Genomic DNA, 56960 nt, shown 5'->3' with positions numbered 1-56960 from the left:
CGACCGCGGCAGCGGCGACCAGTCCTTCTCCTCGGTCTCGGTCAACGACGTCGAAGGCGGGCGCATTGCTGCCCAGCACCTGATTGATGCCTCACGGCGACGCATCGGGTTTGTCGGCGGCCCGATGGAAATCGAACAGGTGCGCCACCGCCTGGAGGGCGCCCAATCGGTGGTTGCAGCGGTGCCGGGTGCCAGCCTTGAAATCTTCGGCACGAAAGCGCTGAGCGTGTTCGAGGGCCGCGCCGCCGGGGAACGGATCGCTGCGCTGCCCGCCGCCCGCCGGCCCGAGGCCATCTTCGCCGCCAACGACCTCCTGGCCATGGGCGTGCTACAGGCACTGGTCATGAGCGGAAAGGTCAGGGTCCCGGAGGACATCGCGCTGGTCGGCTACGACGATATCGCCTTCGCGGAATCGGCGGTGGTGCCCATTACCTCGGTGCGCCAGCCGGCCGTCGAAATCGGGCGGACCGCTGTTGACGTCCTGCTGCGCGAGGCCGAAGCCGGGCCCGACGCGGTGCGCGAGCAGTTCGTGTTCACCCCCAAATTGGTGCAGCGCGCATCAACCGGCGCGGGCCTGCCGGCCCGCCCCTAGCCACGCGCCGCGGTTCCGCAGGCGCCGGGTTTGTTCCTGCGGCTTCCTAGCCGCGGGAGACCAGCCATGCCAGCACGTCGCCATCCAGCTCACGGTCCGCAAGGATGAGCCGGGAAACCGACCCGTCACCGACTGCTGCAGCGGTCTTCGGCGACGGAGGTCCTTCCCAACGGAGTTGGAGCCCGGCCTTCTGCGCCACCTTGACCGATGCGGGGTTGGTGGAAAGCACCCGGGCGATCACCGGCACCGATTCCCTGGCGGCGTGGGCGCGTTCCACCGCGTACCGGGCAAGTTCGGTGGCGAATCCGTGTCCCCAGCAGGCAGGGTCCAGCCGGTAGCCAAGGTTCCAGACGTGTTTGCCGGCGACCGCCGCAAACAGGTGCACTCCCCCGGTGCCCAGTACCCGGCCGGGCTCCAGGGGCGGGTACGCGCCGGCCTCCCCCAGCCGCACGACCCAGTGCGAGAGGCCGTGCTCCCGCCAGCCGGCGCCAAACGTTTCCAGCGAGGCCTCGGTCTGCCGCGGATCCGTGACCCGTTCCCCGGGGATGTGCGCCCAGGTCCGCGGATCGCCGGAGATCGCGTAGACCTCCTCCAGGTCCCCGGGCACCGGTGGATCGAGCCGTAGTCGTTGCGTCATCTGCCGGTCCGGGATCATCCCACCAAACTACCGCCCGGGCGGCAAAAAGCCGGGAATGGCGACTCCGGGCCCCGGCGGGTCCGGCACCGCGCCACGCGCCTGCATATGAGTCAATACCGGTTCGATATGTATTGGATTCCGGGCCCATCCCCGGCCCGCACATTGGTAGGGTGTCTGCATGATCAACACTGCCCGCCTGCACTCGGACCTTTCCCGACTCGGCCGCGAAACCAACATGATGCTGGCCACGATCGACACCCTGTCCGCCGACGAAATGTCCGCGCCGTCCCTGTGCGAGGGGTGGAGCCGGGCCGATGTCATCGCCCACCTGGCCTCCAACGGCCGCTCGCTGGTCAAGCTCATCGACTGGGCCGCCACCGGGGAAGAGCAGCAGCTCTATGCCTCGCCCGAGGCCCGCAACGAGGAGATCGCCGCGCTGGCGGCCCTGCCGCGCGAGGAACTGGTCGGGAAATTCCGCAGCGCCGCGGAGTACTTCGCCGAGCAGGCCGAGCGCCTGGCCGGGGAGCTCGCGGTCCAGGAAGTGGACCTGCACGGCAAGGTCATCCCCGCCACCTCCATCGTGGCCCTGCGCATCGCCGAGGTCGTCGTGCACCACCACGACCTGGACACCGCCTGGACCATCGAGGAGGCCGACCCGGACTCGCAGCTCAACGCCGTGGAGGCGGCGGTGCGCACCATGCGGGCCAAGGACGCCCCGGGCATGACCCTGGTGACCGAGGAAGGCGACGAGTGGGTCATCGGCGACGGCGCCCTGCAGGTCAAGTCGGACCGCGAGGGCCTGATCGAGTGGCTCGCGCGCGGCCAGGCACGCTACATTGAAGCCAGCGGACCCCTGCCGGTGCTCCCGGCCTGGTAGGAAACGCATCTCTCCGGCACCACCCCTTTCCCAACGGGCGCCGGCCGAGACGGGGGCAGGGTTTCCCCCTCCCCCAAACACCGTCGGGCCCCTCGAACGCATCGCGTTCGAGGGGCCCGACGGGGTTAAGCGGAGTGCCGCGTTACAAGGCGATCTGGCGGTTCTGGTCCTTGTAGAGCAGGTAGCGGAAGTTCGACGGTCCGCCGGCGTAACAAGCCTGCGGGCAGAAGGCGCGCAGCGACATGTAGTCCCCCGCCTCGACCTCGACCCAGTCGGCGTTCAACCGGTAGACGGCCTTGCCCTCCAGCACGTACAGTCCGTGCTCCATCACGTGGGTCTCGGCGAACGGGATCGAGGCGCCGGGCTCGAAGGTCACGATGTTCACGCCGAAGTCGAACGCCACGTCCTGCGGGTCAAGCATGCGCGTGGTGCGCCACTTGCCCTCGGTCTCGGGCATCGCTCCGGGCTCGATGTCGCGCTCGTTGCCGACGACCGGACCCGGGGCGGCGACGCCCGCCAGGACCTCGTAGCGCTTGCGGATCCAATGGAAGGTTGCCACCTCGACGCCGTTGTTGTGGGCCTGCCACTGTGTGCCGGCCGGGACGTAGGCAAAGCCGCCCTCCTCCAGGGTGTGCGCGGCGCCGTCGATGGTCACGGTCAGCCGGCCGGAGACCACGAAGACGAAGGACTGGACCTCGGCCTGCGGCTCCGGGTGATCCGAGCCGCCGCCCGGGGAGACCTCCACGATGGACTGGGCGAAGGTGGTCGAGCCGCCGGCGACCGGGCGGTTCAGCACCCAGGCGCGGGTGCCGGTCCACTCCGGGAAGACCGAGGTGACGATGTCGCGCAGCACCCCGCGCGGGATGACCGTGTACGCCTCGGTGACGATGGCGCGGTCGGTCAACAGGTCGGTCTGCGGCGGGTGCCCGCCGTAGTTCGTGTAGTAGCTTGCATCCGCACGAGTCTGGATCTTAGACATTCGAGTCCTCCGTCTGTGTTGCTCGCGCCAGGGCGATTGATTCAAGGGTGGATAGGGAAATCTCGGCCTCCGCGGCGATCTCCTCGGCCGTCAGTGCGCCGCAGACCAGGCCGCGGCGGATGAAGTTGGCCAGCGCCTTGGCGGTTGCCGGTTCGTCCATGATGGCCGACTCGATGCGGTGCACGTAGTTGCGCAGGCGTGCCGCCGCGGCGGCAAAGCCCTCGCGGTAGAACGCGTAGGTCGCCAGGTAGCGGGTGGGCAGCTGGTTTTCGTGCAGGTCCCAGCCCTGGTAGATCCCGCGCTCCAGGTGGCGGCGCACCAGACGGGCATGCAGCGCCCAGGCGGCCTGGACCTGTTCCGGGTCGCCCAGGGGCAGGATGTTGGTCGAGCCGTCGGACATGTGCACGCCGGTGCCGGCGATGGCCACCTGCATGACGTTCTTGGCGTAGTCGGCGGCCGGATGCTCCATGGACTGGTAGGCAGCCGCGATGCCCAGCGAGGCCGAGTAGTCGTAGGTGCCGTAGTGCAGCGAGGAAATCCGCCCCTTGCCCGCGTGCAGCAGCGTAGCCGACGGGACGGTGCCCTCGTGCGAGAGGATCAGCTGCGGGGTTTCCATCTGGACCTCGAAGCGCAGGCGCCCGGCGGGCAGCGAGTGCGCCGCCTCCAGCTGCTCGCAGACGAAGACCATGGCCCGGACCTGGGCGACGGTGGTGACCTTCGGCAGGGTCAGCACCAGCCCTTCGGGCAATTCGCCGGCGCTGGCCAGCGTGGAGACGAACAAATCCAGCGTGCGCAGCCCGCGGGCCCGGGTGGGTGCCTCGAGGCACTTGAAGCGGATGCCGATGAACGGCGGGGCGAGACCTGCGGCCACGGCCTTGGCTACCTGTTCGGCCGCCGCCACGGCCGCGGCGTCCTCGGCCTCGTCGCCGCGGTTGCCGTATCCGTCCTCGAAGTCCAGGCGCAGGTCCTCGATGGGCTCGCGGCCCAGCTTCGCTGCGACCAGCGCGGCAAGTTCCTCCGGCTGCGCCAGTCCCAGCTTTTCGGCCAAGGCGGCCAGGCCCGCCACGCCGCCGGCGGCCTCAAGGGCAGCGGCGCCCCAGGCCGCGGGCAGCCCGGGGGTGAAGCGGTCGGCCGGGACATAGGCGGTGTGGATCGGCTGGCGCCGTCCGTCGTCGCCCGGGTAGTTCTGCTCCAGCAACTCGTCGGTGGCGGCCAGATCGCTTTCGATGCGTGCCAGTGCGGCCGCGCCCAGCGCGCCTAGCCGACTCATTTTGCCACCAGCTCGGTGCTTAGCAGGCGGTAGGCAGGCAGCGTGAGGAAGTCCTCGAAGTCCTCGTCGCGCCCGGAGACCAGGCGGCCGATGAGGTCTGCCGCGGGGGCGTAGTACGCGGCGAAGGCTTCCTCGTCGTTGACCTCGCCGCGCAGCTTCTCGACCTGGACCTCGAGTGCCTTGGCGACGAGCTCGGCGGTGATGGTGTTGCCGGTGTCGGCGGCGACGACCTTATTGCGGATCTGCTGCCAGATCTGCGACCGGGAGATCTCGGCGGTTGCCGCGTCCTCCATGAGGTTGTGGATGGCCACGGCCCCGTTGCCCGAGAGCCAGACCGCGGTGTAGGCGACGGCCACGTAAAGGTTGGTGTTGACCCCGGCCTCGGTGACCGAGCCCGGTGCCGAGGCGACGTCGAGCAGTGCCTCGGCGGTGACGGCGACCTCGGGGCGCTGGCGGTCGATCTGGTTGGGCTTCGCGCCGAGCACGGAGTCGAAGACCTCCACGCAGATCGGGACCAGGTCCGGGTGCGCCACCCAGGAGCCGTCGAAGCCGTCGTTGGCCTCGCGGGTCTTGTCGGCCCGGACCTTCTCGAACGCGGCTGCGGTGACCTCCGGTTCGCGGCGGTTCGGGATGACGGCGGCCATGCCGCCCATCGCAAAGGCGCCGCGCTTGTGGCAGGTCTGCACCAGCAGTTCGGTGTAGGCGCGCATCATCGGCGCCGTCATGGCCACGTCGGCGCGGTCGGGCATGACGAACTTTTCGCCGGCCTCGCGGAAGTACTTGATGATGGAGAAGAGGTAGTCCCAGCGACCGGCATTCAGGCCCGAGGCGTAGTCGCGCAGCTCGTAGAGCATCTCGTCCATCTGGAACGCGGCCGGGATGGTTTCGATGAGCATGGTGGCGCGGATGGTGCCGTGTTCGATGCCCAGTTCCGCCTCGGCGAAGGCGAACACCTCGTTCCACAGTCGGGACTCGAGGTAGGACTCCATCTTGGGCAGGTAGTAGAACGGGCCCTGGCCCGACTCTGCCAACACCTTGGCGTTGTGGAAGAAATGCAGGCCGAAGTCGACCAGCGCTCCGATTGCCGGTGCGCCGTTGATGAGCACGTTGGCCTCCGGCAGGTGCCAGCCGCGCGGGCGGACCACGACGGTGGCCAGCGGTGCGTCGGTGCGCAGCGCGTAGGACTTGCCGTTGCCCGCGTCCTCGAAGGACAGCGTGCCGGCGGCCGCCTCGGTGAGGTTCACCAGCGCGTCGATGACGTTGTGCCAGGTCGGGGTCGAGGCATCCTCGAGGTCCGCAAGCCAGACCTTGGCACCGGAGTTCAGCGCGTTGATGGCCATCTTGGCCGGGGAAGCCGGGCCGGTGATTTCCACGCGTCGGTCCTGCAGGGCGGCCGGCGCCGGGGCGACCTTCCAGTCGCCGGCGCGGACCTGCGCGGTGGCCGGGTCGAAGTCCATGGTGCCGGTCTTGGCGACCTCGGCACGGGCCCTGGTGCGTGCCTCAAGCAGCTCCTCGCGGGTTCCGGTGAACTTCTCGTGCAACTTCAAGACGAAGGCCAGCGCCTCGGCGGAGAGGATCTCATCGGCCTTGGCAACGGACGGGGTGTGGGTCAGTGTGATGCTCATCGTGGTGGACCAGACTTTCTTGCTACTTGTTCTTCGCTGCCGCGGAGGAGACGGCCTCGGCAACGTCTGCGGCCACGTGCGGGTCGAAGACGGAGGGAATGATGAAACCTGGGTTGAGTTCATCTTGGCTTACCCGGGCGGAAATGGCATCGGCTGCAGCCAACAACATTTCGTCGGTGATGTCTGAAACGCGTGCGTCGAGCAGTCCGCGAAAGAAGCCCGGGAAGGCCAACACGTTGTTGATCTGGTTCGGGAAGTCGGAACGGCCCGTGGCGACCACGGCGGCGTGGCGGCCGGCGGCGGCCGGGTCGACCTCCGGGTCGGGGTTGGCCATGGCGAAGACGATGGCGTTCTCGTTCATGGCCTCGATGTCCGCCTCGTCCAGGACGTTGGGGGCGGAGACGCCGATGAAGACGTCGGCGCCAACCATGGCTTCCTTGAGCGTTCCGGTGAACTGCTCCGGGTTGGTGTTGTCGGCCAGCCACTGGCGGTGCGGGTCGGCGGAGACATCGGTGCGGCTGATGGCGCCGTTGCGGCCGGCGGCGATGATGTTCTTGGCGCCGCGGGCGGCCAGGAGCTGGATGATGGCGTTGCCCGCTGCGCCGACGCCGGAGACGACGATGCGGACCTTGTCGATCTGCTTGCCGACCACCAACAGCGCGTTGGTCAACGCGGCGAGGGTGACGATGGCGGTGCCGTGCTGGTCGTCGTGGAAGACCGGGATGTCGAGTTCCTCGCGCAGGCGGGCCTCGATCTCGAAGCAGCGCGGTGCGGCGATGTCCTCGAGGTTCACGCCGCCGTAGACCGGGGCGAGCGCCTTGACGATCATGATGATCTCCTCGGTGTCCTGGGTGTCCAGGCAGACCGGCCAGGCATCGACGTTGGCGAACTGCTTGAACAGCGCGGCCTTGCCTTCCATGACCGGAAGCGCGGCGGCCGGGCCGATGTTGCCCAGGCCCAGGACGGCGGAGCCGTCGGTGACCACGGCAATGGTGTTGCGCTTGATGGTGAGGTTGCGGGCGTCCTCGGGGTTCTCGGCAATGGCCATGCACACGCGGGCCACCCCGGGGGTGTAGGCGCGGGAGAGGTCGTCGCGGTTGCGCAGGGCCACCTTCGGGACGACCTCGAGCTTGCCGCCCAGGTGCATGAGGAAGGTGCGATCCGAGACGTTGCGGACGTTCACGCCGTCCAGCGCATCGAGGGCGTCGCGGACGGACTGGCCGTGTGCGGCGTCGGTGGTGTTGCAGCTGACGTCGACGACCATGTGGTCATGGCCGGATTCGGCCACGTCAAGTGCCGTGATCGACCCTCCGGCGCGGCCCACGGCCGCGGCCAGTTCGCTGGTTGCAGTGATCGAGACGGGCGTTTGGACACGCAGCGTCAGTGAATATCCCGGGCTAGGTACAGCCATATCGTCCTCCTGAAAAAAGTTTCCGTATAGTGGATACTATTATCTGCGGAGTGAAATTACAAGCACTTATGTGGAGTGGGTCACGGGAATTTTGCACCAAAGTTTCGGATCGTGGAAGAACAGGCCAGGGTTCCGGTAGTGTTGCATCACAAGACTTGACCGTTTGCGGGACCTTTTGACGGTCCCGCCCGCGCACCAGCAGACCCAGGAGCATCGCCGTGGCTGAAGTAAAGACGACATCGGGCGTCCAATCCGTCGAGCGCGCCTTCGAGCTCCTTGAACTCATTGGCCGGGCCGGCGGGGAGGCGGCCCTGAGTGAACTTGCCATGGACACCCCGCTTCCGCTTCCCACCATCCACAGGCTGCTGCGCACCCTGGTCGGCATTGGATACGTCCGCCAGCTGAACAACCGCCGCTACGCGCTGGGACCGCGGCTGATCCGCCTGGGCGAGGTCGCCAACCGCCAGCTGGGGGCCCTGTCCACGCCCATCCTGCAGAACCTGGTGAACGAGCTGGGCGAATCCGCCAGCATCGCGGTGCTCGACGGCGACATGGTCACCTACATTTCCCAGGCCCAGTCGCCGCACGCGATGCGCATGATCACCGAGGTCGGACGTCGCTCCTCGCTGCACGGCACGAGCGTGGGCAAGGCCATTTTGGCGGTGCTGGATAACGACCGGGTCCAGCGGCTGGTCAACCAGGCCGGCATGCCCGCCCACACGCCCAAGACCATCACAACCATGCACCAGCTCTTCGACGAACTCGAACTGGTGCGCTCCCGCGGTTATGCCATCGACGAGGAAGAGCAGGAACTGGGAGTGCGTTGCCTGGGCATGTCGGTCCCGGGCGCGCCGACGCCGATGGCCATCTCCGTCTCCGGGCCCGTCACCCGCGTGACTGACGAGTTCACCTCCCGGGCGATTCCGCACCTTCGTGCAGCCACGGCCCAGCTTTCCGCGGCACTGGCCGTCACGACGGGCTAGGTGTATTGACCACGGTCGTTGGGGACTTGCGGCGTGGCTGAATGACAAAAAGAAGACCTCCAAGTGAAGTGGTGTTTGCGACAACGTTCACGACATCCCGGAGGTCTTCTTCATGTCCCATGATAATGCCATCCTCGCGCCCAAGGGCCGCCTGCTGCCGGCCCGGTGCATCGTGGAGGACCGCTGGCCGCTGCGCCGGGCGGCCGAGCGGTTCCAGGTCTCCGTCACCACCGCCGCCCGCTGGGCCTCCCGCTACCGCGAGCACGGCGAGGACGGGATGCAGGACCGCTCCAGCCGACCCGCCCGGTCCCCGCGGCGCACCCGCGTGCGCACCGAACGGCGGATCATCGGGCTGCGGGTGAACCGGCGCTGGGGCCCCGCCAGGATCGGCTACCTGCTGGGCCTGCACCCCTCCACCGTCCACAAGGTCCTCTCCCGGTACGGGATGCCCCGGCTCGCCTGGCAGGACTGGGTCACCGGGCCGACCAGCTCGTGGGCTTCCCTAAGCCTGGTAACCGGAGCCCACCAGCTGGGGCTACCACCTGCAAATGGGGACGCCGCGTGGAACCGAAACACTCCCCGTGGAGGACTGCCAGAGGGCAGCTTCTATGTAGCCCACTCCTGCCAGTGACGTCTGGCTAGTCATGATGGAGTGTTCTTTGGCATCACCCGCCAAGGCCTCCGGAGCCAAGATCGTCGTTTTGCTGCCGACCGCGGGGCTCCACGAAACAGTGCATTGCATAGCTCACAACGGTGGGGAGTCCGTTCCCGTGGACCAAGTCATCCAAGTTCCCGCCGGGGAGGTCGGCCCCTTGGGCCCCAAGGAACGTCGAGAAGGCAGCGACGATCGCTGTCGGGCCGGGATCCATGGGCGGATCCTCCGGGGAAAGTGGGGCGCTGGAAGTCCGCGATCGGTGGAATGGTCCTTGCGGCCACGCCAGTTCCGACCCGGAAAGTGGGCCCAGCAACTGATGATCCCTTTGGTTTCATCCCTTGAACCTGCCCCCGGCATCGAGCCGCAGGCGGCCGGTTGTCGCCCGCGCTACCGCACCGGGGCACCGGGACCGAGCGGAATGCCCAGCGCCCACCAGGCGAGGAACAAACCGAGCCACACCACGAACATGATCAACGCACACGGCAACGTGAAGGAGATCAGCGTGCCTATGCCCGCCTTCTTGTTCAGCGTTTGGAGGTAGCCCACACAGAGAACGAAGCTGGTGCTCATCGGGGTGATGGAATTGGTGCACGAATCGGCGATGCGGTAGAGCGCCATAGTGGTGGCAGGATTCGTCCCGAGCAGCATCATCATCGGGACGATGACCGGTGCAACGAGCGCCCACAGGGCCTGACCGGAAGTGATCATCAGGTTAAGGACCGCGATGCAGACCACAACAATCAAGAAGAGGCCAACGCTGTTGATCCCCAGGCCTTGAATGGCATCGGAACCGACCACGGCCACTACGGTGCTGATTTTCGTGAACTTGAACAACGCCAAAAACTGGGAGACGGCAAAGAACAGGACGATCAGCGGCGCAATCGAACGAACGCCGTCGGCCATAAAGCGAGGGATGTCTGAGGCGGAGTCCAGTTGCCGGGAACCAGAGGCGAAAGCCGTGCCCAGAACCAGAAAGAACATCGACAGGAAGAATGCTATGCCGTCCAGAAACGGCGATTCCAGGAACTCCCCGCCCGCTCCACGCAGCGGTGATCCCGCAGGAATGATGGCCGCGGCCAGCAGCGCGAGGAAGGCCACCGCGGAGAGTCCCGTGACGCGCAGTCCACGGCGTTCCTGCTCGTCGGAGAGCAGGGCGCTGGGGGCCATGGCGGACATTGCCGCCGTGTCGGCCTGCTCGGTGTCGACCACCAGGGTGTGCTCACGCTTCTTCAGGATCAGCTCGGTGACCAGGGTGACCGTAATCGCCAACACTATGGCTGAGACCGTCGTGAAGTACATGTTGTCCGTGGCTCGAACGGTGACACTCGGATCGATGAGGTGGGCGGCCTCGGTGGCTACCTTTGCAAAGACCACATCGCCGGGGGCGATCAGTGGATTGGCATCTCCGGCTGCATTGATCGAGACGAAGGCTACGATCATGCCCAGCATCGGAGAGCGGCCTACGGCTTTAAAAGCCACCGCGCCCAGCGGAATCAACACCACGTAGGCGGAGTCGGAGAGGAACTTGGAAAGCGCGCCGCCCAGAGCAACGGCAAATACGACGGAACGCGGCGACACATTGCTTAGCGCACGTCGGGCAATTACTTCAAAGAGTCCGGACCTGTCCGCCACTGCAACGCCCAGCATGACGATCAGCACCGTCCCCAGCGGCCCAAACGTGACGAAGGATTCCTCCGCGCCGGTCAGCAGGGAGCGAATGGCCTCGACGCTCAACGCATTGTTGACCCCGACAGTCTCTCCGGTCGCGGGATCCGTGACGCGCACCCCTGCGCTCGACAATATCCAGCTGGCGACGGCAAGCACGCCGAAGAGAATCCAGAACAGCCAGAACGGATGCGGCAGTGCATTGCCTGCCCTTTCCACGCTGGCGAGCAAACGGAGCCCGAGCGATTCGCTCCGGCCTCCGATTTTGGTGATGGTCATGGATCCTCCAGTAGTGCGGTAACCCTGAGCCGCGGATTGCCCAGTAGCGTGGGAATCGAAAACCCCACCCGTGATTTGTATTACAAGCACCGCGGTGCTGGGAGATGATTATCCAATTTTCGACAATCGTTCCGGAAGTTGCGGCAAGGATTTGGAAACTGTCCTGCGAGATGCATATGGACGGGTCCATGAATGCACACCAATGATGCCCACCATTCGCCGACGTCGGGAAGGTGCCGCCCTGTAGGCGGAAGTCATCTGGTCAGTGTGGCCAGCAGGTCCGGACCCATCCTGAGCACCGTTGCCGTGTCGATGCGGTGGTAAACCAGCTTCCCGTTGCGGTCCGAGACCACGAGTCCGGCTTCGCGCAGCACCCGCAGGGATCGGGATATCTGTGCCGCAGGCTGACCAAGCCGGACGGCAAGTTCGGAGGTCGTCATGGGTTCGGCCGAAATGTGCCGGAACAGTTCCATCCGGGAATCGGCGCTGAGCGCGCTGAGCCTGCCACGCATCTGATGGATCTGCAGGAGGTCCTCCTGCCGTGTCTGCGCTGGAAAATGGACAATGACCGGGTATCCGGCATTGTCCTTAACCGTGAGATGGTTTCCGATCCAACGTGAAGGGACGAGCAGCAGCTCGCGTTCGGCCATCTTGACCCTGCGCTGTTGGAGCTTGTCGAAGCGAACCTCGGACGCTCCGCGAAAGGCCTTGGCGGTGACACTGAGTGACGCGATCGTCGCAATGGGGTCGGTTTGATTCAGCTTGCCCGCGAGTTGGGCCGCTGCGCGGCCGACGGAGAGGGCGAGATCGTCCCACTCCATCTTGAAGAACGAATTCCAACAATCCAGGCAGAATTCGATGATCCTTTGCCTGAACTGCTCCGGGTCATTCAGAAGTTGTTCGGCCAGCTCGAATCGTCCCAAAGATCGAGATCGGCACGTATCCAGGAACTCGCGACGGACTTTTTCATCCTGCAGCAGCTGCTGGGCTGCGGGGAGGTCCTTGCTGAAACCGCGAATGGCTTCGGCCGCCATGGAGACGAAAGCCTCAAGCGGTAGGGCGGCCATGCCAGCGAGTTCCAGGTCAAGATTCTGCTTTGGTTCGGTGGACACCGGAAAGAAGAATCGTGCGCGGAACCGAGCCCACAGGGGCGAGAGAGCGTTGAACTCGGCGATCAGCCGATCGTCCAGCTTTCGCGCGATGGCCTGAACTTTGGCGGACGATTCGAAGTGATGGTCAGGTTCCGCCAAGACGTGGAGAACCGCCATCAGTTCGGACAGGGGGGAGACCGATACGCGCAGGTTGTTGATGTCGAATCCTGCAAATTGAAGTGCAATGGCCATGAGACCTCCTCTGCCATGCCGGCCTTGTTACGAACAGTTGGCTCAATTTCGCCAACTGTCGCGCGGATCGCCGGTTCACTGGCTAACTTCATGATGTAGGGCTCCGCCGGCGCAACCTAAAAGTAACACCGGGAAGTGAAAATCAAGGAATGAGATCACAGTTGACCAGATATATCGACGACAGATCCTTGCTGTCTGAGGACGCCGGCCATCCGCAGGAATTCATGGTTGAGATGGGTGATGGATGCCGGCTTGCCACCGATGTATATCTAGGTGACGCCGGCGAAAAACCCCGGCCCGTACTGTTGGAGCGCACACCCTATGGGAAGCGTTCAACCCGGGATTCGGATCAGTCCAGGCATGACCAACCAATACCGCTGCCGCAAGAAATAGCTGCTTTTTTCGTCGACCGCGGCTACATCGTGATTCGTCAGGACTGCCGCGGCCGAGGCAGCTCCGAAGGTGAGTTCGTCAAATACCTCAACGAGGGACAGGACGGGGCGGATACGATCTCCTGGATCACGGCGCAGCCTTGGTGCGACGGGCGTGTTCTGATGATTGGGGTTTCCTACTCGGCCCATGTGCAAACTGCCGCAGCGGCTTTGGCACCCACCGGACTAGCTGCCATGTTCATGGACTCGGGCGGATTCTCCTCGGCCTATGAAGTGGGCATGCGCATGGGCGGAGCCTTCGAACTCAAGCAGGCCACGTGGGCCTTCCGCCATGCGGCGCGAAGTCCGGAAGCGACGGTCGATCCCGTGATTGCTTCGGGACTGACCGCGCTGAACGTGGCGGACTGGTTCCACCAGACACCATGGCGGCGGGGCAGTTCACCGCTGAGCCTGGCCCCCGCTTACGAGGGCTATTTGCTGGAGCAGTGGGCCCATGAGAACTTTGACGACTACTGGGCACAGCCTGCAATCTATGCCCGCGGTTCCTACGACAAGTTCCCCGATGTGCCTAGTTTCCACATCTCCAGCTGGTACGACCCTTACATTTCTTCAGCCATTGAGAATTTTCAGCAGCTGGGAGACCGCAAGTCCAGTCCGGCCTACCTGCTCCTGGGACCCTGGACCCACGGGAAACGCTGCCTGAGCTACGCGGGCGATGTCGACTTTGGCCCTGCCTCATATTTTGACGGCAATCTCGCGCCGTCTTACCTGGATTTTAGGGCTGATTGGATGGATGAGGTGCTGGGACGCAGCACCACTACCGTGCAACGGACCGCTGTCACCTATTTCCTGATGGGTGGCGGCAGCGGAAAAGCCACCCAACAGGGCCGGCTTGATCATGGCGGCCGATGGGAACGCGCGGCCTCGTGGCCCCCGGAAAACGCGCAAAGGGTCACCCTGTACTGCTCGCCAGACGGGGGACTGATCCCCGAACCGGTTTCACAAGATGCCTCTATCACCTACGCCTTTGACCCGAGCCACCCGGTTCCGACCATCGGAGGGCAGGTCACCAGCGGCGAACCAGTCATGCGCGGCGGGGCTTACGACCAGGTGCCCAGCGACGAAATCTTCGGAGCAAGCCGACCGCACTTGCCACTGAGCGCCAGGCCCGATGTGTTGGTGTTCCGCACCGATCCCCTGCGGGAACAAGTGAGCATCGCGGGTGGGGTGACGGCCGAGATCTTCCTCTCGTCCTCGGCCAGCGACACGGACCTGACCATCAAGTTGATCGACGAGTACCCGCCGAGTCTTGACTTCCCCCAGGGTTTTGCCATGAATCTCACCGAGGGAATCATGCGCGTGCGTTACCGCGAGTCCTACACCGAACCTGAACTACTGGAGCCCGACCAGATTTACCGCATTACGGTCGAGGCTCCGGCGACGGCAAATCTCTTTGCCGTCGGGCACCGGATCCGGCTTGATGTTTCGTCGAGCAACTTTCCGCGCTTTGATGTGAACTCAAATACCGGTGGGGTGGTTGCCGCCGACAGGATCAAGATCGTGGCCGAAAACACCGTGCACATGTCGGATGCCCATCCGACGTCGCTTTCACTAGACGTGTTATCCGACTAGGTCCATTGCCTCGCGGGTGGGCAGAACCGGTAATGGAAGCGATGTGGACAACCCGAAAATGCGCGTCCGCACGGACCCAGGGAACCGGGTCGACTGTGGTTCCTGGATCCGTGCCAGTGGGCGCACGGGCCAGAGTCGCTCAGTGAAGCTGCGGGGGCTTCCCGGATCGCACGAACTCGGACTCGTCCGGGCACCGGACGCCGGCCGCCTCGCATTTCTTGCGGTACTCCTCGACGATGCCCTTGAATTCATCGTCGTCCACGACGGGGATTTCCTCGCCGTCGGCGGCGATGAGCTTGCCGGACTTGAACCGGTCCCCATCCAGCAGCCCGCGGACTTCCTCCGCCTTGACGATGCGCGGGACCTGGTCGGCAATGAGCATGCGCGGCGGGGCCGCGGCATAGGCCGAACCGTGACGCTTCGGGGTGCCGATCTTCAGCTCGTTGAACAACAGGTTCAGTGCCACGGCCATGACCGCGGCCGAGCTGATGCCCGAGTGGAAGATGGTCGCGAACCAGGTTGGAAACGCGTCGTAGAAATCGGTCTTGACGATCGGCAGCGCACCGAAGGCGATGGAGGTGGCGACGATGATCATGTTCAGGTTGTTGTCGTACTTCACGCTCGCCAGGGTGCGGATTCCCGATGCCGCAACGGTGCCGAAGAGCACGATCCCGGCCCCGCCCAGGACTGGGGTGGGGATCGCGGCGACCACGCGGCCGAGCACCGGGAGCAGACCGAGGACTACCAGGATGCCGCCGCCGGCCGTGACCACGAAGCGGGACTTCACCCCCGTGATGGCCACCAGCCCGACGTTCTGCGCAAACGCGCTCTGGGTGAAGGTGTTGAAGACCGGAGCCAGGATGCTGGAAGCCATGTCGGCGCGCAGGCCGTCGGCGATGCGCCGCGAATCGACGCGGGTCTTGGCGATCTCCCCCACCGCGAGGATGTCGGCGGTGGTTTCGGTGAGGATCACGATGACGACAATCGTCATCGAGACGATGGCGCCGATCTCGAACACCGGCCACCCGAAGGCGAAGGGCTGCGGGAAGGCGAAGATGGCGCCGTGGCCCACGGCCGAGAAGTCCGCCACACCGAGGAACACCGCGATGATGGTGCCGATGACCATGGCCAGCAGGATCGACAGGCGCGAGATCGCCGCATTGCCGACCTTGGAGAGCAGCAGCACGATGGCCATCGTCATTCCGGCGAGCCCGATGTTGGCCAGCGAACCGTAGCCATCGGCCTTGGCGTTTCCGCCCATGGCCCAGTTAGCGGCCACCGGGGTGAGTGAGAGCCCGATCATGGTGATCACGACGCCGGTCACCACGGGCGGGAAGAACCGCACGATCTTCGCGAAGAACGGGGCCACCAGGAAGCCGATCACCGATGCGGCGAGGACGGCGCCCAAGACCGATTGGATGCCGCCGTCGCCGTTGACGATGGCCACCATGGTGGACACCGAGGCGAAGGAGGTGCCTTGGACCAGGGGCAGCTGGGCACCGAAGAACGGAACGCCGACTGTTTGCAGGATCGTGGCCAGGCCGCCGACAAAGAGGCAGCTGGCAACCAGCACGCCGATTTGTTCCGGGGATAGTCCGGCCGCCCCTCCAATGATCAACGGCGGGGCGATGATGCCGCCGTACATGGTCAGTACGTGCTGGAGCCCGTAGGCAATGGTTTTGCCCAGCGGCAACCGCTCGTCCTCTGGACGGTGTGTAGAACGTTTGGCTTGCGCGGCCTTCATATCTGACTCCTTGATGGGTTGCGACGCATCGGGGGTGCACGCGTTGCACCGCGCGCACCCCCGAGACCTCATCGGCTAGCAGAATCCGGGTGTGTTTTCCCAGATCGGATGGGCTGCGGAGGCACCCTCGCGGGTGATCGCGGCCTCGATCAGGCCGTACGGGCGATCCGCCGCAAAGAAGACCTCATTGGGGTTGTCCTGGCCAAACGGAGACAGGTCGACCAGGAAGTGGTGCTTGTTGGGCAGCGAGAACCTGATTTCCTCGATTTCCGGATGCGCCTCCAGGACTGCCTCGCCCATGTCGAACATGGTCTGCTGCAACGCGAAGGAATGCTTGGCGGCGAAGCCCGCCAGCAGCAGTTCCCGCACCGAGGCGTAGACGGCGTTGAAGTCCAGTCCCCCGTTGGCAACCGCGGTCGAGTTGTAGCGCCAGCGGCTGCTGACGTCGGTGGCCAGGATCCGGTCGCCGGTTTCCTGCAGCGTGGTGTAGCGGTCAACGGGGAAGTTGCGGAATTCGCTGGCGGTGGACTTGAGAACGGTCAGGTCCTTGATCCCGGCGAGCACCGAGGCCTCGCCGTCCTTGATTTCCAGAACCGCGGTGCGCACTTCGGACTTGTTCCGGGAGAATGCGTGGTCGTGGTCCTGGATGCGGTCCCAGAAGTATTGCTCGGCGGCCCAGCGACCGCCGGTGACCCAGTCGAATTCCGTGGTGAAGTGCGCACCGAGCCGCAGCAGGAACGCCTCCGGCGAGCCAACGCCGTCCCGGGCAAAGCCGTAGACCGTGTTTTTCTGTGTATCGGTTGGGACAACGTGCCGGTTGTCCCCGTCGATGTGCGCGGCGAGGAAGTCGCCGTGAAGCTGCGAGGTCACGTTCAGGTCCTCGATCTCGTGACGGTCGGTGTCCCGCGTGATCTTCACCAGCCGGACTTCTGCCTTGCCGTATTGGTTGGCGCCAAGCACGATCTTGGTGCCGGTCCGGCTTGCGGATGCAAAGGTGTTCATGTTTTCTAGCTCCCTCGGTACGTGGAATATGCAAACGGGCTGAGAAGAAGAGGTACGTGGTAGTGAGCTGAGGTGTCGTCGACGACGAAATCAATGTTTACCGCGGGAAAAAAGGTTTCCGTATCCGTCTTTCCGAAGTAGTCACCGGTGCCGAATGCGATTCGGTGGTGACCGGCTTCAACCTTTGTCGGACCGAGCGACTCGATGCGTCCGTCGGCATCGGTGACTCCTGATCCGATTTCTTGCCATCCGGATGCCGTCTTGGCTTCCAGCGTGGCCTTGACACCGGAGGCAGGCCTCCCGGTCCCGGTGTCGAGTACATGGGTGGTGATGTGGCTTCTCGCAGCTTGGGTGGCGCTCATCGAGGACTCCTTTGGATTCGTTGAGGGGAAAGAAAAACCTGGATGCATGTGGGCGCCCGCTTAGCGCGCGGGGGCACGATCGAAGGCCGCGGCCAGGCGCAGGAGCGCGATGACGCGCAACTGTTCTCCTACTTCCGCCAGTTCGACCTCGGGGTCGTTGTCCAGTCGGCGGCGCAGTTCAGCGAGGATTTCTGCGCTGCTTCGGCCGGAGGCACGGATGAGAAAGACGCGGGAGAACCGCTCTTCGTACGCGCGGTTCCCGGACACGAGCGCGGCGGTCAACTGTTCGTCGAGGTTAAGGCCCGATTGTTCGCTGCGGCTGAGCGCGGCCTCCGCCGAGGAACCGGCCGCACGCTCCCCGATACGGGGATGGTGGGCGAGTGCGGCGTCGATTTCCGCTTCGGTGAAGGGCGCGGCGGCCGCTTGGGCACAGGCCAGGAGCTCGTCAACGGAAGCGAAGGGGCGGGTGCCGAGAACCGCCTCAACCCAGCGGTCGATATCGACACATGGCCGCAGCAAGGCGGCGGCGTCATTCGGGTCGAGTGCGTTGAAACGGGAAATATCCATCGGGTGATCAGCTCTTTCAATCCTGCTTGGTTGCCTGCACCATCCAGGGCTGAACACCCTTACCACCGGTTTGGAACCGGCTTCGACTCGATGTTTCTGGATGGTGGAACTCTGCTTTCACACCATGTAACTCGGGTCACACCCCTCCCGTCAAGGGCTCTGGCGAATCTTTTCCGCCTACGGGACGCGGCGGGCAGGCGTGTGAAGTAAATTACATCAAACCCTTGCCATTCCCCCGATCCGCGTACATACTTAATTTCACTAACCAAAATTTAGATTTCATATCTTGGAATCTTTGCTGTTTCGAGGAGGACCGCATGAACACCACCCAGCCCATCGCCGGAGCATCCAGCGAGAAAAATCCGCGCGTAGTTCCGGAAACCTCCTCGGCACTCAGCACCGGAATGTTCCACCCCATTGGCGGGCTAGATCCCGACATGAGCCGCGGCCCGCGGAACCCCAAGCCACGCGCAGGGCTCTGGTCGCGTTTGCGCGCAGCTCGGGTCTAGTCACCGGACGCACAGCCCGAGGGGCCTTGATTCCCTCAGATTCCGCTCCGGCTACGGGAATCTGCTTAGGAAGAACACGACCACAGCAGGGATTTCATTTATTGTTCCCTCATGTAGGGAGTTGCGCAGTAGCAAATCGTGTTGCGCTTGGGCCGGTTTCAATGGCTGTGTCCCTTCCGGCACGGCCAGTCACTAATTTCCCCCAATGCAAGTGCCCTCAAGTATGTTTATCGACGCCAAAATCGCAGGCATGCCTCGACAACGGGGTGGGAAAGCATTGCGGAACTCGAGGTTCGACCGCATGGACGCCCGGCAGGTTATATCCGCCGCGCCGCGCTGCCCCGGCGTGGACCTGCGGGTCGGATGGCTTGCCGGTGCCCAGCCTGCTGAGACCGCGATAGCCGGACGGGGAACTGGATCCAATCCACACGGAGGGCTGAGGCTACGTGGGCAACATTCCTAGTGCAGCACTACGCCGCATCACCGTAACCCGTGGGTCCTCGCTCCACTGGATTCCAGGGCCTTGGGACTACCGCTTCGGGAGCTCTATTTCTTCGTACAACCGACGAGTGACTTCTGCGATGTGGACTCGCATGGCGGTTTCTGCCCCCTCTTCATCCATTTCAGTGATGGCGTTGGCGATAGCTTGGTGCTGTTCGATAAGCGCTCCTTGATCCTTAAGTCCAGCGGCTACGCGCACGACCCATTGGGTTAGCAGAGTCCGGGTGCTTTCCAGAACGGACGCAAGGACCGTGTTGTCCGCGGCTTGAGCGATGGCAAAGTGAAACTTAGTGTCCGCCTCGGCGAAGTCCGCCGAATTCGTCGCCGCCCGCATGCGGGCCAAGCTCTCCTCGAGAAGATCCAAGTCCCTCTCCTTGCGGTTCCTGGCGGCGAGCCGCGCGAGTCCGGCCTCAACGAAATACCGCGCGTCCACAAGCTGTCGCGTGTGCTCCGCATTGAGGAAGACCCCCCAACCGACGGCACGCGTCAGCATGGAACTATGGCTCGCCGAAAGGTAGGTGCCGTCGCCTTGCCGGATCTCAATGAGTCCCAGCAGGTCGAGGCTTTTGAGTGCCTCGCGGAGCGCTGATCGGCCGACACCGAGCAGTTCGGCAAGTCGGCGTTCGGGCGGTAGTTTGTCGCCCGGCGCAATAGCAGAGTGGGCGATCCCTTCGACGAGGGCAGTGACGAGATCTGGAAGGGTCAAGGCTCGACGGTCCCCTACGAATGTAAACTGCCACGTGTCATCCGCGGTTGTAGCCCTCTGACTCATATCTCGCTTGCTCCGATTGTCTCGAGGTGTTGTGCAGGCTGTATCGGCCCTTATTGAGACCTGACGGTGCCCGGATGATCATGGACTCTATCATCCGGGCACCCCATCTTGTGTTAGAACCAGCGGTGGCCAACGGCGGTTTTGCCGAGGGCTTCAGACATCTGGCGGATCTGCCTGATCATCAGTCCGATGTCGGAACCGAGCGAGACCATGCCGAAGCCCTGGTCGCGGCGCATAATCGCTTCCTCCGAGCTGCGGGCGACGATGCCGGAGGTAACCCCGCGCTTGGAAGCTCGTTCCAGAATGTCCAGGTTGATCTCCGCAACACCGGGGCCTTCCCATTCACCGACGTATCCCATGCTGGCAGACATGTCACCGGGGCCCAAGAAGATGTGCCTGATCCCTGGAACATCCAGGATGTGATCTAGGTTGACGTAGGACTTCTGCGTCTCGATCATCGGGATAAACATCAGTTCCTCGTTGGCAGATTGAACGTAGTTCTCTAGGTCCAGACCCCACTTGACACTTGCCTCACCGCCGATACCGCGCCGGCCCGTTGGGGGGTAGTAGAAGTGATCGTAGACGGACCGGACCTCCTCCGCCGAGTCGACGAGGGGCAGGATGACGCCATGGGCACCCAGATCGAGGGCCCGTTTGATCGGCTCCAAGTCTTGGCTTGGGGGACGCACAAAGACGGACAGGTTCGTACCCCGGGCAGCGGCGAGATGTCCTGAAATGGCCTTGTAGTCCAGGTAGCCGTGCTCCATGTCGATGCATATCCAGTCAATTCCCAACAACGCCGCAACTTCGGTGACAGCGGACGATTCGGAAGTGACCCACAGGCCGAAGGCCGTTTCGTTGCGGTCGAGCTTGCCGCGTAGTGCTTCGTTCATCATGGTTTTTCTCTTTCGTTATTAATCAGGCGGGGTGTGTGGATACGTCAATGTCGCGTACGGGCGGTGACGTCGAAGCCGGGAAGCTCTTGTGGAGGTTCCAGGTGTCCTCGTTCGCAGGGGAGATGTTCCGTTTAAGTTGCCAGCGCGACACCAGGACGACAATGAACGGGATGAGGATCGCTGTAGTGATTGTTGCGGCCGCGATTTGAGCCGTGGCCAGCGCTTGGATGGATTGATATGTGGGGTCGACGAGAGCAATGGCGGCAGGTGTGGCAATCGCGTTTCCAGCCGTGGTGGCCTCCCCGGCCCCTGCTATGAGGTTGCGTGCTGGTTTGGGGCGTCGCCGCAGGACATGGACAAGCCAAAGCGCGAACATGGCCGCGCCGCCGGAGAGGACGACCGTCATCAGGCCCAGGAGGATGCCCTGCATACCGGCGACGCCCAGGGTGCCAAAGTCGATGCCGCGGCCCACGGCAAACCCCAGGAAGGGAATGAGCAGTGTCTCGCCGGGGGCCAAGAAGGCCCTGGCTTTGGGACTGACGTTGCCCAGGACAAAGCCGAGCGCCAAGGGGATGAGCAGTCCGACTAGCATCTCAGCTGGGAATGCCGCCAGCCCGGCAGCGCCCAGTGCGATGAGGGTAAAGAAGGGTCCATCGTTGAGGGAAATCACGGAAACCGCAGCCCGGTCGCTGGTATTGCCGAACTGCTTCATCAGGGCCACATAAAGAGCCGAGTTCGAGTTGGTCATGGCCGCAATGATCGCGAGCGGAAGCAAACCGAACAGCATTCCTCCAGGTATCCAGAAGGCAACTGCGAGACCGACCGCGACTCCGATGCCAACTTTGCCGATCAGGATGGCGAAACCTTTTTCCAGGGTGACTCCCGTGGTGCGGAAATCGAGCTGTGCACCCATGCAGAAAAAGAACAAGCCGAGCAGCGCGCCCGTGCCGTCGCGGAACAGTGCCGTCGTGAAATTGCCTACGTCGAGGAGGTGGGGAAAGAAGGTGTTGACTATTGCGCCCAGAAAAAGCGGGATGACCATGCTGGCGCCGGGGATCTTTCCAAACAAGGATCCGATGCGCTCGAGTGAGTTGTTTGACCGCCTAGTGGTGGCGGGGGTAGCTGTTTCCATGTGAAGTTCTCCGTTGAACTTGACTCAAGTGATGGGTTGGTAGTCCGGTCATGCCCCGACCGGCTGGTACTGTGCCTCCATCTCGCGGCGCACTTGCACGGCGAGGGTGTCCTCCGGCAGCTCAACGTCGTCCCATGTGACCACATGGTCCTTGGCAACGTTGCGCACAAGTTTGGCGTTGTGTGAAAGTCCCATGGGGAGGGCTTTTTGTGCCAGGGAAACGCTGGCGGGGGCGAGCGTGCCGGTCACGCAGTACCCCCCTTCGCCATCCAGGGTCTCTCCGGCTCGAAGGTCGCGCTTGGCCATGGTGACCACGTCGCCCGAGAAACCCACCGGTGCGCCCGTAGCCTCACCACGCAGCACGGCGGAGGCGACACTGACGCCTAGCTCCATGCCGATCATGTGATAAGGGCGGTAAAGCGACCCATACCATCCGCTTTTATCGGTGCGCACGCCGTATTCCGAAAAGCATGAGCGCGCGTATTCGGTTTGGGCGCGGAACGTCACGTAGACGCCCCACCGCAGATCACGTTCGACTTCGCTGCCGTCGCGGTTGAGGCTGGAAATAACTTCAACCATGCCGGGGCCCTCGAGGGTTCCCCCGGCACTGCGCGGAACCATCTGGTCAGACAACTCGTCGACGGAAACCACGGGGAACTGAAGGCCTTCCGCGGCTGGGACCAGCCCGCAGGCATTCGAGACCGCCGCCATTTCGATGGCTGATTTGGTGCCATCGAGAAATGAGTTGAACATCTTTGGATTGAAATCTCCGTGGGCGAGTTGGTCCTCGGTGAAGCCGTAGTAGTCCCAGACAGTGTCCGGGGTTGAATACCTGTACTCGGGCAGGTATTTCGTTCCTTTCCCTGCGGCCGTTACTTCGTAGCCGACAGTGCGGCACCAATCGACCATTTCGGCGATCAACGCAGGCTGATCCCCATAGGCCATTGAGTACACGACGCCGGCGCGATCGGCGCGCTGGCGCAGCAGGGGTCCGACCAGACAATCTGCCTCGACGTTCACCATGATGATGTGCTTGCCATTATCGATGGCACCGATCGCGTGGGTGACCCCCACCAACGGATTCCCAGTGACCTCAAGGACCACTTCAATGTGGTCCGAGGAGACAAGCGCGGCAGAGTCATCGATCACCGCGGTGCGGCCGCTTTTCGCTGCCTCGCCAATGCTCATGGAACCATAGCGTTCCCGTGGCCACCCCGTGCGTTCCAACGCCTCAAAGGCGCGCGTGGGAGCAATGTCGGCAATGGCAACAATATGTAGTTCTGGCATGTTGACTGCCTGGGTCAGGAACATCGAGGCAAATTTTCCGGCGCCGATGACACCGACCCGGATAGGCCCTGCGGCTTCGTGGCGCTTCTGAAGCAGTGAGTGGAGGTTCATGATGCGTTCGTTCCCGTCCCGGTGTAGGTGAATGCCGTGAACGGCTCGTCGCTGCCCACGGGAAGAGAATTGATGGGGGAAAAATCTGTGGGGTACATGATCTTGTTGTCCCATCGAACGATCATGGGACGTACCACCGAAATGCAGTCCTGCCACTCCGGGTCTGCGGCCAGCGCGGCGCGCCGGCGACGCCGGTCCTCAAGATCGGCAAAGGCCCAAAAGTGGTTCACCTGGTTCTGGGTTCCGAACTCCGTCACGAAATATCCCACGAATCCCTCAAGGATCCGCTTCTGTGCAGGAAGCCCGCGCTTGGAATACTCGCGCAGGAAATCGGTCATCGGAACACCCGGGGATATGTCGTAGGTGCGTTGTTCCAGAAGCATGCTGTTCCCTTCAGTGATATGTGGCCGACGTCACGACCTGTGATGACACTATGACATCAACTCGCATTGGTCAACCGGTCGACCAATGGGTGTCGACGTCAAGTCTTGCACGCCGAATGACCCGCCGGGTGTACTTTTTCCCCTGTGTGCACGCCGCCTCCGACGGGCAAGGAGCCGGGGGCGAAAGGCGCCGCGCCACACTTCGGCGCTAAACTAACCCCGGCCAATCGCGGGTAAACCCCGATTACAGATAATCGTCAGCTCCACTTCCAAAGGATGATTCCACTTGAATCCACTCCACAATCAAGCCAGGCCCGCGCCGCGAACCATGCTGGTCACCGGCGCCGGTTCCGGAATCGGGCGCGCGGTCACCCGACGGATGCTCGACGCGGGGTGGAACGTGGTCCTTGCCGGTAGACGTGAGCCACAGCTTCAGCAGAGCGCCGCCAAGCACCCCAACGCACTCGTGGTCCCCACCGACGTCACCGACCCATCGGCCGTGGATCGGCTTTTCGCCGCCGCAATCGACCGCTTCGGCAAGATCGACGTGCTCTTCAACAACGCCGGGGTCTTCGGTCCCGCCGCAACCATCGGTGAGCTCACGACGCAGCAATGGCACGAGGTCTGTGCCGTCAACCTCAGCGGAGCCATGTATTGCGCCGGCGCCGCGTTCAGGCACATGCAGGAATCCGGCGGCGGGCGCATCATCAACAACGGTTCGATCAGTGCCCAGGTGCCCCGACCCGCGTCGGTTGCCTACGCGGTGACCAAGCACGCAATCACGGGACTAACCAAGTCCATCGAACTGGACGGCCGGCCCTACGGCATTGCTTGTTCACAAGTCGACATCGGCAACGCCGCCTCTGAAATGATGAAGGATGTCGGCGCAACATCGGGTGCGCTGCAGGCCGACGGGAGCCGGAAGGTCGAACCGACCTTCGACATGGAACAGGCCGCGGCCACCACCGAGTTCATAGCCGCCGCCCCGGCCAAGGTGTCCATCAACCACGTCACCATCACCGCCGCCGGGATGCCGTTCATCGGCCGCGGCTAGGCGGGCGCCCGCATCGCAGAGGTGCGCGGAACCGCCAATCAACGCCTCTCCGCTGGGGAACGAACTACGCATTTGGCACGATTCCGTCATGCGACAAATGCGCCACCGTTCTTACTGATGCCTGGCGACGCCACGATAGTTGCCGGGACCCTCGGCTCGAAAAGCGAAAACTTCTCGAGCCCCTTGCAGGGTTGCCGGCGTTACGTTCTCTACCGCATCTGCAATTCGTTTCCGTCGAGAAACGCCCGTGAGGAACTCACACATGCCGGGCTCATGATCAGAGCACTCTCGCCGAGTTCGTGCCGCCCAAACAGCCCCGGAATGTCAGCGCGGTTACGAAGAATTGCCGACACTCCGGCTCCGTATCGCCCGTCAAGACGGCATCGAAGCAGTCTACCTCGGCACTATCAGAGCTCCGATTCGAGAACTTCCTTGAGTCGGGCAAGGAACCGCGCACCCATGGACCCGTCAACCGCCCGGTGATCACAAGTCAACGTCAGCTCGGTGATGGGACGCCATTCAGCACCCGCTTCAGTCATCACGTAACGCTGCCTAGTCGCGGCGACCGCCAGGATTGCCACCTGCGGGACGTTAATGATTGCGTCAAACCGATCAACGCCGAGCATCCCCAAATTCGAAATTGTGAAGGTGCCTGCGGAAATGTCGGCCAGTCCAAGCTTTTTGGCCCGGGCCTTTTCAACCACCTCACGCCTTCGATCCGCGATTTCCGGCAAGCTCAGTTTTGGTGCTCCGTGCACAACGGGAACGGTCAGGCCTGCCTCGGTTGCCACCGCGATGCCAATGTTCACATCCTCGAAGGTTGTGATCCCATCCTCTGAGTAGTGTGCATTAAGACCGGGATGATCCAATAGAGCCAGTGCCGTAGCGCTGATGAGCCTGTCGGTGACCGTTGATTCAGGGGACGCGGCCTTAATCTTCAGGACATTGGACATGTCGACTTCCATGGTCAGGTGGAATGCAGGCGCTTGCCAGGCGGCAACCATTTGACGCGCCGCTGCACGCCGAATTCCTTTCAACGGGACAAGCGTTCCTACCAGTTCAGGAATGTCGTTCTGGGTTTTCATGCGATGTGCTTCCTTCTTTTCGTGTTGCTCAGATGTTGTTGCCGTATCGAATCGCATCTTGCGCGACATATCCGCCCAATTCGCTGGCGCCAAAGCCACCCGTTCCGGACCGCGGTTGTTGCGATTCGAGGGTTTGCCCGGCACGACTTGACCGGTGATTTGCGCATGCCGCGAGTTCGCATTTCGCCATTAATCCAATCAGCTAGGCCGTTCGCACCCAAAGGCGCGAGCACAACCATTGATTCGACTCACCACCTTCGGCTTGGCAAGCTTGCCCTGCCGGCCCCACGGACAACGGTGTTTCCTCATCAATAGCGGGAACCACATTCGATTCCTCACAACCCTGCTTCCGCATTGACAGCCGGTCGTGACCTGAGTCATACTCTACTTATGAATCACATACGTGAGCAAGTGCACAATTGTGAGAATGAAGATTGGATGGTGCTCCCATCGGTTGACGTTCTCGTAATCGGCGGGGGCGTCAACGGCCTGGCAGTGGGGCGCGAAGCTGCCTTCAGCGGATGGTCGGTGGCAGTAGCCGAAGCCGAAGACTTCGGGGCCGGTACGTCCGCAGCTTCGAGTCGGCTGATACACGGAGGCATCCGATACTTGGAAAACTTCGAGGTCCGCTTGGTCCGGGAGTCGCTGTGTGAGCGGGAACGACTCCTGCAAAACGCACCGCATCTAGTCAAACCGTTCCCGTTGCTCATTCCCTTCTTTAGCCATAACAGCCGGTCGGCCCGCATATTGCGTCTGGGGATGTTCTTGTATGACGTTTTGTCATTCGACAAGTCCACGGGGCGTCACAGGTCCCTTTCCGCCGCCGAGGTCATCAAAGACTCCCCGGGCATCGAAACCCGTGGGCTCTCCGGCGCCGTGCTCTACTACGACGCCCAAGCCGCCCATGCGGAAAGGCTGTGCATTGAACAAGCCTTGGACATTGCCAACCAAGGTGGTCGGGTAGACAATCACCACCGAGTCGTCGGGCTGGCAAGAGACGGAAAGGAACTGCGCGTCCAGATCGTCAATACGCTGACCGGGAGGAAGTTCTTGCAACCAGCGAGGACGGTGGTCAACGCAGCCGGCCCCTGGGTAGACAAGGTCCTCAGCCATTCGTCCGAAACAAGCAACCAGTTGATTGGCGGGACAAAGGGTTCCCATCTGACCGTAAAGCGGTTTCCTGGTGCCCCGTCCACAGGGGTTCACTACGAAGCGACCAGTGATGGTCGAGCGATTTTGGTTCTGCCGCTACCGGACGGGAACTACCTGATCGGATCGACCGACCTGTTCTTTGAGGGTGACCCTTCCGAAGCCATCATGAGCGATGACGAAGTCAGTTATCTGTTGCAGGAAGTCAACGCCCTCATTCCGCAGGCCAGGCTTGCACCGGAGGACATCGTGCATTCAGTGGCCGGTGTGCGTCCGCTACCCTATGCACCCAAAGCAAAGTCGGCCGCGCAGGTTAGCCGGGACCACCAGGTCATCGCTCACCCGACGCTGCCCGGCTTATTCAGCATCAGCGGCGGAAAGCTCACCACGCACCGCGCGTTGGGCGAACTGACGATGAGGGTGCTGAAACGCCACGTCCACGGCCTCGGTCGCTGTCCTGGCGAGTCCCGCTCGCGGACGCGTCGGATGAAGTTGCCGGGTGCCCGCTGCGCGGACTGGAACGGTTATCAGGCCGAATTCCTGAAGCGAAGCATCCTGCCCGAGCCCACCGCACGGAGGCTTCTGGACCTCTACGGAATCCGTGCCGAATCCGTGGAGGCGCTTGCCCGCAGCGATCCGGCGCTCGCGGCACCCATCAGCGGAACGGCCCACGCCATCGGCGCAGAGGTTGCCATCGCTGTCCGGGAGGAATTCGCCGTGACACTGACCGATATCGTCGCACGACGGTTACTTCTGGCATGGTCTGATGATGCCGGATTGCAATCCCTTGAAGCTGTCGCCGAATTGGCTGCAACGGAATTGAAATGGGACCGGCAACAGACCACAACAGAAATCGAGGCCTACCGCGAATGGATACTCCAACGCAGACCGCGCTTCGCTAAAGACCTCTTTCCCGCATAACCCCGCAAGTTACAAGAACGAACCACCAACCAGAAAATGGAGCTCTAACAATGTCTCTCGTCACCCTTCCAGAACTGCTCGAGCACGCCGGCAAGAACCGCTACGCTGTTGGTTACTTCGAGTCTTGGGACATCTACAGCCTCGAAGCCACCATTGCAGCGGCCGAAGCCAACCGTTCCCCGGTCATCCTCGGTATCGGTGGCCTGTCGGGCAACCATGAATGGCTGCAGTCCGGTGGTCTCGAACTGTACGGCGCAGCTTGCCGTACACTGGCGGACCGTGCCAAGGTCCCCGTGGCTACGCTGTTCAACGAAGCAGAAAGCTTCTCCGAGGCCGCCGGCGGCCTCGGAGCGGGCTTCAACTCCGTCATGATGCACACCCAGGGATGGGATCAGGACAAACTCATCGCCGATACCGCTTCGCTGGTGGCAGCCGCACACGCATTGAACATCGCGGTCGAAGGCGAGATCGGCGCGTTGGCAGAGATCAAGGACGGTGTGCTCGATGAGGCCGGGGCCTCCTACACCAGCCCGGAATCCGCAGAATTCTTCGTCAAGGAAACCGGCGTCGATTGCTTGGCAGTCGCTGTTGGAAACGTTCACTTCGTCACGGGCGGACACATCCCTACGGTTCAGGTCGACCTCATCAAGGAGATTGGCAACGCCGTGAATGTCCCGTTGGTGCTGCACGGCGGTTCGGGCACGCCTGACGATCAGACGCGTCGCGCCGTCGAAGCAGGTATTACGAAGGTCAATGTCGGAACCAAGCTCAAGCACGTGTTCGGTCAAGCCCTCGTGGCCGAGCTGGGCCGGCCGGTCGAAGATCCCAACCTCGTGTTCGGATCGCGTTTCGAAGGTGACGCCAACTCCCGTGCAGGTGTCGCGCTCACCAAGGAAATCCAGCGTCTCATGGACGTATTCGGATCGACCGGTCAGGCAGGCCGCTAATGTCGCTAATGTCCCCACAGGCAAGCTCCATCCAGGCCCCAGCCTTGGGCACTGACGAAAGCCTTCACTTGCTCGAGGAAATGGTGCTCATCCGCCAGTTCGAGCAAACGGCGTACTTGCGCTACCTGCAGGGTGAGATCCCCGGTACGCTGCACCAGTCACAAGGACAGGAAGCCGTCGCGGTCGGCGTGTGCTCACTATTGCGCACTGAGGACTGGATCACGTCCACGCACCGCCCTCACGGACACGCCTTGGCCAAGGGACTCGACCCGGCAGCCGGCATGGCCGAGATCTATGGTCGTGAGACCGGATGTTTGGGCGGACGCGGCGGATCGATGCACCTGGGCGATCCTGCCTTGGGAATCCTGCCTTCCATTGCCATCGTCGGGGGCGGCATCACGATCGCCCCGGGATTGGCCCACGCGCTCAAGCACAAGGGCACCGACAACGTCGTGGTTTGCTTCTTCGGTGACGGAGCAGTTAACGAAGGCGCTTTCCATGAAGGCGTCAACTATGCGGCAGCACTCAATCTTCCGGTCATTTTCGTTTGCGAAAACAACATGTACGGAGCTTCGACCCCGTTCCATGAAACGACCAGAAACATCAATGTGGCCTCGAGGGGCGAGTCCTATGGGATCCCGTCCGAGCAGGCAGACGGCATGGATGTCCGAGCAGTGCGCGGTGCCATGCAACGAGCACTGGAGACTGCCCGCAGCGGCAAGGGTCCGGTCCTCCTCGAATTCCTGACGTACAGATATGTGGGCCATAGCCGCGGCGATGCCCGCGGCTACCGCACCAAGGAAGAAGAGGCCTACTGGACGGCTAAGGACCCGATCAAGACCTTCGGCGAGGCCTTGGTCGAAGAGGGTACCGCTACCGAAGAGCAGGTCAAGGAAAGCACCAAGCGGGCGAAGAAGCGTATTGCCGAGGCACTGAAGCACGCTCAGCAGGCGCCGTGGCCGGATCCCGAGACCGCATTGGCCCCGAACATCATCTATGGAAACCCACCACAGAAGGTTGAGGGGGCCGGTCCCCTCGCGGAAGATGGGGAGGAGGATCGTTTCATCTCGATCGCGGAATCAATCCGGGAGACCCTGCACCGGGAACTTGCGACGGACCCGGACCTGGTATTGCTGGGCGAGGACGTCGGCGTACCCGGCGGCTTCGGCGGAGCATTCGGTGTCTACCAGGGTTTGGCCGAAGAATACGGCCGCGACCGCGTGATCGACACCCCGATCAGTGAGAAGGCCATCATCGGCGCGTCCATCGGCGCAGCCATCGGCGGAATGCGCACCGTCCCGGACCTGCAGTATGCGGATTTCGTCTTCGAGGCCATGGACGAGCTGGTCAACGAGGCGGCCAAGCAGCGCTATATGTCCAACGGCAAGCTCACCATCCCGATGGTGTTGCGTTGCCCGGTCGGTGCCTCCCAGCGCGGTGCACAGCACTCCCAGTGCCCGGAGAGCTTCTTCATGCACGTCCCTGGCATCAAGGTCCTGTGCATCTCCGATCCCTACACCGCCAAGGGTGCACTGACCGCAGCGATCCGCGACGACGACCCCGTGCTGGTGTTCGAGCACAAGTTGCTCTACGGGGCCAAACGTCAGGAGGCCGGATCCATCAACACCAAGGCCTACGTTCCCGAAGAGAACTTCGCTCTTCCAGTGGGACAGGCCAGGGTGAGACGCCGCGGAAAGCACGCCACCGTGGTCGCGACCTTCACGGAGCTTTACAAGGCTCTGGAACTGGCCGAGAAGTTGGCCGAAGAAGGAATCGAACTGGAGGTCATTGATCCGGTCTGGCTCAATCCCTTCGACTGGGACACGGTGATGGAGAGCGTCAAGCGCACCGGACGCCTGGTGATCGCCCACGAGGCGCATCTGACGGGAGGCTGGGGTGCCGAGGTCAGCGCGCGCGTCTCCGATGAATTGTTTGCGGACCTCAAGGCCCCGGTGCGCCGCGTCGCGAGCCGCGATATCCCGATGCCGTTCTCCCCGCCGCTTGAAGCAGCCGTGCTGCCGTTGGCCGAGCACATCGAAGCAGCGGTACGCGAAGTACTGTCTGCCAATCACAATCGAACTGAAAGCGAGTAGCGGACCATGGAAGCCATCGTCATGCCCGCGCTGGGTCAGACCAGCGACGAAGCGTACATCGAAGAGTGGCTCGCCGCAGAGGGTGATGAGGTCGAAATGGGCCAACCGCTGCTGAGCGTGGAAACCGATAAGGCCACAATCGAGGTTGAGTGCGTTGCCGACGGAATCCTGCATAAGATCGTCTGCCCCGAGGGCAGCACGGTCAATGCCGGCAGCATCATCGCCTACATCGGCGAAGAAGGCGAAAGCGTCCCCGACGCATAATAATCGCCATTCAGGTGGTCGGTTCGCGCCCCGTTTCCTTCGTTGGGGCGCGAACCGACGCGTTTTTAAAGGAGAACGACGTGGCACATCCACAAGTTCTGGCGATTGACTGCGGAACGCAGTCCGTGCGTTGCCTGATTATTGACCCGTTGACCGGTGCCCACCATGTTGGCGCGTCGGAAAAACTCACGCTCAAGGTCACGGGGCCGCACCACGTAGAGATCGATCCAGTCGCATTGGTCTCGGCAACGATCAGGGTGTTGCGGGCGGCCCTTGCTCGCTGCGAGGTGAAGCCCTTGTGTATTGGCATCACCAATATGCGCGAATCAGCCATCGCATGGTCTCGTGACACCGGAAGGCCAGTACACGACGGCATCATGTGGATGTCCCAGCAAAGCGCCGACATCGTGCGCCGCTGGGATCTCCAGGGGCTTGCCCCGCTGATCCAAGCGGCAACCGGGCTGGGAAACCATACGTTCTTCTTTGGTTCCAAGATCGCGTGGTTGCTTGATGCACGTCCGGAACTCGCCGCACTGGCGGATAGTGGCAGGCTCGCGGTGGGTACCATCGACTCGTGGCTCCTATATTCCCTGACCGGCGGGGCGGTGCACGCCACGGACCTTTCCAATGCATCGCGTTATCAGCTGTTGAACCTGGACACGCTCGACTGGGACGGGCAGCTTCCGGAAGCATTGGGAATCCCCAGGCAAGCACTACCGGAGCTGCGCCCCACGTCATCACATTTTGGACACACAGATCCGGGCATCATCGGCGAACGCATCCCCATTACAGGCATGATCGGGGACCAGCAAGCCTCACTGCTGGGCCACGGGTGCGACTCGCCGGGAGACACCAAGGTCACGTTCGGCACCTCCTGCGTCGTTAGCTCGAATTTGGGTCCGCACCCGTTGCGTGCCGAGGCCCTGGTTACTTCGGTGGCGTGGACCACCGATTCCGCCGGTGCCGATTACGAACTCGAAGGGTCCGCCTTCCACAGCGGCTACACGCTCTCTTGGTTATCCCGGCTCTTGTCGTTGCCGCCGGATCGTATCCCGGAACCAGAGCGCAGCGGCCTGACTGCTGATGAACGCATCTACGTGGTGCCGTCATTCACCGAGTTGGGGGCACCGCGATGGCTTGGCGGCTCAGGGGCGACGATCAGCGGCTTGCACATGGACACTGGGCCTGACGATTTGATGCGTGCCGGCCTCGAAAGCATGGCGTTCCAGGCCTTCGACCTCTTCAAAGCGATGGGTGGACTACCCAACGCCGAGCCGCTGTCGGTCGATGGCGGGGGCGCAGGCAACAATTACCTTTGCCAGCTTCTGGCCGATTTGACTGGTCGTCAGATAGTTCGTCCTGCCAGCCGGGAACTGACCGCGCGCGGAGTCGCCCGAGTCGCCCTGAAAACCTTTGGCGCTGATCTACCCGAGGACGACATGGCCGTTGGTGATGACCGGGAGCACTTCCGCCCAGACGGCGAACGCGGCTATGCCAATGAGGGCTATGACCAGTGGAGCGAGGTGGTCACGCGTAGTCTTGCCCAAAATCCGGTTCCGGAGCGTTAATCCTTTCTCGATCTAGAATGGGTACAAAGTTCATTCAAGGCGCATGATGTGCCGGTAAGGGGAGCAGCATGGCAAGACTCAGTGCCGAGAGGCTCGCACACGCCGCGTTCCTCTATTACATCCAAGGGCAGTCGCAAATGGATGTCGCCAAGCAACTCGGCGTCACACGATCGAATGTCTCACGCATGTTGCGGGCCGCCAGGGAGCAGTACATCGTGAAGTTCGAGATTGCATACCCCCTGGATCGCGATCCAGCTCTCGAACAGCGCCTGCTGGCCAAATTCTCGGACTCGGGCGTGAACGAAGTAGTTGTCGTTCCGGGCCGAGCTAGCGACCCCGGCGAATCAAGCCGCGGATTACTGGCAGTTGGCCAGGCCGCTTGTGACTGGCTGGAGAAAAATCTCAACGATGGACAGACCCTGGGATTATGTTGGGGCAGCACAGTGGAGGCGATGGTCGAAAGCGCCAGCTTCAGTCGCCGCGTTGATGTGCAAGTGGTTCAGCTTGCTGGGGAATTGAGCATCGACTCCCGATTCTCGGGTCACGATCTGGTGCGCAACCTCGCTGAAAAGCTAGGTGGTCGCTACCAATACTTTAATGCGCCGGCAACCATGCAGGATGAACAAGCAGCCGCAGCTTTGATGCGCACGGAACAGGTTTCCAACGCGCTGGCACTTGGTCGAACCTCTAACGTCGCGGTTCTCGGCGTCGGCCATTACGGATTAGACAGCTCAAACCTGTTCCTGCAGCGGGCCGGGGCCTCCGACGAGGAAATCGAGGAGGCGATCGAGCGCGGTGCCATTGGACAGATCTCCGGCCGGTTTTACGATTCCGCCGGACGGCAGCTGGATCTGGCCATCAACAAGCGCATCATCTCCCTCGACCTTAGCGACCTGCAAGCGATTGAAACGGTCGTGGCCGTGGCCAGCGGAGAATCCAAGGCACAGGCCGTCACGGCCGCCATCGAAGGCGGACTTGTCAATGTGCTAATCGTCGATAGCCCCCTGGGCAAGGCACTCGCCGCATCGTAGCTCAGCGGCTGCGAAACCCACCACCGAGGATTTTGGTTAAGGCCCTCTCGAGTTCACCACTCAAGAGGGCCTTATTCGTCGTGCGCGTAACTGCTGCGCGTGCTGCTCCAATCTCGCCCTCCACACCTTGTGTGTTTCCTCGCGAGCGCCCGACCGGGTGTGCGCGGCTTTCAATTCATCAATAGCTCGTTGACATATGTGATGCCTGACACTAACCTTGAATCACATACGTGACTGTGTTCACAAATGTGATTCACGTTTTCCACCTTGATGCACTTCCTCGAATCCGCGCAAAAGAGTCCACCCGATAGCGGTCGAGCAAACACTCAGATGAAATGCGAGCCCCCATGATCGATCCAAAGAATTCCGAAGCAGGCGTAGCCTCCGGTCCATCCGCGCAGCTCAACGCGTTCTCGGGAGTGCGGCGTCGACAGTTCCTTCAGGGGCTCGGCCTTGGCGCCGTGGCCCTGGCATCCGGAGGGGCCCTGACAGGCTGCAGTGCGCCTTTGGGTTCAGGTTCCGGTCAGACCGCGGCCGCCGGCCCAGGCGTCGCGCTTGCGTCAGTGCCCACGCTGACCAACGAGTACTTCACCATGTGGAATGCAAGCGGGAAGGAGGCGGCCACAGCCCTGGGCTTGTCCTATCGAATGCAAAGCTACGAGGGCTCTGCGGCAACCCAAATCAACCAGTTGCGTTCCGCCAAGGCGGCCGGGGCCAGCCAGGTCGTAACCTTCCCTATCAACAACGACGCCGTTCGACAGATGGGTGAAATCCTCGCCGAACAGGACATTCCTTTGGGGACCTCATTCTCCGCAACGCCCTGGATGGTTCCTTCCGAACCCGGCTTCCAGGACTTGTACTCCACGTTGTTCACACCACGGGAAGTCCTGGGCCAGAAGGCACTAAGCGAGGCGGTATTCAAGGCCATCGGAGGCTCCGGAAACGTGGTCTACATCCAGGGCGCGCCAACCAACCGCACTTCCAACGCCCGAGAGAAGGGCTTTGACATGGCAGTGGCTGGCTTCCCGGGCATCAAGGTCTTGGCGCGACAGGACGGGAAGGAAAACGGACAAGACACTCGTCCGGTTGTCCAAGCGATGCTCTCGCGCTTCGACAAGATCGATGCAATCATCTGCCACAATTCTTCCTCTGCCCTCGGCGCTGTCTCGGTTCTCGAGGAAAAAGGAAACGACCGGATCAAGGTGGGTGGTACTGACGAACAGCTGGCGATCCTCGACAAGTTGATTCAAGGCCCCAATGTGGTCGCCGTTCAATCGATCTTCGGCACTTGGCTCGGCGGGTACATGTTGGTACGAAACTTCGACCTGACCAATGGCATCCAGTACGACCCTGCCGAGCGCATGATGTTCCAAGATTCGCTGGTCCTCGATACGAAGGAATCAGCCATCGAATACAAGCGTGTTGCTACAGGCGCCACGTCAGGATTCGATTGGAAGAAGATGTCCCGTCACCTTCATCCGGACGACTGGGACAGCCAGGTGGCACTGGCGCCGGTGGATCCCGTGCCGTTCTTTACCGAAGACCTGAATACCAAACGTCCCGAGGGCTTCGAGTTCCCGCCCGCCTTGCAGGACTCGCTCGACGGCGGAGCCATTCAGCGGCTCACCAAACTCTATTCCGAGCACGCCGTACAGAACCCGTACGCCGAGGCCATCCGGTTAACTTCAACCGGTGCCACCGTCTTTGGGACGAAGTTCTAGCCATGAATACAGATGATTCATTGCTCCAGATCACGAATCTCACCAAGGTCTTCAAAGGCTTCAAGGCGCTGGATTCGGTCTCCTTCGACTTGAAGCTCGGTGAAGTAGTGGGATTGGCTGGCCACAACGGTGCCGGTAAATCCACCCTGCTAAACATACTCTCCGGGAATTTCGCCCCGACCAGCGGTTCGATGACCCTCGATGGGACCCCATTCCAGCCGTCTTCCTACAATGATTCAACGCGCGCGGGGGTGTTCCGTATTTATCAGGAACTCTCGGTCATGGACAACCTCACCGTGGCGGAAAATCTAACGCTAGGAACCGAACGCCATATCCGCAAGTTTGGGCTGATTACGCCCAATCGCATTAACAACATCGCCGGCGGCTTCCTTGACGACGTCGGTCTTGGTGACCTGGATGCCACCAAGCGAGTCGACCAGCTGACCATGGCGGAGAAACAACTGGTGGAGATCGCCAAGGCGATGTATATGGCGCGGTTGGCTAAGATCGAGAAGCCTGTCCTGCTGTTGGATGAGCCAACCAGCGGGCTCACGCAATCTCAGGTGGATTTCCTCGAGGAACATATCAACAACCTGCGTTCCAGTATGGGAATCATCCTCACCACGCACCGGGGCAGTGAGTTGCTCGAATGGAGTGACCGTGTCGTTGTGCTTCGCGACGGACAGGTAGTCGGCACCCCTGATCCGAAAACCACCACTCCCGAACAACTTAGCCGTCTATTGCTCGGAGATACCGAGGTCGTCCGTCATACCCGGCGCGACAAACGAATCGATGGCGACCGGGACCGGCTTGAACTGCGACGCCTGACGCTGCCCAGTATTGCCGAACCGTTTAGCATGACACTGCGTCCAGGAGAGATCGTTGCTCTCATTGGCGAGTCGGAGGAGAAGACCGCAGTCGCCCGTTGCGTCTCGGGCCTGGTCAAGGCCAAGGATGGCACAATCAACGTCGACGGCGAGCCGGTCTCTGCCGGAGTGCGAGGTTCCTTGGAAGCGGGGATCCGTTTCGTTCCTGCAGACCGCGCTGGAGAGGGCCTTTCATTGCTGCACTCGGTCCAGGACAACTTGTCACTCGGGGCGATGGCCGCGGAGGGGCGCCAGGATCTGGCCCGCAAACCCCATGCCGCGAAGGCTTTTGCCCAGGACCTCGTCACCAAGTTCGGTGTCAAGGTGTCGAGTCTGAACCAGTCAGCCGGGTCGCTCTCGGGTGGAAACCAGCAGAAGCTTCTGGTCGCCCGCGCGCTGTCGGAAGATGCCCGAGTAGTGGTTCTGGACAAACCTACCCGTGGTATCGATGTCCATGCCAAAGCAGAGATCTTTCGTCTGGTCCTAGAGGCTTCTGACCGCGGTGTCGCGATTCTCATTGCCAGCGATGAACCTGAAGAGTTAATGCCCATTTGCGATCGTATTATCGCGTTTCGCGACGGGGTTGTAAGTGCCGAATTCGATTGTCGTTCCGAGTCCGAACCAACGCTGGGCGAACTGGCCGAGTCAATTTCTTAGTCTTAGAGGGAGCAACACTGATGATTACCGAACCACTCACTGGCCGCAAACGAGGCACCTCAATGCCCACTGGACCTGCTTTTAAACCGATGGGAACGCTAAAGGCCTCAAGGCGCGACCGATACCAAATGGTTTTCCTGGTCGCGGCCTTGGTCATCCTGCCAATAATCTTCACCACCATGAACGCCCAGTACCTCTCGCCGGGAAACCTCGACAGCATGATGCGTCAGGCCTCTGTGCTGCTGTTGGTGGTCGCCGCAGGCACGGCACCGATCTTGATGGGGTCCATCGACCTCTCCGTCGGGGCGATAGTGTCTCTCTGTGCCGTTGCGGCAGCCTTGTTCGCCCAATCAATGGGGCAGTCCGCTGTCTTCTGGGTACTTCCCCTCGGGCTGCTGATCGGGCTGTTCAACGGAGTGATCGTTTCCTACATAAAGCTGCCGTCATTCCTTGTTACTTTGGGGACTTCCTTCGTCTTTGGTGGAATTGCGCTCCTGGCCTCCGGCGGCTTCCCTGTCCAGTTGGTAAGCGGATCGCTCAACGCGGCCTTTCACCAGAGCCTTTTCGGGATCTTCCCAATGCCGCTGGTCTATGCCGTGATCCTCTGGCTGTTGCTGATTGTTTGGCTGCGTCGCACCGCTACTGGGCGATTCATCTACGCAATCGGAGGCAACGAGCGCGCCGCAAAAGTCTGCGGCGTCAATGTCCGTTGGGTCAAGTCCCTGGCTTTCGGCGCCGGAGGCCTCTGCTGTGGTCTGGCAGGCGTACTGGTGCTGTTCTCTACGACCGCCGCTACCCCCGACATCGGCAACTCATTTCTGTTGCCCTCCATCGCCGCCATCGTCATGGGCGGAACACCTCTCTCGGGCGGCCAGGGCGGCGCAGCCCGCGGCCTGATTGGCACCTTGATCCTTGTTGAGCTCACCAATGGAATGCTGATCATCGGATTGCCGCCGGCAGCCCAGCAGATCGTTCAGGGAATCGTGGTCATTCTCGCCGTCCTGTTGACCTTCGACCGCCGAACAGCGGCCGTGGTCAAGTAGCCATCCGCCCCGTATAAACTACAGCAACCAATATTGCGCCGACTCCAGCCAGCGCACGAACGTAGGAGAAGAATCAATGGCCACTCGGCTTCTTGGAATCGATTTCGGTACGGGCGGTGCCAAGGCCTGCATCATTGATGATCAAGGAGAAGTCTTGGCGTACGCCTACCGCGAGTACCCCATCTTCCACCACCGTCCCGGGTGGTCCGAGCACGATCCTGAGACATACTGGACCGCCACCTGCGAAATGATCCAGCAGGTACTGCGGGACACTCAGTGCCTGCCACAGGAAATCGCCGGCATCGCCGTATCAAGTGCACTTCCTTCGATGGTGCTGGTAGATGATCAAAACCTACCCGTCGCTGCCGCCACGAATTTGATGGACCGCAGAGCCACCGAAGAAGTCAATATCATTCGGGACTTGGTAGGAGAATCATTGATCGAAGAGGTGACCGCGAACCGTATCGAAGACCATCCGAACCTCGTCAACCTGTACTGGTATCAGCGCAATAAGCCGCAGGTCTATGAACGGATTCACAAGGCTTTGACCATCGACGGCTTCATCGTCTCAAGGCTCACGGGCGAATATACGCTCAACAGCAGTTCCGCGGTTTTCTATGGCGTGGCCTTCGACATTCGAAAAGGCGTTTTCCGGGACGACATTCTGGACAGCCTCCAGATTTCCCCCGAGCTCATACCTCGACTCTGCGACAGCACGGACATCGTCGGCGAAGTCTCCGCGGAAGCGGCGCGCTCCACGGGCCTCATGGCAGGCACCAAAGTGGTTGGCGGACAGGTCGACTGCAATGCCGGTTGGATCGCTGGCGGCGCAGTCGAACCGGGTGACATGCAGTTAAACCTGGGCACCAGCGGCGTATTGGGGGTAGTGCATCAGAATCTGGATTATCTCAATTCCCCAGATGGGCTGCGCATGGTCAATATTCCATACACCACTTCACCGCGGGATACTTTCGCGGCTGTGGCGGTCACGACGACTGGCGGACAGGCCCTGCGCTACCTGCGCGACACCTTCGGAGAAGGCGAAGTAGACGTCGAGCGAATGTTGAAGGTCAGTTCATACGATCTCATCACGCTTCAAGCACGAGATATTCCACCAGGCAGCGAGGGACTCCTCGTTCTGCCGTACTTGATGGGCGAACGTTCGCCCATCTGGGACACATCCGCCAGGGCCGTTATGTTCGGACTCTCGCTGCACCATCACCGCGGGCACGTATTCCGCGCATTCATGGAAGGCGTTGCTTACGCTCTCTTCGATTCCTACTCGGTGCTCAAACAAACCGGTCTGCAAATCAACCACCCGCTGATCTTCAACGAAGGTGGTGCCAAGAGCGACGTCTGGCGCCGGATTATCACCGATGTCTTTGGCATTCCCACCGCCATGCTCAAGGGCCGCACCGGAGCGCCGCTTGGAGATGCCATCCTCGCCGGAGTCGGTGTAGGCGTATTCGATGATTTCAGTGTCGCCAAGGAATGGTGCAAATACCGCGAGCATCTGGAACCCGATGAAAAGAACCACGAAATGTATATGGAGTACTTCCAGCTCTACAAAGACATCTATTCCAACGTACAGGGAAATTTCCGCGACCTTCAGAGCATAGTTCGCCGCCACCAGACCAACAATTGATTGCCGCCGGCGGCCCGGAAACTATGCCAGGGCGCCAAACCGAATATTTTAGGAGACACCTCATGGCCATTCCGTCATTTTCACTCGAAAAGAAGACCGCTGTAGTCACCGGGGCCAGTAGCGGCATAGGCAGGGCCATCGCTCTGGCGTTGGCCGGGCTCGGCGCCTCGGTCGGATGCATCGACTTGGAAGGTAGCGACTTGGACGGCGTCGTGAACGAAATCCGGAGTACCGGAGGGAGCGCAACATCCATCTCGGCAGATGTTACTCGCGCCGACGACATGGTGGCCGCCGTGGCTTTCGTTGAAGGGAAGTTCGGCCCGCTCTCGCTGGCCGTAAATGCAGCGGGCATCGCCAACGCCGCGCCCGCTGAATCCATGGCAGTCGAGCAATGGAAGAAGGTCCTGGATGTGGATCTGACGGGTGTTTTCTTGTCATGCCAAGCCGAAGGAAACGCGATGTTGCGCAACGGTGGCGGCGCCATTGTCAACATCGCGTCGATGTCGGCAACGATTGCCAACCGAGGGTTGGTCCAGGCACACTACAACGCGGCCAAGGCGGGCGTGGTTCAACTAGGCAAGAGTCTTGCATGGGAGTGGGCATCGCGGGGCATTCGTGTCAATAGCGTTAGCCCTGGCTACACCAACACACCAATGACCAAACGCCCCGAGCAGGCCAGTGCGATGGCGGGCTATGCCAATGACACCCCTTTGGGCCGCAACGCCGAGCCGGAGGATATCGCGGGTCCAGTGGCATTCCTGCTGAGCGACGCCGCTTCCTTCGTCACCGGAACGGATTTGCTTGTTGACGGCGGCTTTGTCATCTGGTGACCCGACGCGACCGGTGAATTATTGGTTGCGGGAGCGTTCCTGCCCACTGTCCTATTGCGGGCAACAGGACCGACCGGTTAAAGGTGCGCGGCGAACAAGCGGTCGAGCTTGGTGAACGAGGACTCCCATCCGGCACGCGCCGGTTCCAGGACCTCGGCAGGAAGCGGACCCTGAACGATCCGCAGCGCGGTGCCCGCCGGGCAATCGGCAAACTCCACGCGCATTTCGATGACCAGGTTCAGGGTCATTTCATGCGGTCCGTCCTCCCCGACGAGCAGTTCATGCTCCCGGACCTCGGTGAACGTCGCATTCACCGGAGAGGTCTTGGTGTGGTCCTCGAGCAGGTGCATTACGAATTTCTGCACGCCTCCGACCCGCGGTTCGATTGTCACGGTATCCACGTGCACGCCCCAGCCCTCCGGGCCGAACCATTCGGCGAGGATTTCCGGTTCGGTAAATGCCGCCCACACCGCGGTGCGGGGTGCCGAGAATTCGCGTTCGATGACCAGTTCGCCCATATCCATGCGCACGAGATTACCCCGCTTCGAGCCACGAACCGAATAATTCCCGACTTCTGTGGGGGCAAACACGCAGAGCCGGTTGATGGAAGGATTGTCGGCATGACCGTCATGAAATCAATCCTGCTCTTCGGTGTGGCCGCCCTGCTCGAAATCGGTGGTGCCTGGTTGGTCTGGCAGGGCATCCGCGAACACCGCGGATGGCTGTGGGTCGGAGCCGGAGCCGTGGCCTTGGGGCTATACGGCATCGTGGCCACACTCCAGCCAGATGCCAACTTCGGCCGCATCCTGGCCGCATACGGCGGCGTCTTCATTGCCGGTTCGCTGTTGTGGGCGGTCTTCCTCGACGGGTTTCGTCCGGACCGCTGGGACATCGTCGGCGCCATGGTTGCCCTGACCGGGGTCGGGCTGATCATGTACGGCCCGCGCGGGGCCTAGGAGCACTGCCCGAGCCTGGATGTTGGGCTCGCTCCCGGCTTCTGGGTGGACCCATGAGCACGGCGACATCCGGTATTTCCAAACGTAGGCAGCCGATGCCGTTGAGTGGCGCTGGCCGGTTACGCGTGTGGTCGGGCCAAAGGCCCACCCCGTGGCTGCGCGGGTCGGCTTAGCGTCCGGCGCGGTGGTCCGGAAGATCGTGACCGTCGGTCTCGATCTTTTCCTTGCGCACGTTTTCGCTCACGGTCTGTTGCTCCGTTACGGTTTCCTTCTCCAGCCTGACGCGCTCCACCGGGACGGCTTCCTTCTTCACGACGGGACGTTCCTCGTGCAGGGTGACTTCGTAATCGTCTTCGCTGAGGGCATGCCCGTCCAGGGCGTCTCCGCGGTTCGCCTCGGTGATGGGTCGCGTTCGACGCGGACCTCATCGCGACTGACCGGAACGGTGGTCGTGACGTTTTCGGTCACCACGTAATTGCGCAGCCGCGCATGTCCGGCTTCGACCGTCTCGGTTCCCACCCGAACCTGTTCCTCGGAGGGGGTCATGGCATCGTCGGTTGGGTGTTCCGGGGACGGATGCCATGGTTCCTGCGAACTCGTAGTAGCGGTAGAGCTCGTTTTCCTCTTCCGGGCTCAGGTATCGGTCCGCATCCACCCTGGGGGCGTCCTTGACCTTGTCCTTGTCCTTGGTATAGGGAACCAGTATGTCGTTGTCGGCGGCGGAAGCCGCGGAAGGGGGAACGAATGATGCCGAGACGCCAAACAGTCCGTTCTTAACGATTACCCAGCTGGAGTGGTTGGCCGGCGCGTCGGGAACCGTCGGGCGCTTCGGAGCTCACTCGGTGGCGGGAGGCCCCTGGACGGGCCGTCTTGGTTCGGGAGCGGTGCCGGGGCGGAGTCGCGCCTCGAGTCCGGGGTCCTCAGGCTTTGGTGATGCGTGGGTCGAGACCGTACTGCGCGGGGACAACGAGGTTCTCCCGCAAAGTGGAGCCGGGGTAGGTGTTCGGATAGAGTCCGCGCTCCTGGAGGAGAGGGATGACCTCATCCACGAACGCGTCGACGCCGTCTTCGTAGACGTCGGGCGAGATCCAAAAGCCGTCGACTGCTCCCGCCTCGACCCACTCCTGGATGTGATCCGCGTGCAGGGCACCCGGCCCGACGACCGTCGGGTGGAAGTCGATCACACCGTGCGCGAGGACGTCGCGCGGAGACCAGCCTTGGCGTGCCACCTCGAGGGCGATCCCGGAACGCGGATCTGCCGGTGACGGTCGGGCTGCAGCGAGCTCCCGCTCGGAAAGCGGCCGGTCAATCCGGTCGGGCTGCAGGTCCAGGCCGATCATGGCGCCGAGGTGTGCGAGTCGCGCCTGGAGGACGTCGCCCGCCAGGGCGAGGCGCCGGTCGAGGCCTTCGCGGACGGTCGGCGCGACGGTGGTCATCAGCCCCGCGAAGTACTTGACTTCGTCCGGGTCGCGGCCGGCTTCGCGGGCGGCGTTGCGGACAAGCTCGCGCTGGGCACGGGCCTCCTCGATCGTCCACACTTCGGCGATGAACCCGCTGGCGTAGCGTCCCGCGATCGACAGCAGCTGCGGACTCGGGCCGCCCGAGGTAAACAGCACCGGCTGCCCCTGCTCGGAAGGCGGGATAGCGAGAGGTCCACGAGATGCGACATATTCGCCCTGCAGGTTGATGGGCTGCAGTTTCAACTGGTCGATGAAACGGTTTCCCGGCTGATCCTTGACCCAAGCGTCCTTCTCCCAACTCCCCCAGAGCGCCTGGGTGATCTGGATCGCCTCGTGCGCCCGCGTGTAGCGTTCGGCGCGTTCGGCGACAGGTCGGCCGTAGTTAGCGGCGACGGCGGGGTCACTCGTCGTCACCGCGTTCCATCCGGCACGGCCGTGGCTGATGACATCGAGGGCCTTGAACTGCCGTGCAAGGTTGAACGGCTCCTGGAACGTGGTCGACCCGGTCGCGACGAATCCGATGCGTTTGGTCGCCCGGGCGATCGCAGTGAGCGAGACGATGGGGTCAAGGACATTGCTGATCGTCGTGCGCTCGAGGTCCCCGCGCACGACGGGGAAATCGGGAGTGAAGAGGAAGGCGAACAGGCCGCGTTCCGCCGCCTGCGCATACCGGATGCTCGCGTCGATGTTCGCGTAGTTGCCCGGGTCCACGCCCGGTGCTCGCCAGGCACCGTGCAAGTTGCCGTAGCCGTCGGTCAGGGTCATCCCAAGGATGACGTTACGTGTGCTCATGTCAGTGCGCTCCGGTTCGTGATGAGTTGTACAGGTGCCGCACGCTGATGGCGCACACCCGGAATATCGTCCTCTGACGCGGTGTCATGCCAGCGGACGGGGCTTGACCAGCACGATGACCACGCTGCCGGCGAACGCTGCGGCGCCGCCCACGATCAGGGCCGTCTGGACGCCCGCTCCGTCGACGAGGAAGCCACCTATTAAAGCGCCGAGAGCGATCGCCACCTGGAACGCCGCCGTCTGTAGTCCACCCACGCTCTCCAGTTTCTCGGGTTCGGCTCGTGCCAGCCAGGTGGAGATGACGGTGGGGAGCGCGCCGAAGCCGGCTCCCCACAAGGCGACGGCGACGAAGAGCAGCACAGCGCTGCCTTGCAGCAGCGCGAACGAGATCATGGCGGCGCCGAGAACCAGAGGGAAGACGAACGCCGCGACGCGCAGCTGCCGATCGGCCAACGGACCTGCGACGAGGTTGCCGGCCACGATCCCCACCCCGTATACGAGCAGCATGAGGGCAAGCTGGTCCGGGCTGAGTCCTCCGATTTCCGTCGCTGCCGGTCGGATGTACGTGAAGCCCGCGAAGTGGCCTGCACCCATGAGAGCCATCGCCGTCAGGCACAGCAAGATGAGGCGGGATCGGAGCGTCTGGAACAACGGCCGGAACCCGTCCGAGCCGGCGCTACGGACGGACGGAAGGGCGACGAACTGCATGACGATGGCGACGACTCCGACTGCGGCAGCAAGAAGGAAGACCGCTCGCCATCCCCAGAGCTCGCCGAGAAGAGTGCCCAACGGGACCGCTGCGACCGTGGCGAGGGACACACCGACGTTGACGATGGTCAACCCGAGTCCGAGCTTCGAGGCCGGGACGAGTCTGGCGGTCATGGAGATGGCGAGCGACCAGAATCCGCCGATGGTGATCCCGAGCAGCACGCGTGCCAGAAGGAGGACGGGATAGCTCGGCGCCAGGGCGACGAGCACGTTCGACAGGACAGCGACCACGGAGAGCACGATCATCAGGTGTCGACGATCGACCCGGGAGAGCAGGACGGGGACGGTCAGTCCTGCGACGGCAGCAACGATGGCCGTGACGCTGACGGACTGCCCGGCCACGCCTTCAGTCACTCCGAGGTCACCGGCTATCCGCGACAGCAGACTCGCCGGCAGGAACTCCGCCGTGACGAGGGCGAAGACGCCCACGCTGAGCGAGATCACTCCCATCCAGGACGTCGGATGCTGTGGGAGCGCACGCTCTGCCGTGGATCCTCTGCGCGAGGCATCTTCCACGAGGGAGGGATTTGGGATGGTCATGTAGGTCCGTTCTAGGTTCTGAGTGGTGCGGATGGCTTTAACGGAATGCGTCAGCTGTAGCAGGCGCGATTGATCGCCACGAGGAAGGGACCGGTCACGCTGTGGCCGCCACCGAATGGCGGCACGCCTGCGTACTCACCAATGACGGTCATCGCGAGATCGCGACGCTGTGGAACTCGTTCCTTCTCGGCAGCGTCCAGCCACCGCGGCATTTCGTCGAGCGTCCGATCGGTGCAGTAGACGGGCGCACCGGGCTGCTGGCGCCACGAGTCAGCAAGGGCACCAGCGTCGAAAGCATCGAAGCCGGTCTGCTCCACCAGGTCCATGGCGATCCGGCGATCGGCATCACGATCCGCTGCCACCGGGATGGCCACGCGATCAGGATCACCCGGCTCCGCCGCCTTCGCATCAAAGGACTGGGAAGTAATCGCGTTCCACGCCTTCGCAATGGGGCGCCCGAACAGCTCCGACAGCCAGACGCTTTCCGGTAGACCCTCCTGGAACTCCCGCACCGCTCCGTCGCGCATCGGATAGTAGTTCGAAGTATCAATGACGACCGCATCCTCCGGCGCGGACCGGACGTGAGTTGAGATGTCCCCGTTACGGTTCATTGGAACCGAAACGATGAGCACGTCGACACCCTTTACGGCTTCTGCGGCAGTCACGGCCCGCGCTCCGGTACGCAGAGCGGCCTCGCCGATCGTCTCGGGGCCGCGCGAGTTCGCTATCACGACGTCATGCCCGCGACGGCTCAGACGCCGCGCGATCGTCGAGCCGATCGAACCTGCACCGATGATTCCTATCTTCATGGGACTCCCTACTTTTCCTGTTTTCCGACACGCATTTCCTAATGGTGCACCTTGCCACTAATGTGAAGGTCAAATCGTTCGAGGAGGACGCATGCGTATTGGAGAACTGTCGAAGCAGACGGGCGTGGCAACGCGGATGCTCCGCTACTACGAGGAACAGGGTCTGATCACCCCCCGTCGGCTCGACAACGGGTATCGGGTCTACGACGATTACCTCGTCGACCGCGTCCGCAAGATCCGCGGCCTGATCGACTCGGGCATCCCGACCCGCATCGTCTCCTGCATCCTCCCCTGCCTCGGACACCCGGATTCGATTGTCGCCGAGAACGCCGAGCCCGGCCTCTTCGACCTCCTCGAGGCCGAGCGCGACCGGATGAGCGAGAAGATCGACTTCCTCACCCAGAACCGCGACGCGATCACGGAGTATCTCCGGGCACTCGAGCGGGCAGCGAGCCAGCCGATGGGAACCAAAGCCGGCTGACGAAAGGCCCGATAGCGGGAGGGTGGCGTCGCATCAGGGCACAAGCAGACGACGGGGTCGCCGTGGTCCGGGCGATGTGTGTTGCAGTTAGGGCACACCGATGCGGGCAATTTCGTCGGACGGGCCAAACCCCATCCCAGCAATCGACGCGGCGGGCCGACGATCCGCGATGAACTCCGCGCGTTAGTCGACCGTCTATCGGACGGCGGCCACCTTCGATATGGAGGTCGACCTGCGGTAACAATCGGTTCCGGGTTGGGGTCATCCGCTATCGAGGATCGCGTATAGGACTGTGGACGCCCACCCCCGCTTCAGCTCGCTTGCGACCAAGCGACCTTCACGAGCAGTCCCATTCGTTCCATCGCATGGACGGAGCCGCGATTGCGCACTTCGGCGTGCCCGACTAAACGGAGAAGGTTCAACTCGCCGAACGCGAGGTCGACGAAGCAACTTGACATTCACATTAGTGTGAAGGTGGAGACTGAATTCCGACAAGCTCTCCGATGGCGCGGTGCTTTGTCCGGGCGGTGATCCTGTGGATTCCGACCCCGAGCCGATAAATCATACGAGCACCTTGGAGTCAACAGCTTATGAGTAGTGACACTCACCTCGCTCCTGCAACAGGGGCCGTCGGCGTCGTCGCCGATCCCCAAGGAGCGGTTACCGGCCTAGTCGCGACCAGCCCGGCACCGACGAAACGATTGTCTCCGGGAGAGGTTCTGACAATCACCGTCCTGGTCTTCTCGGCATTCGTGGCGTTCCTGTCCGAGATGGTGCTCGGGGTGGCGCTGCCGCAGATCATGGACGACCTCAACATCACGGCTACGACCGGGCAGTGGCTCACCACTGGCTACGCACTCACCCTCGCGGTGATCATCCCGACCACCGGATACATCATGCAGCGATTCCAGCTTCGGACAATCTTCATTGTCAGCGTCGGATTATTCACCCTCGGCACCTTAATCGCGGCCGTCGCACCTGGCTTCGAACTGTTGCTCGTCGGCCGAATCGTGCAGGCACTGGGTACAGCTGTGTTAGTCCCGCTGTTAATGACGACGTCGATCGGTTTGGTTGCGCCGTCTCGCCGAGGACAGATGATGGCGTTAGTCACTGCGGTATCTGCTGTCGCGCCCGCCGTCGGTCCCGCTTTCTCCGGGATCGTGATGTCGCAGCTGTCCTGGCGGTGGCTGTTCATCATCATCCTGCCGCTGTCGCTACTTGGCCTCATCATCGGGGCCATCAAGATGCCAAACCTCACCGGGCCGCGGCGAATTGGATTCGACACGCTGTCGCTGGCGCTCTCCGCGATCGGATTCGGCGCCCTGGTTTACGGCCTGGCAAGCGCCGGCGAGTCCGATAGCGGTCGACTCTCTCCTGCATTCTGGATTGCAGTCCCGGTGGGCGCGGTGGGCATCGCAGCTTTCGTGTGGCGTCAACTCCGTTTGCAGCGCCGCGACGCAGCCGTCCTCGACATGAGGATCTTTGCGCACGCCTCGTTCGCGCGGCCCGTGATCGTCTTCGCATTCCTGGTGATGGGCGCCTTCACCCTCCCCACACTGCTTCCTCTGATCCTGCAAGAGTCGCTCGGACTCGGCTCGTTGGAGACGGGGCTGCTCATGGTGCCGGGCGGCGTGACGATCGGGCTCGTGTCTGTTCTCGTCGGCCGGTACTACGACCGCATCGGAGCCCGCGGGCTCGCGATCCCGGGAGTCGTTGTCGTCGGTGCTGGCTGGTGGTTCATGACCACCTTCACCGAGGACACCTCGATGTGGGTGGTCCTCGCCGCCTACGTGCTCATCTGCGCCGGCCAAGCATTCGCCTGGGTCGCTGTCTTCACCATGTCGCTGGGATCGCTTCCGAGCGCTCTCGTTTCGCATGGCAGCGCCGCACTGAACACCATTCAGCAGCTCGGCGGCGCAGCCGGCCTAGCAGTGCTCATCGCGGTTCTCAGCTCGATCGCCGGCGGCACCGACGCCGCCTCCATCGCGAATGGTGCACGGGCTGCATTCACGGTCGGCGCCGTCATCGCAGGTATTGCCCTCATCGCAGCGTTGTTCCTTCCGCGACATGCACGTAACGCGGAAGCTGACTGAACGAGCAGCAAGCCATCACTGCGGCTATCTGTTGCGTCTCGTTCTGCCGAGACCCAAACCGCTCAGTCAGACACCGACCGTCTTGAGCCACCATGGGTGAGCCGCAGCAAGGACGCCGAATCGACAATCCACTTCGAAAAAAGGATGACACTGTGGAAAACCATGTTGCAAAGCCTGATCCGGCGAGCCCGATCGTGCTTGTCATCGGGACGACCGGCCAGGTCGGCAAGCTCATCGTCGAAGAGTTCGACCGTGACCTCGGGAATGTCCGGGTGCGCTACGCCGCTCGGAAACCCGAGCGGGTGGACGAACTGCGCGCAGCTGGGCGGGACGCGGTGCGCCTCGACCTGGACGATCCTCGCACCTTCGCCCACGCACTGTACGGCGTTGACCGGGTTTATCTTCTGACCGGCTACACCGTTGCCATGCTGGCGCAGAGCAAAACGCTCGTCGACGCCGCCGTCAAAGCAGGTGTTGGTCACATCGTGCATCAGGGCGTGTTCGCGAATTGGGACGTCACCGATCCGCACTTCGTCTGGCACCAGATGATCGAACGCTACATCGAGGGAAGCGGCCTGGCGTGGACGCACTTGCACCCCAACGTGTTCATGGACGGGCTGGCGTCAGAGATCGCCACCAACGACGGTGCCTTCTCCGTGTACTGGGATAATCGCCGCGTCGGATGGATCGCTGCGCGCGACATCGCCGCTGTGGCCGCAACGGTGCTGCGGCAGGGGCCATCTCGACACGGCGGCAAGGAATATTGGCTCTCTACCGAAGTGGCCTCGGGACCCGAGGTGGCGGCTATCTTGTCCGATGTCCTAGATCGAGAGATCAGTTGCGACGTGCGCGGTCCAGAGGAGTTCCTAGCTTCGATCGCCAAGCGTGGCCTCACCGTGGAGTCCTGGTACGCCGACGCGGGCGTGGAATTCAACCGGCAGGTTATCGACGGACGGATGGGCTACATCGGGACAGTCCGCGACGACGTGGAGTTCGTCACCGGCCGCCCCTCGACCTCGCTACGACAATGGGGAAAAGAGAACCTGACCGACTGACTCCAAGCTATGCTGAGCAGCTGCTGCGGTGTGAGCGGACAGGTGTCCGGTTGACCATCGGCTTACGCGCAGCAGGGTTGACAAATAGCGCTGCAGAGACGGGGCCATTTATCGCAGCGATTCACAGGCGTTCGGCCCCCGAACCACGTTCCGGAAGACCAACGCAGTCAGCCCAGACTCGGCAAGGGGCAACGTCCAACACCTTGTGGTCTTCGGGATGGCAGCGTGAACTTCCATTACCGTAAAGGGCCAGCCATCATCAAGACACCGCTGTGCCCGCCCCGGCCTCCACCACCGTTGCTCTGGGCCCCCGGGCCTAGAACCAGCAATCGGCAAGCAGCTGCAGTGAGCGGTCCCTCACCGCCGAGTCGTACGCGTAGGTGGTGATGATGAGCTCATCGGCACCGGTGCGCTGCACAAACTCCTCCAGCTGTGCCTTAACCGTGTCAGGAGCACCCACGGCCTTGATCCGCAGCATGGGCTGGTTCCCTCCGCCTTGCCCGGCCAGCGTTGCCGGATGCATCGGAGGCTGGATCTTGCGACTCCGACCATGCTGAACGTCCATGAACATCTGCTCCACCACGGTGAATTCCCGCTCGGCCTCATCATCCGTGTCGGCCACGAGGACGTTGATGCCGGCCATCACGTAGGGCCTGTCGATCTGTGCGGTGGGGGCCTCGGTGCTGAATGACTCCCGATACACCCTGATGGCGTCATCAACCTGGTCGGGAGCGAAGTGCGAGGCAATCGAGAACGGCAGGCCCAACTGCCCGGCGATGGACGCGCCGTTGACTGTCGATCCCAGAACCCAAATGGGGACCTGAGTTCCGGCTGACACGGCGGACTTGATCGCCATGCTGTGGGCGGTACCGGTTTCGCTGAACCAGCCTTGCATGTCGTAAATGCTGCCGGCAAAAGCCTGCGGGTCGGAGGAGGAACGGCTGAGTGCCTGGGCGGTCATCATGTCCGTCCCGGGGGCCCGGCCCAGCCCCAGATCGATCCGGTCACCATGCATGGCGGCCAGGGTGCCGTACTGCTCGGCCACCATCAGTGGGGCATGGTTGGGCAGCATCACCCCGCCTGAGCCCACGCGGATCCGCTCTGTCACCGAAGCCGCCTGGGAAATGAGCAGCGCCGTGGCGCTGGCAGCGAGGTTGGGGGTGTTGTGGTGTTCGGCAAACCAGAGCCGGTGGTAACCAAGCCGGTCGGCGAGACGGGCCGATTCCATGGTGGCGGCGATGGCGTCCCGGGCGGTGGACCCCTCGGAGATGGTGACCAAGTCAAGGATGCTGAGAGGCACAGACAATTTGGGAGCTCTTCCTTACGTTCATGGAAAGTGGATTCATTCACTTCTGACAACGGCCGTCTGTCGCACTTGTATTCCCCGTGCAGACCAACGCACTGGGAATCGTCCCCCGGCGGCAGCGCGAATGAGCCCTGGAGCTGCTGGACCGGGTTGAACTGGGCGACAAGGCCCGCCAACGGGCGGGCAGTCCTTCCGGCGGATAGCAGCAACGGGTCGCCATAGCCCGCACTGATGCAGGAACCACGCATCATCCTGGCCGGCGAACCCGTCGCTTCCCTGGAACCTCGACTGGACGGATCGGTGCTGTGCCTGATGCGCCGCATCGCCCGCCTTGGTTTCAGCGGCCTACAGCCTGTCCCGGCGTGCGTTGATTCCTAAATGGTTGGTGTGTGGGAGGGTCAGTCACGTCCCTCCCGCCGGTCCAGGAATCGACGCTGCACTGCCGTCGCGCCGGACGGGGAAAGAAACCCCGTCTCCGGGAGGACCCGGACCCGCCCGGCGAGGGCCATGGCTGACAACGCCACTCGTTCAGGGGCAACAGGAAATTCTTGCGGGAGCGCGGCATCCAGTGCGTGATTCCCGAAAACGACGATCAGAAGGTCCATCGCAAACGCAGGGGAAAAGCGCGTAACAGGTCGGTGACGTATAACTTAGGAGGCCTATAAGGGCCGCAACGTCGTCGAACGCAGCTTCAACGCCCTGCAGCGATGGCGCGGCGGGCGACCCGGTACGACAAGCTCGCGCCGACGTACCCATCGTCCGCCGTGCCCCGTGCCGTGCTCATCTGGAGCACCGCCCTCTAAAACTCACGATTAGGAGACACTCCCTAGGAACCGACATTCCGCTGTCGGCCCTGCACCGCCGTTCCCGCAGACGGAGGAGCCTGCTCGGAAATCGCCGTGCCGGCAGGAAGGATCGGCCCGCTCCGCCGGGATAGACGCCTGATGGCATTGCACACCACCAGCACCCAGCCGAGCACCCCGGCGAGGCAGACCCGCTCGGCGAGCCCCAGCAGACCCGGCTCAATGGCGGCAGTCAGTCCCAGCGATGCGAGCCCGACGGCAGTAATTGCCGCGAGAACGAACGCCGCCAGGTAGGCCTTTGCCAGCTCCGGGACGGAGCGCATCCAGCTGGTCAGCACAAGAATGCCGGCAAGCGCGGCAAGGAATCCCCCGCCGGCCACGTAGAGATGCACGGTGCCGGCAACCGTCGCCGCACCCAGGCCGGACCCGAGGCCAACATCGGTCGGGAAAAAGGCCAGGACCGCCGAACACAAGCCCCCGATACCCAAGAAAAGAGTCCCGGTGCGCCGAAGCCTCGAAACCCGGCCGACCCGGTTCATGGCTGCAATGGCGCACATGGTGGTGACGGCCCGGCCGAGGAAATTCAGATTCATGATCCACCCGAACGGACCAACCGCCAGGTTGCTTTCGGCGTCACTGACCACGCTGTAGTGCGGGGGCAGAAACTGGAGCACCACGTCGACAAGGACGTAGACGGCGACGCCGACCATGGCTGCGACGGCAAACCTCCGTCGGGCAGTGTCCGGGCTCTGCGGGATCATTGACCAAGCTTCCCACATTGGCATGTCAGCTTTTTCCGCACGGCTCCGATACCGTGGAACGAACAAGGAAAACACGAAAATGCTCCAAGAAACGGAGGTTTTCTTGTGAGGCAACACATCGATCCACAACTAGGTCTTTTAGGGGTCACCACAACCCTTGAATCCGGGTCGCCGCGGTGTTGCACTAAATGTCATGGACAACGACGCACGCACCATCCTTGCCATCGGGACCAAGAAGGGCCTCTGGCTGGCCGAAAGCACAGACCGCGAAAACTGGAATCTCACCGGGCCCCACTTCGCCAACCTCGAGGTTCCCTCCGTGGCCATCGACACCCGGGACGGCAAGACCCGTATCCTGGCCGGGGTCAACGACTGGCACTGGGGACCCACTGTCGTCTACAGCGACGACGCCGGCGCAACCTGGTCCGAACCCGAGCAAGGTGCCATCAAGTTTCCCGCGGACACCGACACCGCATTGGCGCGGATCTGGCACCTGCGCCCCGACACCGCAGAACGCCCCGGGGTTGTGTGGGCGGGTTGCGAACCGATCTCGGTCTTCAAGTCCACGGACTCTGGGGAAAACTTTGAACTGAACAGGGGGCTCTGGGACCACCCGCACCGCAGCGAATGGGGTGCCGGCTTCGGCGGGGCGGCAGTGCACAGCATCGTGCCCAACGCCGTGGACGAAAACGTCGTCCACGCTGCCATGAGCACCGGCGGGGTGTATCGCAGCACCGATGGCGGCAACTCCTGGGAGCCCCGGAACAAGGGCATCAAGGCGGACTTTTTCCCCGAGCCCTTCCCCGAGTTCGGCCAATGCGTCCACCACATCACCGCGGATGCCGAAAACCCCGACCGGCTCTACGCCCAAAACCACGGCGGTGTTTACCGGAGCGACGATTCCGGCGATGAATGGAACAGCATCGCTGACGGCCTACCGGCGGAATTCGGCTTTGTCTTCCTGTCCCACCCGCGCACCGGCGGCAGCGTGTGGACCATTCCGCTCAAGGGCGCCGAGGAACGCAACCCGGTGGGCGGAAGGCTCTCCGTCTTCCACTCCACGGACGCCGGGGACACCTGGAACGAGCAACACGCCGGATTGCCCGATGCCGACTGGAACGCAGTGCTGCGCGACGCGGCGGCGGTGGACGATCACCCCGGCTCGGTGGGCGTCTACTTCGGCACCCGCGGCGGAGAGGTCTTCGCCAGCAACGACGAGGGCGCGCACTTTGTCACGGTGGCCCAACGCCTGCCCGATGTGCTCAGCGTCCGGGCCGCCCAGGTCAACGGTGCGGGGAAATGACGGACATTACCGTTGAGGTGCCCTCGGTGCTGGCTTCCACGCTTGAGGGCCAACGCAGCCTGCAGGTCCCGCTGCCCGAGGACGGCACGGTGGGTGGGATCCTGGATGCGCTCGGCGAGAAATACCCGCTCTTTGGACGGCGGGTGCGCGACGAACGCGGCGAGGTGCGCCGCTTCGTGAACGTCTTCGTCGGGCCGGACAATATCCGCACCCTTGACGGCCTGGGCTCGCCGGTGCGGGAGGGGCAGAGCGTGCTGATCATGCAATCGGTGGCCGGCGGCTGATTGTGCTTCACCGGGGCCCGTCCGGGGAACGGCACGCATGGCCTTTCCCCCTGCCCCGCCGCGACAGGGCGCCGCATGCCACGGAGCAGGGCGCGTCGCGGGGGTGCCGAAAAGCGCCCCCGGCACTACGCTGAAGACATGAGTAACCTCGAGGCTGCCCCTGACGAGTTGGTTTGCGGATCGGATGAGGCGCACGCCGGAATCGAGTTGCTTCTCCCGCGCAATGTCCCGCTCGGCGGGCCGCGCGCCATGGATGTGCGCCGCACGCTGCCGCAAAAGCAGCGCAGCCTCATCGGCGCCTGGTGCTTCCTTGACCACTACGGGCCGGATCCGGTCGGTGAATCCGGCGGGATGAAGGTTCCGCGCCACCCGCACACCGGACTGCAAACCGTCTCCTGGTTGTTTACCGGGGAAATCGAGCATCGCGATTCGGCGGGCTTCCATGCCATGGTGCGCCCCGGCGAGGTGAACCTGATGACCGCTGGCCGCGGGATTAGCCACTCCGAGTTCTCCACCCCCGAAACCACGACGCTGCACGGTGCCCAGCTGTGGGTCGCATTGCCCGATTCCGCGCGGCACATGCCGCCGACCTTCGCCCACTACCGCCCCGAACCGTTGGCCGGCGACGGATGGTATGTCAGCGTCTTCCTGGGCGAGCTGTCCGTGGCCAACGACGGCGGAGCCGACCAACACTCCGAATCCCCCGTCGCCACCCACACCGAATTGCTGGGGGCAGAGATCCGCCTGGAGCCCGGCACCAGCATCCGGCTGGCGGTGAAGGCGCACCACGAGCATGGCGTGCTGCTGGATTCGGGTTCCCTTTCCGTGGGGGCCGATGAGCTGCCCGTGGACCATTTGGCCTACCTTCCGCCAGGGAGCCAAGAGCTCACCCTCACCGCGGGAGAGAAGCCGGTGCGCGCGCTGCTCATCGGCGGGGAACCGCTGAACGAGCAGATCCTCATGTGGTGGAACTTCGTGGGCCGCACCCACGATGAAGTGGCCGAATACCGCCGGCAGTGGCAAGCGGAGATCGGTGCAGAATCCGGCGACGCTTCCACCAAGCGCTTCGGGGACTTCCCCGCCGGCGAGCCCGCCGCACTGCCTGCACCGGCGCTGCCATCGGTGCGATTGCGGCCCCGCGACTGAGCAAGACGCCAACAAGATGAAGGAGCCGGTGGGCACCGTGTCACTGCAAGAGGAACTGGCCAAGCTGCGCCGGGCCCTGGCCGAACGCGCGGCGCTGGGCGACCAGCTTGATGCCAAGCGCGAGTTGGAGCACTTCGTTTCCTTCCGCGCGTTGCGCGAGATGAACGAGGCCGCCGCCCACTTTGAACGCGCCGGATGGCAAGTCGATCGGACCGAGGGCCAAGATGCCAATTCCCGATACCTGCTGCGCGTCTACCGAGACCAGGCCATCGACGTGGAAAGCGCTGAGCATGCCCTGCGCAACGTGCACGCCATCACCGGCAAGCACGGAGGGACCTACGACGGTTTCGGCGCCATGTTCATCGATGCCCCCGACAGCGAGCCCAGGGGCTTCTTCGGCCGACTTTTTGGAAACCAATGACACCCAAGGGACAGGAACAAGGAATGAGCGAAATCCATGTCGAGCACAGGCCCGAACGCAGTCGCTACGCCCTGCTGGACGGGGAAACGGCGATTGGGGCGGCGCACTACCGCGAGCTGGAAACCGCCGGCGGTGTTGAGCGGGTCTTCTTCCACACGGTGGTCGACGGGTCCTACGCAGGACAAGGACTTGCCGGAAAGCTCGCTTCAGCCGCGCTTTCCGACACTGTGGAACAGGGCCACAAGATCGTCCCGGTTTGCCCGTACATCAAGGTCTACCTGACCAAGCACCACGAGTTCGACGCCGAACTGGTGAAGCCCACACCCGAGCACCTGGCGATCCTGCCGAAGGCATGAGCCGCGGCCTGCGGATCAGTCCGCGAGTTCGAGTCCAAGTTCGGTGAGCGCAGCGCGCAGGATTACGATGCCCTTGGGCCCGAACCCGTGCAGGTCCAAGAGCGCACCGGCGCCGTAGGCAGCGGCCTGCTCGAGAGTCGTGATTCCCGCCCCTTCCAGGGCGCGGGCCGCGGGAGCGGAGATCCTGGGCAAGGGATGGCTGGTCATCTCTCCAGCGTAGCAATGCCCTCCCGCAGGTCGCGGGATTGGCGGACAGGCCAGGAACCCGGAACCTCGCCCACTCAGGCGGTCAAACAGTTGATATGCATGGATATGCTTCAGGAATGGAATTCACCCAGGAGCTCACCGTCAATGTCCCCCGACCACGTTTCATCGAGCTCTTTGACGACCTCGAGAACCTCAAAGTCTGGCAGGAGGGGCTTATTTCCTTTGAGGCCCTCACCGGCACGCCGGGCCAACCCGGGTCCACGTCCCGGTTGGTCTACAAGCAGGGCAGGGGCACCATGGAGATGGTCGAGACCGTGACGCGGCGCGACCTGCCAGAGGCATTCGACGGCGTCTACGACGCAAAGGGCGTGCACAATGTCTGCCGGAACGAATTCCATGATCTCGATGGAACCGCCACACGCTGGGTTGCCCACAATGTCTTTGAGTTCACCGGTTTCATGCGAATCGTGGCATTGCTCTTTGCCCCCATGTTCAGGAAGCAAAACCTGAAGACGATGACCGCCTTCAAGGAGTTTGCCGAAGCCCGCGCCTAAGCGCCGTAATGCAGGATCAGCGCCGTGAGGAAACCAAGCGCAGCAATGAATCCCGTGAGCATGTGCTGTTCCTCGAAGGCCTCGGGGATCATGGTGTCGGCGAGCATCGCCAGAATGCCGCCCGCTGCGATCGCGGTGACCACCGCGATGACCTCGCCCGGGGCGTTGTCGAGAGCCAGGTAGCCGATCATGGCCGCCAGCCCTGAAAGCAGCGCAATACTCCCCCAGATCGCAAAGATCTCTTTCGGCCCCTTGCCCGCACGCTTCATGTCGGCCGTGCTCGCCAGCCCTTCGGGCACGTTGGAAATGAAGATCGCCGCCAGCATGGTCGGGTTGACGGCGGCGCCGGAAAGCAATCCCACGCCCAGCACGATGGACTCGGGGA

At 62.8% G+C, this 56960-nt stretch carries 53 protein-coding genes and 2 pseudogenes (1 of these 55 running past the window's edge); 29 read left to right on the top strand and 26 right to left on the bottom strand.

Annotation, left to right across the window (positions count from 1 at the left end; genetic code table 11):
• On the top strand, nt 1-592 hold the 3' portion of the coding sequence (locus KRR55_RS18375; protein WP_217390766.1) for a LacI family DNA-binding transcriptional regulator. It extends 434 nt beyond the left edge of the window; only the last 592 of its 1026 coding nucleotides appear in the window; its start codon lies off the left edge, out of view; its stop codon occupies nt 590-592.
• Nucleotides 593-638: 46 nt separating this feature from the next.
• On the opposite strand, the gene KRR55_RS18370 is transcribed toward KRR55_RS18375, so the two are convergent.
• Nucleotides 639-1229 carry a GNAT family N-acetyltransferase gene (locus tag KRR55_RS18370; protein ID WP_217390765.1) on the bottom strand — a complete coding sequence of 197 codons (591 nt, stop codon included), beginning with the start codon at nt 1227-1229 and terminating at the stop codon, nt 639-641.
• Between the two features lie 178 nt (nt 1230-1407).
• Here KRR55_RS18370 and KRR55_RS18365 point away from each other — a divergent pair, with 178 nt between their 5' ends.
• Nucleotides 1408-2106 carry a maleylpyruvate isomerase family mycothiol-dependent enzyme gene (locus tag KRR55_RS18365; protein ID WP_217390764.1) on the top strand — a complete coding sequence of 233 codons (699 nt, stop codon included), beginning with the start codon at nt 1408-1410 and terminating at the stop codon, nt 2104-2106.
• Between the two features lie 142 nt (nt 2107-2248).
• Here the strand turns inward: KRR55_RS18365 and KRR55_RS18360 are convergent, their stop codons facing one another.
• The 4 genes from KRR55_RS18360 to KRR55_RS18345 are packed head-to-tail and all read right to left on the bottom strand — an operon-like array spanning nt 2249 to nt 7391.
• Nucleotides 2249-3085, bottom strand: coding sequence for a bifunctional allantoicase/(S)-ureidoglycine aminohydrolase (locus tag KRR55_RS18360; protein WP_217390763.1), 837 nt, complete (start codon nt 3083-3085; stop codon nt 2249-2251).
• Nucleotides 3078-4355: a DUF6986 family protein gene (locus KRR55_RS18355; protein WP_217390762.1), complete on the bottom strand. Its 1278-nt coding sequence runs from the start codon at nt 4353-4355 to the stop codon at nt 3078-3080. The genes KRR55_RS18360 and KRR55_RS18355 overlap by 8 nt, the downstream gene beginning before the upstream one ends.
• Nucleotides 4352-5980: a malate synthase A gene (aceB, locus tag KRR55_RS18350; RefSeq protein WP_217390761.1), complete on the bottom strand. Its 1629-nt coding sequence runs from the start codon at nt 5978-5980 to the stop codon at nt 4352-4354. Before aceB ends, KRR55_RS18355 begins: the two co-directional genes overlap by 4 nt.
• A gap of 22 nt (nt 5981-6002) precedes the next feature.
• A complete protein-coding gene (locus tag KRR55_RS18345) occupies nt 6003-7391 on the bottom strand; it encodes an NAD-dependent malic enzyme (protein ID WP_217390760.1) in 1389 nt (462 codons plus the stop codon).
• Nucleotides 7392-7609: 218 nt separating this feature from the next.
• Between KRR55_RS18345 and KRR55_RS18340 the strand changes: the two genes are divergently transcribed.
• Both KRR55_RS18340 and KRR55_RS18335 read left to right on the top strand, forming a co-directional pair.
• Nucleotides 7610-8374: an IclR family transcriptional regulator gene (locus tag KRR55_RS18340; RefSeq protein WP_217390759.1), complete on the top strand. Its 765-nt coding sequence runs from the start codon at nt 7610-7612 to the stop codon at nt 8372-8374.
• 112 nt (nt 8375-8486) lie between these two features.
• Nucleotides 8487-8855 (top strand): annotated as a pseudogene (locus KRR55_RS18335) (helix-turn-helix domain-containing protein); the annotation flags it as partial.
• A gap of 561 nt (nt 8856-9416) precedes the next feature.
• Here the strand turns inward: KRR55_RS18335 and KRR55_RS18330 are convergent.
• Together KRR55_RS18330 and KRR55_RS18325 are read right to left on the bottom strand one after the other, a co-directional pair.
• A complete protein-coding gene (locus KRR55_RS18330) occupies nt 9417-10973 on the bottom strand; it encodes an AbgT family transporter (protein ID WP_217390758.1) in 1557 nt (518 codons plus the stop codon).
• A gap of 254 nt (nt 10974-11227) precedes the next feature.
• Entirely contained in the window at nt 11228-12316 is a 1089-nt protein-coding gene (locus KRR55_RS18325) for an ArsR/SmtB family transcription factor (protein WP_217390757.1), read from the bottom strand.
• 161 nt (nt 12317-12477) lie between these two features.
• Here KRR55_RS18325 and KRR55_RS18320 point away from each other — a divergent pair, with 161 nt between their 5' ends.
• Nucleotides 12478-14340: a CocE/NonD family hydrolase gene (locus KRR55_RS18320; protein ID WP_217390756.1), complete on the top strand. Its 1863-nt coding sequence runs from the start codon at nt 12478-12480 to the stop codon at nt 14338-14340.
• Between the two features lie 139 nt (nt 14341-14479).
• On the opposite strand, the gene KRR55_RS18315 is transcribed toward KRR55_RS18320, so the two are convergent.
• The 4 genes from KRR55_RS18315 to uraD form a co-directional block, all read right to left on the bottom strand.
• Nucleotides 14480-16084: a solute carrier family 23 protein gene (locus tag KRR55_RS18315; protein ID WP_217390755.1), complete on the bottom strand. Its 1605-nt coding sequence runs from the start codon at nt 16082-16084 to the stop codon at nt 14480-14482.
• A gap of 75 nt (nt 16085-16159) precedes the next feature.
• Nucleotides 16160-17086 (bottom strand): factor-independent urate hydroxylase, encoded by a 927-nt coding sequence (pucL, locus tag KRR55_RS18310; protein WP_217390754.1) that lies wholly within the window; start codon nt 17084-17086, stop codon nt 16160-16162.
• 5 nt (nt 17087-17091) lie between these two features.
• Nucleotides 17092-17448: a hydroxyisourate hydrolase gene (gene uraH, locus KRR55_RS18305; RefSeq protein WP_217390753.1), complete on the bottom strand. Its 357-nt coding sequence runs from the start codon at nt 17446-17448 to the stop codon at nt 17092-17094.
• Nucleotides 17449-17508: 60 nt separating this feature from the next.
• Nucleotides 17509-18015, bottom strand: coding sequence for a 2-oxo-4-hydroxy-4-carboxy-5-ureidoimidazoline decarboxylase (gene uraD, locus KRR55_RS18300; RefSeq protein WP_217390752.1), 507 nt, complete (start codon nt 18013-18015; stop codon nt 17509-17511).
• A 317-nt stretch (nt 18016-18332) separates the two neighbouring features.
• On the opposite strand from uraD, the gene KRR55_RS18295 reads away from it, so the two are divergent.
• The gene (locus KRR55_RS18295) at nt 18333-18524 is read left to right on the top strand and encodes a hypothetical protein (protein ID WP_217390751.1); all 192 of its coding nucleotides are present in this window, start codon (nt 18333-18335) and stop codon (nt 18522-18524) included.
• Nucleotides 18525-19053: 529 nt separating this feature from the next.
• Here the strand turns inward: KRR55_RS18295 and KRR55_RS18290 are convergent.
• The 5 genes from KRR55_RS18290 to KRR55_RS18270 form a co-directional block, all read right to left on the bottom strand.
• Nucleotides 19054-19731 carry a FadR/GntR family transcriptional regulator gene (locus KRR55_RS18290; RefSeq protein WP_217390750.1) on the bottom strand — a complete coding sequence of 226 codons (678 nt, stop codon included), beginning with the start codon at nt 19729-19731 and terminating at the stop codon, nt 19054-19056.
• A gap of 179 nt (nt 19732-19910) precedes the next feature.
• Complete coding sequence (locus KRR55_RS18285; RefSeq protein ID WP_217390749.1) at nt 19911-20693, bottom strand: HpcH/HpaI aldolase family protein; 783 nt, start codon at nt 20691-20693, stop codon at nt 19911-19913.
• A gap of 22 nt (nt 20694-20715) precedes the next feature.
• On the bottom strand, nt 20716-21825 hold the full coding sequence (locus KRR55_RS18280) for a 2-keto-3-deoxygluconate permease (protein WP_217390748.1): 1110 nt from the start codon (nt 21823-21825) through the stop codon (nt 20716-20718).
• 48 nt (nt 21826-21873) lie between these two features.
• On the bottom strand, nt 21874-23223 hold the full coding sequence (locus KRR55_RS18275; protein WP_217390747.1) for an NAD(P)H-dependent oxidoreductase: 1350 nt from the start codon (nt 23221-23223) through the stop codon (nt 21874-21876).
• A complete protein-coding gene (locus KRR55_RS18270; protein WP_217390746.1) occupies nt 23220-23606 on the bottom strand; it encodes an NIPSNAP family protein in 387 nt (128 codons plus the stop codon). Before KRR55_RS18270 ends, KRR55_RS18275 begins: the two co-directional genes overlap by 4 nt.
• Before the next feature lie 328 nt (nt 23607-23934).
• On the opposite strand from KRR55_RS18270, the gene KRR55_RS18265 reads away from it, so the two are divergent.
• Nucleotides 23935-24660 carry an SDR family oxidoreductase gene (locus tag KRR55_RS18265; RefSeq protein ID WP_217390794.1) on the top strand — a complete coding sequence of 242 codons (726 nt, stop codon included), beginning with the start codon at nt 23935-23937 and terminating at the stop codon, nt 24658-24660.
• A 407-nt stretch (nt 24661-25067) separates the two neighbouring features.
• Here the strand turns inward: KRR55_RS18265 and KRR55_RS18260 are convergent, their stop codons facing one another.
• Nucleotides 25068-25745 (bottom strand): dihydrolipoamide acetyltransferase family protein, encoded by a 678-nt coding sequence (locus KRR55_RS18260; protein ID WP_217390745.1) that lies wholly within the window; start codon nt 25743-25745, stop codon nt 25068-25070.
• Nucleotides 25746-26135: 390 nt separating this feature from the next.
• Here KRR55_RS18260 and KRR55_RS18255 point away from each other — a divergent pair, with 390 nt between their 5' ends.
• The 11 genes from KRR55_RS18255 to KRR55_RS18205 all read left to right on the top strand — a co-directional run bounded on the left by KRR55_RS18255 (nt 26136) and on the right by KRR55_RS18205 (nt 40480).
• Entirely contained in the window at nt 26136-27815 is a 1680-nt protein-coding gene (locus KRR55_RS18255; protein WP_217390744.1) for a glycerol-3-phosphate dehydrogenase/oxidase, read from the top strand.
• Nucleotides 27816-27865: 50 nt separating this feature from the next.
• Nucleotides 27866-28762 carry a class II fructose-bisphosphate aldolase gene (locus KRR55_RS18250; protein WP_217390743.1) on the top strand — a complete coding sequence of 299 codons (897 nt, stop codon included), beginning with the start codon at nt 27866-27868 and terminating at the stop codon, nt 28760-28762.
• 44 nt (nt 28763-28806) lie between these two features.
• A complete protein-coding gene (locus KRR55_RS18245; RefSeq protein ID WP_217390742.1) occupies nt 28807-30855 on the top strand; it encodes an alpha-ketoacid dehydrogenase subunit alpha/beta in 2049 nt (682 codons plus the stop codon).
• Between the two features lie 6 nt (nt 30856-30861).
• Nucleotides 30862-31119, top strand: a complete 258-nt coding sequence (locus KRR55_RS18240) for a biotin/lipoyl-containing protein (RefSeq protein ID WP_217390741.1) — start codon at nt 30862-30864, stop codon at nt 31117-31119.
• Between the two features lie 80 nt (nt 31120-31199).
• Complete coding sequence (locus tag KRR55_RS18235) at nt 31200-32687, top strand: FGGY family carbohydrate kinase (RefSeq protein ID WP_217390740.1); 1488 nt, start codon at nt 31200-31202, stop codon at nt 32685-32687.
• 68 nt (nt 32688-32755) lie between these two features.
• Complete coding sequence (locus KRR55_RS18230; RefSeq protein WP_217390739.1) at nt 32756-33718, top strand: sugar-binding transcriptional regulator; 963 nt, start codon at nt 32756-32758, stop codon at nt 33716-33718.
• Nucleotides 33719-34065: 347 nt separating this feature from the next.
• Nucleotides 34066-35439, top strand: coding sequence for a sugar ABC transporter substrate-binding protein (locus tag KRR55_RS18225; protein ID WP_217390738.1), 1374 nt, complete (start codon nt 34066-34068; stop codon nt 35437-35439).
• Between the two features lie 2 nt (nt 35440-35441).
• Nucleotides 35442-36962, top strand: a complete 1521-nt coding sequence (locus KRR55_RS18220) for a sugar ABC transporter ATP-binding protein (RefSeq protein ID WP_217390737.1) — start codon at nt 35442-35444, stop codon at nt 36960-36962.
• Between the two features lie 128 nt (nt 36963-37090).
• A complete protein-coding gene (locus tag KRR55_RS18215) occupies nt 37091-38005 on the top strand; it encodes an ABC transporter permease (RefSeq protein ID WP_217390736.1) in 915 nt (304 codons plus the stop codon).
• A 76-nt stretch (nt 38006-38081) separates the two neighbouring features.
• The gene (locus KRR55_RS18210; RefSeq protein ID WP_217390735.1) at nt 38082-39650 is read left to right on the top strand and encodes an FGGY-family carbohydrate kinase; all 1569 of its coding nucleotides are present in this window, start codon (nt 38082-38084) and stop codon (nt 39648-39650) included.
• A gap of 62 nt (nt 39651-39712) precedes the next feature.
• The gene (locus KRR55_RS18205) at nt 39713-40480 is read left to right on the top strand and encodes an SDR family oxidoreductase (protein ID WP_217390734.1); all 768 of its coding nucleotides are present in this window, start codon (nt 39713-39715) and stop codon (nt 40478-40480) included.
• A gap of 77 nt (nt 40481-40557) precedes the next feature.
• On the opposite strand, the gene KRR55_RS18200 is transcribed toward KRR55_RS18205, so the two are convergent.
• Nucleotides 40558-41004: an SRPBCC family protein gene (locus KRR55_RS18200; protein ID WP_217390733.1), complete on the bottom strand. Its 447-nt coding sequence runs from the start codon at nt 41002-41004 to the stop codon at nt 40558-40560.
• Nucleotides 41005-41100: 96 nt separating this feature from the next.
• On the opposite strand from KRR55_RS18200, the gene KRR55_RS18195 reads away from it, so the two are divergent.
• Nucleotides 41101-41436, top strand: coding sequence for a YnfA family protein (locus tag KRR55_RS18195; protein ID WP_217390732.1), 336 nt, complete (start codon nt 41101-41103; stop codon nt 41434-41436).
• Nucleotides 41437-41605: 169 nt separating this feature from the next.
• Here KRR55_RS18195 and KRR55_RS20700 read toward each other — a convergent pair.
• The 4 genes and pseudogenes from KRR55_RS20700 to KRR55_RS18175 form a co-directional block, all read right to left on the bottom strand.
• A pseudogene (locus KRR55_RS20700) lies at nt 41606-41982 on the bottom strand (YsnF/AvaK domain-containing protein).
• A gap of 374 nt (nt 41983-42356) precedes the next feature.
• The gene (locus KRR55_RS18185; protein WP_217390731.1) at nt 42357-43688 is read right to left on the bottom strand and encodes an NtaA/DmoA family FMN-dependent monooxygenase; all 1332 of its coding nucleotides are present in this window, start codon (nt 43686-43688) and stop codon (nt 42357-42359) included.
• A gap of 84 nt (nt 43689-43772) precedes the next feature.
• On the bottom strand, nt 43773-44900 hold the full coding sequence (locus KRR55_RS18180; protein ID WP_217390730.1) for an MFS transporter: 1128 nt from the start codon (nt 44898-44900) through the stop codon (nt 43773-43775).
• Nucleotides 44901-45046: 146 nt separating this feature from the next.
• A complete protein-coding gene (locus KRR55_RS18175; RefSeq protein WP_217390729.1) occupies nt 45047-45805 on the bottom strand; it encodes an NADPH-dependent F420 reductase in 759 nt (252 codons plus the stop codon).
• Nucleotides 45806-45896: 91 nt separating this feature from the next.
• Here KRR55_RS18175 and KRR55_RS18170 point away from each other — a divergent pair, with 91 nt between their 5' ends.
• From KRR55_RS18170 to KRR55_RS18160, 3 genes are all read left to right on the top strand, one after another.
• Nucleotides 45897-46286 carry a MerR family transcriptional regulator gene (locus tag KRR55_RS18170; RefSeq protein WP_217390728.1) on the top strand — a complete coding sequence of 130 codons (390 nt, stop codon included), beginning with the start codon at nt 45897-45899 and terminating at the stop codon, nt 46284-46286.
• Between the two features lie 590 nt (nt 46287-46876).
• On the top strand, nt 46877-48379 hold the full coding sequence (locus KRR55_RS18165) for a DHA2 family efflux MFS transporter permease subunit (RefSeq protein WP_217390727.1): 1503 nt from the start codon (nt 46877-46879) through the stop codon (nt 48377-48379).
• A 152-nt stretch (nt 48380-48531) separates the two neighbouring features.
• Nucleotides 48532-49434: an NmrA family NAD(P)-binding protein gene (locus tag KRR55_RS18160; RefSeq protein ID WP_217390726.1), complete on the top strand. Its 903-nt coding sequence runs from the start codon at nt 48532-48534 to the stop codon at nt 49432-49434.
• 316 nt (nt 49435-49750) lie between these two features.
• Here the strand turns inward: KRR55_RS18160 and KRR55_RS18155 are convergent, their stop codons facing one another.
• Nucleotides 49751-50740 carry an LLM class flavin-dependent oxidoreductase gene (locus KRR55_RS18155; protein WP_217390725.1) on the bottom strand — a complete coding sequence of 330 codons (990 nt, stop codon included), beginning with the start codon at nt 50738-50740 and terminating at the stop codon, nt 49751-49753.
• 231 nt (nt 50741-50971) lie between these two features.
• On the opposite strand from KRR55_RS18155, the gene KRR55_RS18150 reads away from it, so the two are divergent.
• Nucleotides 50972-51118 carry a hypothetical protein gene (locus KRR55_RS18150; protein WP_217390724.1) on the top strand — a complete coding sequence of 49 codons (147 nt, stop codon included), beginning with the start codon at nt 50972-50974 and terminating at the stop codon, nt 51116-51118.
• Nucleotides 51119-51566: 448 nt separating this feature from the next.
• On the opposite strand, the gene KRR55_RS18145 is transcribed toward KRR55_RS18150, so the two are convergent.
• A complete protein-coding gene (locus KRR55_RS18145; protein ID WP_217390723.1) occupies nt 51567-52253 on the bottom strand; it encodes a DUF998 domain-containing protein in 687 nt (228 codons plus the stop codon).
• Between the two features lie 244 nt (nt 52254-52497).
• Here KRR55_RS18145 and KRR55_RS18140 point away from each other — a divergent pair, with 244 nt between their 5' ends.
• From KRR55_RS18140 to KRR55_RS18120, 5 genes are all read left to right on the top strand, one after another.
• The gene (locus KRR55_RS18140; RefSeq protein ID WP_217390722.1) at nt 52498-53607 is read left to right on the top strand and encodes a WD40/YVTN/BNR-like repeat-containing protein; all 1110 of its coding nucleotides are present in this window, start codon (nt 52498-52500) and stop codon (nt 53605-53607) included.
• A complete protein-coding gene (locus KRR55_RS18135) occupies nt 53604-53891 on the top strand; it encodes a MoaD/ThiS family protein (RefSeq protein ID WP_217390721.1) in 288 nt (95 codons plus the stop codon). Before KRR55_RS18140 ends, KRR55_RS18135 begins: the two co-directional genes overlap by 4 nt.
• 138 nt (nt 53892-54029) lie before the next feature.
• Complete coding sequence (locus tag KRR55_RS18130) at nt 54030-55037, top strand: pirin family protein (protein WP_217390720.1); 1008 nt, start codon at nt 54030-54032, stop codon at nt 55035-55037.
• Between the two features lie 37 nt (nt 55038-55074).
• Entirely contained in the window at nt 55075-55458 is a 384-nt protein-coding gene (locus tag KRR55_RS18125) for a ribonuclease E inhibitor RraB (RefSeq protein ID WP_217390719.1), read from the top strand.
• A 23-nt stretch (nt 55459-55481) separates the two neighbouring features.
• A complete protein-coding gene (locus KRR55_RS18120) occupies nt 55482-55814 on the top strand; it encodes a GNAT family N-acetyltransferase (protein ID WP_217390718.1) in 333 nt (110 codons plus the stop codon).
• 15 nt (nt 55815-55829) lie between these two features.
• Here KRR55_RS18120 and KRR55_RS18115 read toward each other — a convergent pair whose 3' ends face one another.
• Entirely contained in the window at nt 55830-56021 is a 192-nt protein-coding gene (locus KRR55_RS18115; RefSeq protein ID WP_217390717.1) for a helix-hairpin-helix domain-containing protein, read from the bottom strand.
• A gap of 116 nt (nt 56022-56137) precedes the next feature.
• Here KRR55_RS18115 and KRR55_RS18110 point away from each other — a divergent pair, with 116 nt between their 5' ends.
• Nucleotides 56138-56575: an SRPBCC family protein gene (locus tag KRR55_RS18110; protein ID WP_217390716.1), complete on the top strand. Its 438-nt coding sequence runs from the start codon at nt 56138-56140 to the stop codon at nt 56573-56575.
• Here KRR55_RS18110 and KRR55_RS18105 read toward each other — a convergent pair.
• A partial coding sequence (locus KRR55_RS18105; RefSeq protein ID WP_418888852.1) for a ZIP family metal transporter occupies nt 56572-56960 on the bottom strand: 389 nt, incomplete at its 5' end. The two genes, KRR55_RS18110 and KRR55_RS18105, sit on opposite strands and share 4 nt — an antisense overlap.

This window comes from Paeniglutamicibacter quisquiliarum (assembly GCF_019084045.1).
GTDB classification, from domain to species: domain Bacteria; phylum Actinomycetota; class Actinomycetes; order Actinomycetales; family Micrococcaceae; genus Paeniglutamicibacter; species Paeniglutamicibacter quisquiliarum.
The sequence above is the reverse complement of the archived record's forward strand: the minus strand, read 5'-3'. Positions and strand labels throughout refer to the sequence as shown.

Excerpts from the sequence above, each read along its gene's own strand:
- KRR55_RS18120 (WP_217390718.1), top strand. The coding sequence starts at position 55,482 with ATGAGCGAAATCCATGTCGAGCACAGGCCCGAACGCAGTCGCTACGCC.
- KRR55_RS18135 (WP_217390721.1), top strand. The coding sequence starts at position 53,604 with ATGACGGACATTACCGTTGAGGTGCCCTCGGTGCTGGCTTCCACGCTT.
- KRR55_RS18225 (WP_217390738.1), top strand. The coding sequence starts at position 34,066 with ATGATCGATCCAAAGAATTCCGAAGCAGGCGTAGCCTCCGGTCCATCC.
- KRR55_RS18315 (WP_217390755.1), bottom strand. The coding sequence starts at position 16,084 with ATGAAGGCCGCGCAAGCCAAACGTTCTACACACCGTCCAGAGGACGAG.
- KRR55_RS18240 (WP_217390741.1), top strand. The coding sequence starts at position 30,862 with ATGGAAGCCATCGTCATGCCCGCGCTGGGTCAGACCAGCGACGAAGCG.
- KRR55_RS18275 (WP_217390747.1), bottom strand. The coding sequence starts at position 23,223 with ATGAACCTCCACTCACTGCTTCAGAAGCGCCACGAAGCCGCAGGGCCT.
- KRR55_RS18170 (WP_217390728.1), top strand. The coding sequence starts at position 45,897 with ATGCGTATTGGAGAACTGTCGAAGCAGACGGGCGTGGCAACGCGGATG.
- KRR55_RS18210 (WP_217390735.1), top strand. The coding sequence starts at position 38,082 with ATGGCCACTCGGCTTCTTGGAATCGATTTCGGTACGGGCGGTGCCAAG.
- aceB (WP_217390761.1), bottom strand. The coding sequence starts at position 5,980 with ATGAGCATCACACTGACCCACACCCCGTCCGTTGCCAAGGCCGATGAG.
- KRR55_RS18110 (WP_217390716.1), top strand. The coding sequence starts at position 56,138 with ATGGAATTCACCCAGGAGCTCACCGTCAATGTCCCCCGACCACGTTTC.
- KRR55_RS18370 (WP_217390765.1), bottom strand. The coding sequence starts at position 1,229 with ATGACGCAACGACTACGGCTCGATCCACCGGTGCCCGGGGACCTGGAG.
- KRR55_RS18325 (WP_217390757.1), bottom strand. The coding sequence starts at position 12,316 with ATGGCCATTGCACTTCAATTTGCAGGATTCGACATCAACAACCTGCGC.
- KRR55_RS18265 (WP_217390794.1), top strand. The coding sequence starts at position 23,935 with ATGCTGGTCACCGGCGCCGGTTCCGGAATCGGGCGCGCGGTCACCCGA.
- uraH (WP_217390753.1), bottom strand. The coding sequence starts at position 17,448 with ATGAGCGCCACCCAAGCTGCGAGAAGCCACATCACCACCCATGTACTC.
- KRR55_RS18360 (WP_217390763.1), bottom strand. The coding sequence starts at position 3,085 with ATGTCTAAGATCCAGACTCGTGCGGATGCAAGCTACTACACGAACTAC.
- KRR55_RS18205 (WP_217390734.1), top strand. The coding sequence starts at position 39,713 with ATGGCCATTCCGTCATTTTCACTCGAAAAGAAGACCGCTGTAGTCACC.
- KRR55_RS18150 (WP_217390724.1), top strand. The coding sequence starts at position 50,972 with ATGCAGGAACCACGCATCATCCTGGCCGGCGAACCCGTCGCTTCCCTG.
- KRR55_RS18270 (WP_217390746.1), bottom strand. The coding sequence starts at position 23,606 with ATGCTTCTGGAACAACGCACCTACGACATATCCCCGGGTGTTCCGATG.
- KRR55_RS18200 (WP_217390733.1), bottom strand. The coding sequence starts at position 41,004 with ATGGATATGGGCGAACTGGTCATCGAACGCGAATTCTCGGCACCCCGC.
- KRR55_RS18260 (WP_217390745.1), bottom strand. The coding sequence starts at position 25,745 with ATGAAAACCCAGAACGACATTCCTGAACTGGTAGGAACGCTTGTCCCG.
- KRR55_RS18185 (WP_217390731.1), bottom strand. The coding sequence starts at position 43,688 with ATGAGCACACGTAACGTCATCCTTGGGATGACCCTGACCGACGGCTAC.
- pucL (WP_217390754.1), bottom strand. The coding sequence starts at position 17,086 with ATGAACACCTTTGCATCCGCAAGCCGGACCGGCACCAAGATCGTGCTT.
- KRR55_RS18255 (WP_217390744.1), top strand. The coding sequence starts at position 26,136 with ATGAATCACATACGTGAGCAAGTGCACAATTGTGAGAATGAAGATTGG.
- KRR55_RS18230 (WP_217390739.1), top strand. The coding sequence starts at position 32,756 with ATGGCAAGACTCAGTGCCGAGAGGCTCGCACACGCCGCGTTCCTCTAT.
- KRR55_RS18140 (WP_217390722.1), top strand. The coding sequence starts at position 52,498 with ATGGACAACGACGCACGCACCATCCTTGCCATCGGGACCAAGAAGGGC.
- KRR55_RS18145 (WP_217390723.1), bottom strand. The coding sequence starts at position 52,253 with ATGGTCGGCGTCGCCGTCTACGTCCTTGTCGACGTGGTGCTCCAGTTT.
- KRR55_RS18195 (WP_217390732.1), top strand. The coding sequence starts at position 41,101 with ATGACCGTCATGAAATCAATCCTGCTCTTCGGTGTGGCCGCCCTGCTC.
- KRR55_RS18280 (WP_217390748.1), bottom strand. The coding sequence starts at position 21,825 with ATGGAAACAGCTACCCCCGCCACCACTAGGCGGTCAAACAACTCACTC.
- KRR55_RS18165 (WP_217390727.1), top strand. The coding sequence starts at position 46,877 with ATGAGTAGTGACACTCACCTCGCTCCTGCAACAGGGGCCGTCGGCGTC.
- KRR55_RS18295 (WP_217390751.1), top strand. The coding sequence starts at position 18,333 with ATGAACACCACCCAGCCCATCGCCGGAGCATCCAGCGAGAAAAATCCG.
- KRR55_RS18345 (WP_217390760.1), bottom strand. The coding sequence starts at position 7,391 with ATGGCTGTACCTAGCCCGGGATATTCACTGACGCTGCGTGTCCAAACG.
- KRR55_RS18355 (WP_217390762.1), bottom strand. The coding sequence starts at position 4,355 with ATGAGTCGGCTAGGCGCGCTGGGCGCGGCCGCACTGGCACGCATCGAA.
- KRR55_RS18220 (WP_217390737.1), top strand. The coding sequence starts at position 35,442 with ATGAATACAGATGATTCATTGCTCCAGATCACGAATCTCACCAAGGTC.
- KRR55_RS18250 (WP_217390743.1), top strand. The coding sequence starts at position 27,866 with ATGTCTCTCGTCACCCTTCCAGAACTGCTCGAGCACGCCGGCAAGAAC.
- KRR55_RS18130 (WP_217390720.1), top strand. The coding sequence starts at position 54,030 with ATGAGTAACCTCGAGGCTGCCCCTGACGAGTTGGTTTGCGGATCGGAT.
- KRR55_RS18215 (WP_217390736.1), top strand. The coding sequence starts at position 37,091 with ATGGTTTTCCTGGTCGCGGCCTTGGTCATCCTGCCAATAATCTTCACC.
- KRR55_RS18175 (WP_217390729.1), bottom strand. The coding sequence starts at position 45,805 with ATGAAGATAGGAATCATCGGTGCAGGTTCGATCGGCTCGACGATCGCG.
- KRR55_RS18365 (WP_217390764.1), top strand. The coding sequence starts at position 1,408 with ATGATCAACACTGCCCGCCTGCACTCGGACCTTTCCCGACTCGGCCGC.
- uraD (WP_217390752.1), bottom strand. The coding sequence starts at position 18,015 with ATGGATATTTCCCGTTTCAACGCACTCGACCCGAATGACGCCGCCGCC.
- KRR55_RS18330 (WP_217390758.1), bottom strand. The coding sequence starts at position 10,973 with ATGACCATCACCAAAATCGGAGGCCGGAGCGAATCGCTCGGGCTCCGT.
- KRR55_RS18115 (WP_217390717.1), bottom strand. The coding sequence starts at position 56,021 with ATGACCAGCCATCCCTTGCCCAGGATCTCCGCTCCCGCGGCCCGCGCC.
- KRR55_RS18285 (WP_217390749.1), bottom strand. The coding sequence starts at position 20,693 with ATGATGAACGAAGCACTACGCGGCAAGCTCGACCGCAACGAAACGGCC.